The sequence below is a fragment of the Vibrio mexicanus genome (genome assembly GCF_001012815.1).
GTDB classification, from domain to species: Bacteria; Pseudomonadota; Gammaproteobacteria; order Enterobacterales; family Vibrionaceae; genus Vibrio; species Vibrio mexicanus.
The window spans coordinates 57,672-115,342 of sequence record NZ_JYJP01000001.1 but is presented as its reverse complement, the minus strand read 5'-3'; the positions used below and the strand labels follow the sequence as shown (position 1 = coordinate 115,342).

Genomic DNA, 57,671 nt, shown 5'->3' with positions numbered 1-57,671 from the left:
GCGCGCACTTGAAGCCCTAACGATGAACATCGATCCGAATAACAAATCTTACAATACGGATCCAAATACAGTTGTAGGTACTTACTTTGTAGAGTGGGGTATTTACGGCCGCGACTACACTGTGGACAACTTGCCAGCTGACAACCTTACGCACATCCTTTATGGCTTTATCCCAATTTGTGGCCCAAACGAATCGGTTAAGTCTGTAGGTGGTAACAGCTTTAATGCACTTCAAACTGCGTGTCAGGGTGTGAACGACTATGAAGTTGTTATCCACGACCCATGGGCTGCATTCCAGAAGAGCTTTAAGCAAGCTGGTCACGAATACAGCACGCCAATTAAGGGTAACTACGCAATGCTTATGGCACTTAAGCAGCGTAACCCAGATCTGAAAATCATCCCATCAATCGGTGGTTGGACACTCTCTGACCCATTCTTCGATTTCGTTGATAAAACAAACCGTGACACATTCGTTGCATCGGTTAAGAAGTTCCTGAAAACTTGGAAATTCTACGATGGTGTTGATATCGACTGGGAATTCCCAGGTGGTGACGGAGCTGCTGCTAACCTAGGTGACCCAGTAAACGATGGCCCAGCTTATATCGCGCTAATGGCTGAACTTCGTGCAATGCTTGACGATCTAGAGCTAGAAACTGGCCGTACTTACGAGCTAACGTCTGCAATCGGTGTTGGTTACGATAAAATTGAAGACGTGAACTATGCAGATGCGATTCAATACATGGATTACATCTTCGCAATGACGTACGACTTCTACGGTGGTTGGAACAATGTTGTTGGTCACCAAACAGCACTTTACTGTGGTTCATTCATGCGCCCTGGCCAATGTGATGGCACAGGTGTTGATGCAGAAGGCGTTCCTTACAAAGGCCCTGCTTACACGTCTGATAACGGTATCCAACTTCTACTTGCTCAAGGTGTTCCAGCGAACAAACTGGTTCTAGGTACGGCAATGTACGGTCGTGGCTGGGATGGTGTAATGCCAGCATCGTTGACTGATCCTTCAGATCCAATGACGGGTGTGGGTAACGGCAAGCTGACGGGTACTGAAGCGCAAGGTGTCTGGGAAGCTGGTGTTATTGACTATAAAGGTATTAAGACTTACATGCTAGGTCCAGATAATACTGGCGTTAATGGTTTCCAATACGGTTACGATGAGCAAGCTCAAGCGGCCTGGGTATGGAATCCTTCAAACGGTAAGCTAATTTCTTTTGATGATGACCGCTCTGTTAAAGCGAAAGGGGCATATGCGCGTAGCCTTGGTCTAGCGGGTCTATTCTCTTGGGAAATTGATGCAGATAACGGCGATATCCTAAATGCAATGCATGAGGGCCTAGCAGGTGGTACAACTGAACCTGTTAACCGTAAGCCGGTAGCAAATGCTGGTGCGGCACAAGTAGTAGAAGGCCCTGCAAGCGTATCGCTAGATGGTAGTGCATCTACCGACAGCGATGGCACAATTGTTAGCTACGCTTGGGCTCAAACTGCTGGTACTGCTGTGACGTTAGTGAATGCAAACGCAGCAGTGGCAACCTTTGATGTAGCAGAAGTGGCTCAAGCTGAAACGCTAACATTCGCTCTTACAGTAACAGACAACAACGGTGCGTCTTCAACTGCGAACGTTTCGGTTACGGTTAACCCTAAAGACACAGGTGGCCCAGTGAACACGGCTCCTGTAGCAGCAGTGTCTGCTCCAGCCACAGCGAACGCAGGTGATGTGATTGTGGTTGATGCGTCGGCTTCTTCTGACGCGGATAACGATACTCTGACTTACACTTGGGATGTTCCTGCTGGCCTAAATGCAACAGTATCGGGCAGCACGGTAAGTTTTGTGGCTGCTGAGTACACTGCAGATACTACTCTTGCGTTCACAGTAACGGTAAGTGATGGTCAAGCTCAGGCATCGGCGTCAACTTCTGTTGTAGTAGCGAAGCACACAACTGGCGGTGGTGACCTATGTACTAACCTTTGGGACGCGGGCGCTGTGTACAACGGTGGCGACCAAGTTTCTTGGGCTGGTAAAGTTTGGGAAGCGAAGTGGTGGACGACAAATGAAGACCCATCGCAAGCAGGCCAATGGGGCGTTTGGAAAGAAATCGGCCCAGCAAGCTGTGCAACTAACTAAGAGTTAGTCTACAAGTTGAGGCTTAATCTGAGCTTCAAATGAATGAAAAGCTCTACCTTTGGGTAGAGCTTTTTACTTGTTTTAAAAGGGAGTTAAGTGCTTAAATTGATGGTCATATTAATTTCTTAGAAATTTGATCTATGACACGTAATGCAGCGCATTCTTGGTCTTACTTTTGAGATTTTGTCCTAATCTTAAAAGGTTGTTGATACTGAGGTGTAGTGACATGAGTGAGCCGATAAAGCCAATTGAACTAGATGATGAATCTCATAATCCTGAGCAATCACAAGACGATGGTATTAAGAAAGAAGAACCTCAACCGCAAGTGAAAGGGTCGGTAAAATACGGTGAGGATGCATTTTCTCACGTAAAGCCACTCAGTATTGTGGCGTTTAATATCACGACGCCTACAGGAAAGGTTCTAAAATGCCGCTCTCAATATGTTGGACTGCACTCTAAACACCTTATCGTGCTTGAGACCCCCGACGTGACACCTCAAGAATATAATGTCTTTTTCCAACGAGGCTTTTCCATTAAAGCGTGCGCGATTAACTCTCAAGGGGAAGGTGCACGAATCTACTTCAAGAGTAAGATTGAGTATGTGGTTGAGACAGGTGATATCAGCCTTTGCGTGATTACTTTGCCAAGAGCGGTTCAGGTGATCCCAGGCATGCGTTCTGAAGCGCGATTGGAGCTGCAGTTAGACGGTATTCTTGAACCGGATACTAAAAAGTACCTGTGCGAAGTGCGTGATATTTCCAACAGTGGCTGTCAGATTGTGCTCGACAAAACCATCTCTGGGTTCAAAGTTGGTAATGTTATTTCGCTGCTGATACAGGACATGGAGAACAATGGTGAATCGACCACGGTTCATGGCGTGATTCGTAATACCAAAACGACGGCGAACTTTAGAAAGTTTGGTGTGCAGTTTGATACAGAATGCGTGGGCAAGATAGACGCCCTAGTCGAGCGCCTCTCTTATTGTCATTCAACACAACGATTCCTGTTGTGAGAGTTGAATTAAGCCGATTTAGCTATTAGGAAAAGGTATTCAAGATCACCTGATTTCGGCCAAAACTCTTCGCCTGACGCAGTGCTTTGTCTGCCCGTCCTATCGTGGCGTGTTGGGTTTCAATCACGTTGGTAATTCCGATACTGACGTGATACTGCGTTTGCTTTCCATCGAACTCTACCAAGCTTGTCTCTACCATGTGTCTTAGCATTTCACACATGTCGTAGGCATGATTTTCATCGTTGGCATTGAACAATATGCAGAACTCTTCTCCACCATAGCGAGCCAGGCTAATGGCTTTCGGTATGGGAAAGCTCTTCTTCATAAGTTTTGCGGTGTGCTTGATTACGGCATCGCCAAAATGATGCCCAAGTCTGTCATTGATACGCTTGAAGTGGTCAATATCCATTAAGGCAAAGAAGGTGTTTTGCTCACCAAGGCGAGAGTCTAGCTTGGCGCGAATGGTCAGTTTGTTATCGAGATTGGTCATCACATCTTTGTTCAACATGGTTTTGTTGAGCAATAGATTGGTGAGAGACAACTCCCCATAGTTTTGAATCATTTTGAGCACCATCTGACGAGTAGGAAGCTTTGCCTGCAGATAAATAATCGCAATGAGTCCAGAATCATTAAACAGTGGAATGGTGTAGTGGCGCCCGCTAATTTTTAACTTTCTTGCCAGTTCATCTGCATAGTATTTGCTGGTATAAATGAGTTCACCACGTTTGAACTGTTGCTGCAGTGTGCAACTGTTGTGAACTTTCTGCTGGTTCCCATGGTAATCAACCACGCTGAAATCCCCGCTTTGCTGATCATACAAACAGAATTGAACACCTTGATGAAAGCAAAAGCGATCGAACAACAGGCGCAGGTGGGACTTGTAGTCCGCTATATCTTGGATACCGTTGAGCTTTCCTAAATTTTGGTTAAGGTTATGCAGTAAGTAGTTAACGGCAATGGTGATTAGCACCAAAGAAGCTAGGATGACTCCTGTTAGTGAGAATTGGTGAGAGGTACTGAGTATGTCAGAGCGATCAGTACCCGATATGAATACCCAGTTAAAGGCACTATTGGTGCTGTATGAGGCAATCTTAAACTTATTTTGATAGTAATACTCATACGTGCCTCGGGTTTCACCAGCCTGAATCAAGCTCTTAATGCCTGCCGCATAACTGATGGATTCAGTACCAATTCTTTGAGAGTCTGGGTGGAAAACAAGCCGGCCAGTGGTTCGGTCGACCGCAAAAACGTAGCTTGGCTGAGTGTTCGCAAACCTTTAAGGTTCTGGGTCAGTCCAATAAGGTCAAACTCCATCCAGATATCGCGATTTGAGCCGGTGACATATTTAGCTGCAAACACCCATTGCCCAGCTGTCGTTGATATATAGAGGAGATCCAAATCATATCCGCGTATTGGTACAAAGGGCTCCAAGTCAGAGTATTTAATGGCGTAACTGGCGGAGGCAAGTTGCGAACCGACTCATAGCTTTGAGTTGAATAGTCGTAGATGATGATGTCTGCATAGGCAGGCATGTTATGCATGAAGCTTGTCGCGATGTCATTGAGTTTCTTATTGTCGCCTAACTCTTCCAATAGGTAGAGCTTACTCACTGCCGCTTCTACTTGAGAAGAGATTAATTGAGCCGCCATGTCGGTATTTTCGCGCGATTGGGTATACGCACGTTGTTCAGAAGCAACAAGCTTCTGATAAGCCAGGTAAGCCATCATCAAAGCCAGGACGATAATAATCGGCCTCAGCAGTCGGATGAGGAGTTTTGGGAGTGTCATTTTGTTGAGCCAACTTCTTTATTTGTTTTCTACGTGCTAGTCAATAAAGCCGCAGTTATTTTTTGCCTATAATAAAGTTTTTTGCGATCTATTCCAATGCATTAAGTTGCATCTAAAGAGAAATGTTGGCGCTATTTATGGATAAAGGCATGGGCATCATGCCTTTATCCATAATTTATAAAAGGTTATGAAGGCGAGTAATGGTAGATCGCCATAGAAAGTGGGGCTATCAAAACCTGATTCTTATTAATCGGCTGGTGAAGTTTGTGGTCGTCTGTATTACAGATCATTGTCCACGATTGATTATTTTCATAAGGCAGTGAGAATCGAGCAGGTGCGTTGGTCTGGTTGATGCAATAGACCATTTCGCTACCTTGTTTATCGATACCCAGATGCAGGGCGACTGAGCTTAGACGGTTCCAATCATCGTGTTCCATCATGGTTCCATCTACGCGACGCCAGAATATTCGGTTACTGTTGCGGTCTTCGCCACTGAAAGCTCGGATGAAGGGAACCATATACTCTTGGCGGGCTTTGACCATTTCAGCTAACCAGTTTTTAAAGGCACTGACTCGGCCATCTGATTCCCAATTTAGCCAACTGATCTCATTGTCCTGACAGTAGGCGTTGTTATTGCCACCTTGTGAGTGAGACAAAATATCGGCGGTTAAAATATGGGGAATACCAAAAGCGAACAGCAGGCTGGCCATGAAATTACGTTTTTGCTTTTCGCGAATTTCAATTACGCTGGCTTTGTCGGTTTCGCCTTCGACACCATAGTTATCAGAGCGGTTATCACCGTGGCCATCTCGATTCTTTTCACCATTTGCTTCATTGTGCTTATGTTTATAAGAAACAAGATCTTGCAGCGTAAAACCATCGTGATAAGTGATGTAGTTAACGGTGAGTTTATAGGGCCAATTGGCGGCACTGTAGAGATCACGCGATCCCATGATGCGAGTGGCAAACTCTTTTAAGTAACCCTGATCGCCCCGCCAGAAGCTACGGGTTATGTCGCGAAGCCTGTCGTTGCATTCGTTCCAACCAAATGGGAAGTTACCCACTTGATAGCCGTTAGGGCCGATATCCCAAGGTTCCGCAATGAGTTTAACGCCTTTGAGAACCGGATCTTGCGCGACCGCTTTGAAGAATGCGGCGTCTGGATTGAAGTTATCACCGTTGCGACCTAACGTCGCGGCGAGATCAAATCGGAAGCCATCAATGTGATACTCACTGACCCAGTGACGAAGGGTATCCATCACCAGATTCAGAGAGGGCTGATACGCGAGATCGACGGTATTACCGCAGCCAGTATAGTTGTCGAAATGCTCACCATGCTTGAGGTAATAAGACTCATCAAGCGCCTTTAAGTTGAAGACTGGACCATCTTGTCCGGCTTCGGCGGTGTGGTTATAGACCACATCTAAAATGACTTCGATGCCATGTCTATGCAGTTCTCGAACTACTGTTTTCAGTTCTGTTACCGCGTCTGCGCTTGCATAGCGAGGGTCTGGCGCCATGAAAACATAAGGGTTGTAACCCCAATAGTTCACTTTACCCATGTTCAACAAATGGGGTTCATGCATGCAAGCGGCGATCGGTAGAAGTTGTATCGTATTGATCTCTTGGCTTTTATAGAACTCAATCATGTTCTCATCAATCAGGCCAAGATAGGTTCCTCTCGTATTGTCGCTGACAACAGGTTGAGCTTAGATACGCCTTTTACGTGCGTTTCAAATAAGACGGTTTCTTCGCGTGGAATGTAAGGTCTTTCTACGCCTTGCCAATCGAACTGCCCATCAATCACTAAACATTTTGGGAGCTCAAAGCTTTTGTTTGCGTCAAACGGAGGGGTGTAAGTGAGCGGTTTTTCAATGGCTTGGGCATAAGGGTCAGAAATAAGCTGATTCTTTCCCTGTTTATCCTTAACGATATAGCCGTATTTTTGTCCCGCTTTAATGCCTTCAATGAATGTATGGCGAATACCAGCATACTCACCGTCTAGTGAGTAAGTTTGAAATAGGTCGTTGTCGTCAAATAGAGCGAGCTGGATTAACTTGGCATCCGGTGCGTAGATTGAAAAGTTACATCCTTGATTGCGTAACGTAGCGCCCAGCGGGTAAGGGCGTGAATACTGCTTTTTCATCTTCGTTTTTAGTTATCGTTTTCGTAAAGTCATAGTAAAGAACGTTGAGCTTCTTTGGTCAAGCGCCCTCTGTTCGATTTTTAAATGTAATTAAATTACATTTTAGACCATGAAAATGACAATTAAGTGAGAGGGTTAGCATTTTGTTCGACACTTTCTGATCTGCTCAGCTAGTTCTCCACCCAAAAAGTGTGATGTGCCCCGAATACTCCCTACTTTTCATTTTTTCTCCTCCTCAGTACTCCCCCTAATTTTCTTTTAGGGTGGAGGAAGTCACCCCCTAACTCATCTCGTATTCTGGCAACCGTTGAAACAAATTGCGGTGCATACCGCCTTACCTCTGCTTTTTCTCGAACTATTACTGCCTTTATAGCCCGAGCACAACAGAGATTAAGAATAAAGATAAAACACCCTAAATGGAGTTAATAATGAAAAAAGTAAGTGTTATTGCTGCAGCAGTGGCAGCGACATTAACAGCAGGTTCTGCGTTTGCTGCCGCAGTCGATTTCCACGGTTACGCTCGTGGTGGCGTTGGTCTAAGTGGCGAAGGTTCTCATGTAACTTATGAGAAGAATAAAGTAGGTCGTCTAGGTAACGAAGACGATCTATACGCAGAGCTAGGTCTTAACGCTGAGCTATACAACCAAAATGACGTAACATTCAAGCTAGAGTCTCTTGTTGCATACGGCCAAGCGGGTAACAATAATTGGGAAGGCAACGCAAACGCTTTACGTGTAATGAACGTTCAAGCGCAAGGCCTATTCAGTGATAAAGAAGCAGTACTTTGGGCCGGTCAACGTTACTACCAACGTAAAGACATCCACATTACTGACTTCTACTTCCTAGATACATCTGGTGGTGCTGGTGGTGGTATCGAAAACCTAACAGTTGGCGGCGGTAAGCTATCTCTAGCGCTTATGCATGATGATGGTTCTCAAGGCGATGAGACAGTATCAGGTTACACATTCGATGCACGCTACGCAGGTATCGACTTGTGGGAAAATGCTAACCTAGAACTTGCTCTAGCTTACGACTTCGCTTCTGAAGCAGAAGGTCAAACAGTTGCAGCTGACGACGGTGTGCTTCTAACAGCAGTTATTGGCCAAGGTCTAGATAACGGCTTCAACCAAACTGTTCTTCAGTACGGTACGGCATCTTACGGTAAGCAAATGGCTACGTATGGTGGCGGTGGTTGGTACGACCGTTCTGGTGATGGCAACAACGATGCAGACGGTTTCCGTATCATCAACTGGGGTGTAATTGGCGCTGGTGAAAACTGGGAAATTGGTCACACAGTGATGTACTCTCAAGCGTCCGATACAGATGTTGGTGACATCACAGCATACAACGCAGTTGTGCGTCCAATGTACAAGTGGGACGACAACATGAAGACTTATTTCGAAGCAGGTTACTTTGCGGATGAAACTAAGCAATCTGGCACTACAACAGATGCGTCAGGTTCTAAGCTAACAATCGCACAAGCTTGGTCTGCAGGTTCTGGTTTCTGGGCTCGCCCTGAAATCCGTGTGTACGGCTCGTACTTCATGGACCACGAAGCAGACAGCTTTGCTAATAACACAGACGATACTGAATTTAGTGTTGGTATCCAAATGGAAGCTTGGTGGTAAGCTTAAACCACAGTCCTAAATAGTCCATAATAAAGCCGACCTCGTTGTCGGCTTTCGTGGTTTGAAATGGTGATAGTATGAAGAAACAATGGATAATGGGTGTACTTGCGAGTGCATTGTTAATGGGCTGTACAACAACTGAAACAGTTGTGTTTGAAGCAGACAGTAATCAAACAGTCGTAGATAGCTTTGATCAACTAAACTGGCAAACGGTGGTTCCATCTAAGCAAGTTAACTTTGCGATTGATGAAACAAATCAGCGATATGTGCTCGATTCAGGTCAATCTGCTGTCGCCTCATTCGAGATTGATGTGAAAGGTAAAGAGCTAGAACTGGAAATCCTAAGCCATTTCACGCGCACTGTTTTCTATCCGAATGCAGTTCTTTTAAATAGCAGCAATCAACTTGTGAAAACATTTACGACCGAAGATTTTGAATACAAGCACGCTTATGGTTTCCTTGGTGATCGTCTTTCTGCGACCGCAAAGATCCAGCCAAGCGGGTTAGATCCAATTAAACTTGTCATTTACACCACGCCAGAATTGATCAAAGGGGAATCCGAGGTTTTACACCCAGTGAAGCTTGATGCGATTGCTCGAGGTAACTACCCACCAGATGTTCCAAACCCAGTCATTCCACATGCGCCATATGGTCAGCTGAGCATTATCGCAAAGGTGGATGAGGCTATTGTTGTAGAAGAGGCAATTGCAATCGATAGCAGTGATGCCGCGCACCAAAAATCTAAGCAAGATCAAGCTGAGTCGGTTGCTACTGCCGCAGCTGCGGTAAGTACACCAATGATTGTCATGGGTCAAGAAGCAGCCAAACCACAAAGTCAATTGACGGAATCTCAGCAGCAATACTACCGAGACAGCATTAAAGGCGCGGTTGAAGCAGGTTTGATTGATAAAGCCTTGTCGATGCTAGAAGAAGCAAAAGCATTGGGGTTGAAGGTGCGCAAGCTACGTTTGTTGAAGCAATTAAACAATAAGTCTAACTAGAGCGCTCCAAAACAGAAAATTGACGGCCAGCGAGATATATTCGCTGGCCGTGTTGTTTTTAGCTATTTATTGACATTTAACATAGTAATCGCTGTTCATTTCCTCAAATTAAGCTTTCCATTTAGATTTGCGAACCACTCCCCTTTATTGACAAATAAATCGTCCATTTGCACTTCTTTTTGCCCCCTGTTGATTTGTATCAATCTTGACCATTTACATCGATGTAACACTTTATGTAACAAATTGTTATGAGTTCACAGTCGCTCAAACGCTAGTTATATGAGATGTGAGCTTTTGCTTTTACATGATTGATTACACGGATTTTTTTAATGTTCAAGGAGGACAACTTATGAAAAACAGATGGCTGATCGCAGCCTCAGCAGTAGGGGTGCATGCATCGATAGGATCGGTGTACGCATTTAGTGTGTTTAAAAAACCATTGGGAGAGCTCATCACTTCCGCAAGTAACAATGAAATCGCCTGGACGTTCAGTTTTGCTATCTTTTTCCTAGGCCTTTCAGCTGCCATTATGGGGCACTTTGTGGAAAGTCGTGGTCCGCGCCGCGCAGGAACACTGGCTGCACTGTTTTTTGGTGGCGGGCTGCTTATTGCAGGCTTTGGAGCGTTAATTCAGAACTTATATGTGATCTGGCTTGGCTACGGTGTACTCGGTGGTATCGGCCTTGGTATTGGTTACATCACACCCGTCTCGACATTGGTGAAGTGGTTTCCCGATCGTCGCGGCCTTGCGACAGGCCTTGCTATTATGGGCTTTGGCTTTGGTGCATGATAGGTGGTCCTGTATTCAATTTCATCATTGAAACCTTTACGGTCGCCGGTAATGGGATTGCGTATACCTGGTTCATTATGGGGGTGATCTACCTTGTGATCATGCTTGCGTCGGCATCGTATTTGGAGCGCCCGCCAGAAGGTTGGATGCCTGAATCAATGAAGGCAGCCGTCGAGGCAGGTGAGAAAAAAGTGGTGGCGGATTTAACTCAGCAGACAGCAAACGAAGCGGTAAAAACAGCGCCGTTTTGGGGGTTGTGGGTAATGATGTTCATTAATATCTCATGTGGGATTGCCGTGATTTACTCAGCTTCTCCGCTGGCGCAAGAGAGCATTGGCCTTTCTGCCACCCAAGCTGCTGCGGTAGTGGGTTTGATGTCGCTATTTAATGGGCTTGGACGCATCGCCTGGGCTTCATTTTCTGATGTGATTGGTCGAGGCAGTACTTACATGGCGTTCTTCGTAATCCAGATTGTGGCTTTCTTTGTATTGCCAAATCTCACCAGCGTCATCATGTTCCAAGTGGTTTTGTATGTCATTTTGACGTGCTATGGCGGTGGTTTCGCAACATTGCCTGCCTTTATCGGCGATCTATTTGGCACTAAACAGTTGGGAGCGATTCACGGTTACGTGCTGACTGCGTGGGCGGCTGCTGGACTAGTCGGCCCTCAAATTGCCGCTTACGTTCACACAACGACAGGCAGTTATGAAATGACGCTCTACATCTTTGCCGGAGCATTCGTAGTGGCGTTGATTACTTCTATGCTGATGAAGTCGTACATTAGCCGAGCAAAGGCAGCCAATGAAGCTCGCTTAGAAACGGCCTAGTTTAATTTTACTCTCAAGCCAGCGAGCAACGTTTGCTGGCTTTTAATTTAAGTGCTGAATGTGAGTTAGGTCGAGTATTCAATGGTAATAAGTTTAATATCACTCATTGTTGAACGAACTTTGAGCAAAGCACTAATGCGGATGAAGTCGGTGAATTATACTCGTTAGAGAACGAAAGGAGGCGTTATGAAAGCCTTGAGTAAGAGGTCGAAAACAGGCTTTTTACCGATACCCAGTTACCATTCTCCATTAGATGTGCAGCAGTTTTTGGAGCGCGAGCTTTGTACCTTAGGTATGGAGCACGCAGTGGTCATGATCCTCGACCCTTGTCAGCAGCCACTGGTGAACTTTTCCATTGGATTTACAGCGCATCAACTAAGTGTATACGCACACAACCAACCTCATGATGTGTTCCTTAACCATTACCTTCAGAACCATATGATCGGACAATTTGTCTATATGCAAGATATGCTGCCGGTCAAACAAATTCGTGATGAGATCTTTTTAGATGTTTTGGTACCTACCATGCAACTTTATCATTCATACAGTGGCTTACATCCACTCTTGTCCCGTTACCACGTAATGCTTAGTACGCACAGTTACCGAAAGCTGTCGTCCAAACAACATGAGAAATTGGTTCAGCTTTGGTTGTTTCTTGTGAGCTGGGGGAATGCTTGGGTTTCTAATCGAGAAGTCGCTGAGCAATGGAAGAAGTTGTCATTAGAAGGATTGGCTTGGGAGCAATCATTGAATTTACTCACACCCTCAGAGTGTGCTGTACTGGATCTGCTCACCAGCGGCTTGGACGGTAGCCAAATTGCGTCCTCTCGGGGAGTGTCTAAAGAAACGGTGCGCAGTCAGGTTAAGCAAGTTTTGCACAAGACTGGCTGTAAGCATCAAAATGAACTTATAGCCCGCTATTATTCTCATCGCTTTCCTCTACCTGGTTAAATTGACTTACATCAATAGCGCGTCTGTTTACGTTTTTCTTTCCCCCATATGGGTGATGATGGGCTGCTGGTCTGTTCTTATTCTTCTGGTAATTAAAACCAATAAGGATAGGGGTAGAGCATGGATATTAATCGGATAACTCTTGCAATGGCGTTATGCGGTGTCATCGCATCAGCAGGATGTGGCAGTGATGATTCATCGTCAAGCGGCAGCGGATCTTCGAGTCCTGCGGCAACGCCAACGATTGAAACCTACGAAGTCAGAGCCATAGACGGCTATCTTCGCAACGCAAAAGTTTGGTTAGACATCAACGAGGATTGCTTACACGATGAGCAGCTAGAGCCGTTCGTGATGTCAGGCAAAGGCGGTATTGCCACTATCGATGTCACGGGTATTGTTGAGCCAGAGTCATACCCTATTGTCGTGGAAGCGATTGCGGGACAAACAGTGGATGAAGATTCACCACAGCAACCTATCAGTAAAAACTTGATGCTTACAGCACCTCCAGGTGAGAAAGCAATCACTCCGCTCAGCACTATGGTGCAACTCTACATCCAAGAAAATGCTCAAGGTGTCAGTGACCCAGACCAGCTTGTGCAAATCAAGTTAGAAGCGGTAACCCAGGCAGCAGGAATACTGGGCATAGAACCTGAGCAAGTGCTCGGTGATTTTGTTGCGACCAATCTGGTCGAAGTGGCTTTTATTGCTCGAAGCGTGGTGGAGTCTTCTGTGTTACCTGATTCGCCTGAATCTCTTCAACAGTCAATGCAGGCGGCACAAGAGGGCGAAAGTGACCTAGAGAAAAATCTTGCCGTCATATCAAATGTCATACGTGAAACGATTAAAAATACTCCTATAGATCAGTTGGCAACCACACCACCACCTGTTAGTGGTGAGCGCCCTACTCAAGATAGAGATCTCGATGGTGTGCCAGATGAATTGGATGTATTCCCCGATGATCCGAATGAGTTTATCAATACGGACGATGACAACCTTGGCAATAATGCCGATCTGGATGACGATAATGATGGCTACGCGGATGACAACGATACCTACCCAACGGATGCCAGTAGAGCAGGGGATCATGATCAAGATGGAATCGACTCAATCGATGATCCCTACCCTATGATCGTGATAACGACAGTTATCCCGATGATGTCGACGTTTTCGATGACGACCCAACGGAGTGGGAAGATACCGACGGTGATGGGATTGGCGATAACGGAGATAGCTATCCAAATGATTTTGACAATGACAGTTATCCTGACGACGACGATGCGTTTGTTACCGATCCAACAGAGTGGCTGGACACGGATTCTGATGGTATTGGTAACAATGCTGACTCTGATGACGACAATGACGGGTAGATGATCTGTTGGATAACGACAGTTTAGTTGCGCTTATTGTCCCCGTTAGCTACAACGCATGTTTGGCAAGTTTGCCTGATTGGCCAGATGGACAGGGCCTAATGCAGCGAACCGATGGCAAGATCTATCAGGTTTCAAAACTCAATGTAGGGCAGTCGCAACGACTAAACTATCGTCAGCATGAGCTGTTCGTTCGCGAACAATTAGGACTCCCATACGGTGTGATGCCTGATCAGATGTTTGAGGTGACTCAGGTTGTCACTGATACGGGAGGCAGTGCCGACGAGTGGAACCCGAACGTTGAATTTGCGTATGAACATTCGGCAACTGGTCAGTTTGTCGGTTTCAATGATCACCATTATCGTTATTGGGGATTTGATACAAGCTATCAAACTTGGAATGATCTCACCCTTAATACGCCGCTTAGCTTTGCAGTAAACCGTGTAAATCCATGGGCACCAACGATCGACGACCCAACGAACAATACCTTTGAAGTAACATACAAAGGAAAAAGCGTTGTCGACACTTTGTGGGGCAAACGTGAGGTATGCGTTACCCAATACACAGGCGAGTTCGCCTTTGAGAAAAAAGCTGCTGCCAGTCCAGATCTGGATGATGTTTACATTACTGAAGTCTTTACCGACTATGTAGATAGCAACAAGTTAGTCCATCGCTCCGAACGGCAATATCTCGAATACTCAAGCGCTCAAAAACAGACACCAACAGGAGGCTTCACCGATTATGTGAAGGTGCTGTCTGGCTTTGTTTCGGATAACACCCTTTATGGCTTGGATCCAATATACGGGCATGTCCCTGATGAACAACCAAATACGATGGAACAGTGTCTTGCTTCACTTAGTGACCAAACGCCAGCTGAAACGCTGACGTATGATATTACAAGGGTGAATGACAGTGATTTTATCACTGGGATTTATTATTGGGATCTGGAAATGAATACCGATGTCTCATGGCAAGATAAATCGTTACTTGTAGAAAGTGGCTTATTCGGTGAGCTGTATAGAAATGGTTCATCGATTGCTAAATTTTTAGAGCTGTATTACACCGATGATCAAGACATCTTCCAAGGCATGGAGGCGAGGGAAAGTGGCAGCAGTGAAGTTAAGTGGGGAAGTGTTCTTGAACGACGATTTATGGATACGCTTGAAGGTAGTTATCGCTTACCTGAGGTGGATACACGCTATACAAGAGCAGTGTCGCCCGATACTCAGTACGGAAGTTGGGATAATGCCGAATACATATCCAGTGAGGTTTATCTAGGCAAAGAAGTGCTTTCTCTACCCGTTAATGGCGCCACTGAGCAGATAGAAGTTTGCCACTCCTTTAGAAGTAGTCAAGGACAGCTTTTTGAAAATGTAAGCTGGCTTGAAACGGATCGCCAGCAGCAGTATGACTGGTTTGATGCCAAGGGATTGGTTCAACGAGAGGTGACCAAGAAGGATGGTACGTTTGAAAGTTGGCTGCGTAGTGGTGTCAATCAACCGATGCCCATCTATATGCTGTGTGAGTCTCAAAATAGTGGAGAAGTAGAATCCAGTGTTGTGACTTACGCTGATTTTGTTCGTGCCGCACGAAGTTGCAGTTATCAAGCCTTTTCGCTGGATATGTTGCAAAATCAAACTATCGTCAACTACGGCGCAGATGGCCTGTATCGTTACATCTTAAACAGTGACGGTAGTGGCCTTTATCAAGAAAGGGAAATAGAAGAACCTGATTTTGATGCCCCTATTCAATGGCAGTTAAATTACGATGGGGTACTGTCGATAGTCAATGGTGATGATACTGAGCATTTTGCTTTGGTGACCACACAGGGCGACCAAATCAGCTTACTTGCCTTTTATGAATGGACTGAGCGTCAGGGAGTCCCGGAGGAAGAGGTACGGTACACCGAGATGATTGGTCAAGAGTATTGGGTAGAATAACGTTTAAGCCAAAAGCCACGTACATACGTGGCTTTTGGGGCAATATTTAAGGAAGATTGGTGATAATTTCCCTAGGGGAGAACTCCTTTTCTAGAATCTCGTTTAGATAGGAACCAAGGCTTTCAACTTCGATCTTTATCTCATCAAGCCAGTAGATGTCGGCTAACAGGTGTATATCTGAAGCTAAACCGTAGCTTTCTCTCTTCGTCAGTTCGTGTAGAGGTTTTTGCCATGCTAACGAAGTATCTATAACGATCATCCTTTCGAGTTCCAAATAGCGGTTACTGTAAGTTTCGTATAAGGACTCAATTCCTTCTGCATTGGTTAACACCAACATACAGTCTCCCTCACCGATATCACAAATACGGTAGGGGCGATCATTTAAATAAACATCTTGATCCATTGTTTGTCTCTTAGTGAATGTTGTTGAGCCTATTATTTTTGTTATGAATAAAAATGACAGGAATTAGAGCAATTCATTTTTGAATCTTGTTTATTCGAAAGAAGCAGCAGATTTGAATTTCACAAAACCATCGTGTTGGGGTTTGTCGGTATTTAGAATATTGGCTTCACTGGTTGCAAGATCGGCAGCCATTTCTCAAGTACCAGACTCCCTCAGTTCAAAGGATGAAGTGAGCGATTGGAATCAAACCAAAGGGCTCAACATGTTAAAGCTCATGCGCCAGGAGTACACCCTACTCGTTGGCTTGATCGCGATTATTTTCTTTAAAACAACTGGCGATACCATGCTTTTAGGAGCGTTGTCCCCAGTTTCTTATATTGTTACCTCAGCAGTACTCTTCTATGTCGTTATGACTGCAATTTTTGCGGTGGTACGCCATTCTGATGCTTTAGCAATTAAGCTCGGAGACCCGTATGGGACGCTCATTTTGACGATCTCTGTTATCTCCTTGGAAGTCATTATGGTTTCTTCGGTGATGCTGACTGGAGACTCGAATCCGGTTCTGGCTAGAGACACAATGTTTGCGGTTGTGATGGCCGTTCTGAATGGGTTTGTTGGTATTACCTTGCTCATTGGTGGTATGAAATACCACACCCAAACCTATAACCTAGATGGCATTAAAGCGTACTTAGTAGCCATTATCCCTCTTGCATTGTTGTGCTTAGTGTTACCTAACTTTACTAGTATGAATGAGTTTGGTGGCATGTCGACAAGCCTGACTTGGACCTTAGTTCTTGCCTCAATCGCCCTTTATGCTGTCTTCCTGTTTATTCAAACAAGAAGTCATACACATTTCTTTATTGATGCAGACAACAAAGAAGAACACCATCACCATGGGCCGCTACAAAGTAATGTTTTCCACACCGTTATGCTAGTGGCTTACCTCGTTGTTGTCATTTTGCTTGCGAAAAGCTTAGCTATTCCGATTAATGATGGAATCACCGTCATGGGCGCTCCAGCTGCCTAGGTGGTTTGGTTGTCGCACTGATTATATTGGCTCCGGAAGCTGTTGGCGCGGTGAAAGCGGCGGTAACGAATCAGCTTCAACGTGCTATGAATCTGTTTTTCGGCTCCGTACTTGCAACAATTGCATTGACGGTTCCAGCCGTATTGTTGATTTCTGGTGTGATGGATGAGCCAATCCGTTTAGGTTTAGAGCCAGCAGAAATGATCTTATTGGCGGCAACGCTATTAATGACAAGTGTCAGCTTTAGTAGTGGTCGAACAAACTCCCTCAATGGTGCAACCCACCTAATCCTTTTCTTCGCTTACATCATTTTAATGTTTGATTAATCGAAATAATTTTAACCCGGCCTTGGCCGGGTTCAATAGTCTGAGGGTTGTTTATGCAAGATATTATTGCCGCAATTTGGGTGCAAGACTTTGATGCACTGTTGGAAATCAATTCATTTCACCTTCTGTTACTTCTACTTACGATAGTGTTGTGGTTTGAATCGAGCTTTGTTTTTCTCCCATTGCCAGGAGATGGGTTAGTTTTGTTTGTCGGTGGTTTAGTTGGGATAGGGGTCATACCTTTCTTTACTGCGTTGGTGGCTTTATCCATTGCAGCAAGTTTGGGTAGCCTAGTTGCCTACGTTCAAGGACGCTTATTGCAGGGGGCACGTTTTATGATAAAGGCGGAGCAGGCACTTCCCGATGGCGTACTCGATCGAGCGGGAAGTTTGTTGGCTCGATATGGTTTCTTATCACTGTTTGTTTCTCGCTTTATTCCGTTTGTTCGAGTGCTTACACCAATGCTGATGGGGCTATCCAAGCTAAGTGTCGTTCGTACCGTTGCTATCAGTTTCTCTAGCTCGTTGATTTGGGTAATCAGTCTGCTATTAGCGGGCAAATGGGTCATGAGGCATCCACTTTTGACCGATCATCAAGAGTTAATTGCAAAATGGTTCTTGATTGGAAGTTTGGGCCTAATGGTGTGCGCATTCATCACCCTTTTCTTACGATTGTGGAAAAAGAACCAGAGTCCAGCCAATCTGCCTTCAAAAAATAGTCCAGATGGAGAAGTGTCATGACAATGGTGTCGGCTATTTTACCGAGTGAAACAGCTCATCGTCTTCTTGAGAGTATTGAGTCTGCACTGAATGAGAAGAATACCTATGAACTAGTAACCATAATTGATTCTGCTACTCCTGTTGATTTGCGCACGATATTGCGAAGGTTTGAACAAGGTAAGCAAATTGCCTTGTGGTCGGCATTGATTAATCATTCTCCTATTCTTGCCGCTAATCTTTTAGATCACCTTTCTGATACAGACATGATTTCGTTAGTCAGTGCGCTATCGCAAGAGGATATTGTGCCTCTATTTGAGCGCTTGAGCTCGGCAGACCGCCGCCTACTTCTGGGGCAACTTCCTCATGACAAATCTATAGAGTTAAAACGATTGCTGCCCATCGCTTTTGAGACAGAAGAGCGAGCCGCATTGCAGTACCCTACATACTCAGCAGGGGGAATTAGCAAGAGCGAAGTGATTAAATTGCATAGCGATGCGGTGGTGGCGGATCTTGCGGAATTGCTGCGTAAAGAAGACAAGTATTTGGAGCGCTTAGAGTGGCGTTATGTGTATCTCGTTCGCGAGTCCGGTGAGTTTCTGGGTGCGTTAAAAATACGCGATGTCATGATGTTGCCATTTGGCGCAATGCTTCGATATCACATCGACGACTCGATTCCTATTTGTTCGCCTGAGTTGGGGCTTCAGGAGCTAAAGGCTATTTTAGATGCGACCCTACATTCAGTCGTGCCCGTTATTGATAGTGATGGGTTTCAAATTGGTGTTGTTGGTTTTAAACATCTCAATGAGGCGCTTTATCTGCAATCTGAACAACAGCGTTTGGAGCAGTCTGGTGTGTTTGGGGGCGATGAGTCTCGAACCATGCCTTGGGTGACGAGGAATCTTAGGCGGCTAGCATTTTTGTTGCCTTCGGTTGTACTTAGTTACGCAGCGGTTTCTATTATCGCAGCCTATGAACCACTCATCGAACAAATTGCCGTATTGGCGGCGCTATTGCCTTTGGTTGCAAACCTCTCGGGTGCGGCGGGGAATCAGGCTGTTGCAGTGTCGATTAGAGAGCTTTCGACAGGAGATATATCGTCAAAAGATCTGTTGTACGTGGCGCTTAAAGAAGTCCCTATTGGTGCTTTGAATGGCCTAGCGATTGGTACGGTTTTAGGAGGGCTTGCTTGGATTTTAGGGACAAGTGGGCACGTTGCATTGCCTATGCTGATCGGCTTAGCGTATGCCATTTCCTCGACAATGGCGGTGTTGATAGGAGGCACACTCCCTTTGCTACTCAAACATTGCGATTTAGATCCCGCCATGTTGTCGAGTCCACTTCTGACAACCCTGACCGATGCATTCGCCTTTTTTAGCGTGCTGTATTTGGCACAACTGATTTTGCTTTAACGACCAACGGTAATTGATCCATGAACTTAGAAACTGTTATCACTTATATGACATTGACCGTCATTGGCTTGCTCCCAATGATGAACCCACCAGCCGCAGCTACTGTACTGCTAGGGTTAAGTAAAGGGCGTGACAAAAGTTATATAGTCACACAAGCGAAAACCGTCGGTGTTTATCTATTTATTGCTCTGTGTGTGACCTTTTTTATTGGAGCTTCGGTACTAGAGCTGTTTAGTATTTCAATTCCTAGCCTACGTTTGGGTGGTGGTATCGTGATACTGGCAATTGGATTTAATATGCTCTTCCCAAAACCCGAGATTGCTGACGCTCGCCCAGGGCAAGATTCTATCGCACTTGTACCACTTACTATTCCTTCACTTTGTGGCCCCGGTACGATGGCTTTGATCATTAGTTTAGCGGCGGAAATTGCAACCTATGAAAACCATGAGAGCATGATTAGTGTCTATTCAGGAGTGATTATTGGTTTCTTATTGGTAGCACTGACGGCTGGATTCATTCTGAGTATGGCCTACCCGATTCTTAAGGCTTTGGGACAAAATGGCATTAACGCCTTTACCAGAATAATGGGCTTTCTACTCATTTGTATGGGCGTACAGTTCTTTACCGTCGGTATTGAAGAGATAGTGATTGATCTTAGCCTGTTGCTTGAGAGCTCTATTCACTGATAAAGAAAAGCCTGCATTTGCAGGCTTTTTTGTATTCATAGGCACAAAAGACATTAACTGATTGAATAATATTCTTTTTCAAATATGCTTGGTTAATAGCACTGAGCGAACAAAGTAAGGTTTATATGAAAGAACTTCGTGATTTAGATTTGAATCTTCTCAAATTGTTGCAGGCGGTGGTTGAAACACGCAATACCCATGCTGCAGCAGCGCAGTTGGGTGTTTCACAAACCAGTGTTAGTCGCGGTTTGGCCAAACTTAGAGAAACGTTTGGTGATCAGCTCTTTATACGTAAGGCCCATGGAGTAGAGCCTTCTGAATTGGCCGAAAAATTGGCGGAAGCATCCAGTGAAATGCTGCTGCCACTAGCAAAAGTTGTCGACTCCTATCGCAGCTTTGAACCGGAAAATTTTGAAGGTGAGATCACCATCGCAATGAACATTTTTTTCCTAGAGCTCAATGGTCCGGGCATATTTGACGCTTTGCGTGAGGCCTACCTAAAGCGAATTTAAAACTCGTTTATTGGCAGCAAGATACACTTCAAGAGATACTCAATGGTGAAGTGGATTATTTTATCCAGTTTGAGCATTTTCCAATGCCACAGGAAATCTATCAGCATCACTTACAAAATATTGAACTGTGTGTCGTTGCGAGAAAGGGGCATCCGGTACTCACCAAAACGAGCTTGCTCGAAGATATCCATCATTTACCGATAGCACGAGTTGTTATCGATGGGCTAAATAATAAGCGTGTTCCATTGGAAGAGTTTTATATATCTAAAGGGTACGAGGCGAACTTTACACTGCTGACCCACAGCATACGCGTTTTAGTCAGTAAACTGGAAAGTTCCGATGCAATTTTGTATGGTAGCAACTATATGAAATCCTTTGCACCCAATTTGGGTATGTACCCACTTCCCAAAATGCCAGAATACATGCGTTCAATTGGTTTTGTAGGGGGCTATCTACAAACGAAAAGAGGGTTTCCTCTTTATCAGCTTTTGCATCAAACCATGCAAACTTATTTTGATGAATTTGTTCAACCTGAGCAAATGTACGATATAGATTATTAGGCTCAGAGTTTTTGAGGTGTACGCCCTTTTTGTGAATATAGACTTTATGCGCCCATGAAAACATCATCTAGAATCAGCTTATTTAAGGGATGAAGTTGCGCCTGAAACATACAACGTATTGAATGATTTCAGGCGCGAGGGGGTTCTTTATAAAGTTCTATTTACACATAAAGCTCTCGGCGCTACGTTTGTCACCCTTACCGTCCCAATGTGCCACTTTTGGGTATGCACATATTTTACGATTCCCATCCAGATTGAATTGTTCATCAACCAGTGTGCGGTCATCTCTTTTGGTGCTTCTCCTGAATCGGCCCATTGATTTCCTTCACTCATCCAGTCAACCAACCAAGGTCCTACTCCACCACTGCAGTGATCCACACCCGGTAGCATAAATAGGGCGACATCCTTGGCGGCACTTGCGTCATGAGCAATAACATCTTGGTAATATTGAATGGTGCTGGCGGGTGTGATCGCCATGTCATGCATACCATTCCACAAAATAAGCTTGCCACCTTGCTCTCTGAACTCTGAAAGATCAGGGTTTGTGGCATTGAGTAATGTGGCGATCGCTTGGCTGTCTTCTGTTAGATTGTCGTAATTGTAGTTCGTGCCATCGAAACTGCCGTCAAATACGAAGTTCTTCATGATCCCATTGCCAAAGGCATAACCAAAGTTTGGTGTGTGAGGGGCAACCAAGTCTTCAGCGCCACGCAACCCAGCTTGAAAAGGCCCCATGTCGTTGACTTTCGTTCCCCCAGCCGCCCACTTGTGTATCATATCTAGCTGGCTCCGAGATAGTAACCCTCAGCAAGTTGATTTCCTTCGCTGTCGTATAGGCCTTGGTAGATCAGTTCAGAGACTTCCACTTGAGCGGCCGTTAAACAGTTTTCGTTGTTCTCGTCACTGCATTGAAGCGCTTTGAAATCAATCGAACAATTCCAAGGTTCATTTAAAGCGCGGTTGTCTGTGCCATCTTGGTTGCTGCATTGCGCAGTAGCCGTTTGGTTGATCAGCTCAATCTCTGCCGTTCCCAGTATCGCTTCATCAATGTTGTTTGGATCAGGGAACATCTTGTTTGCGATCGCTGAAAAGAGGCCACCTAAGCGGTGAGTCCAGTCGTAGGCTGGTGAACCAGCAATGATAACATCGTAGTCGCTAGGATAACGTTGAGCTGCAAAAAGACCCTGACCACCCCCTCTTGAGCAGCCATAGAATAGGTTTCTTTCGCTTTGCTGCTGATAGTAGGATTCGATGATTGCTTTTGATGTTTGGGTGGTTAAGTGTATGGCACGTCCGCCGAAGTTCTCGAGTCGAGTATCACGCTTGTCGGTGTTAGTTGCCCAATTAGATTCTAAAGGATGAGCCTGGTGTCCTGTGTCTGTCCCCGCGGTGGCATACCCTGGGCCTAGTGCGACAGCATCAATGTAGTCGACGATGACACCTGCAAAACCGCCTCCGCCACTTTGAGCAAACATCCCGTTCCAATCGTGTGGCAATCTGACTTGAAAGTTAATTTCTTCTTCAATAACACCGTGAACAATACAGTGTGTGTCGTCACGTTGCGCAGTCAGGTATTTAACGTCTTTTAATGGTGGCATAGATTCAATTTGGCATTCGCCAAAAGCACTGTTGATAGGATGTTCGAAATGACGTTTGTCAGTATGGATATCTTGATTCGCGATGGCGTTGAGTGAGAAAACGCTCAAAGCCGTTGCGGGAATAACAATCAAATTGTTGGACATAGAAGGTTACCTTTGGTTGGTAGTAATGTGTACAACCTACGTCCATGTAGTGTGTGCTTGAATGGGGCTAGTATTCACTAAATATCGTTATTATGGGATGAATTAGAGGAATTCATTTATGGTTGTAATGCTTTCCCATCTAGCCTTTGGGCCGATGTTTTCGCGGGATAAAGAATGGTATCTTTGATCTCATACTTATATTCAAAGCTAAAGTCGGGGAATGGGTAGTTGTTCGCTTCATGCCAAGCTTTTACCGTTTCTGCTGCGCGTGATTTTGTCTCCTCATCAATTGCTGCCAGTTTCCCAGCAAACTGATACTGGTTGGAAAAGGCGAATTGGGTTCCGACGGTATTGATCTGCTGCATTACAAGAAATAGAACATCTTCTTGAATAGACAAGAACTCTTCATTATCTCGACAGCGAATATAAACCATCATTCCGATATGAATAGCGTACTCCCCAACGCCAAGCAGACGAACCCTTACTGGATCTTCTTCTAGCTTTGGGTGTTGGAGCAATAGCCGGCGAATGTTAACTAGAAGCAGCCTGATTTGGTCTTGGGTGGCTTCAGGCCGAACTCGTAGGACATGCTCCATGCGGCGTTTATCACGTCGTTCTAGGTTATCGATTTCCATGTTGGCAAATTCTGAGTTTGGGATAGTGATGAGAGAACGCTCGAGTGTTCGGATTCGGGTTGAGCGTAAGCCAATACTTTCGATGGTGCCTAGTTTGTCGCCATATCGACACAGTTCGCCAATCTTAATACCACCATCAGCATAGAGTGTTAATCCATTGATAACGTGTTCAAGCACTGGGCGGATCGCAAGTGCAACCGCTAAACCACCCACACCAATACCAGCAAGAATAGGGGAGATGGAAAAGCCCATATACTCAACTACATAAATACCTAATATGGCAATGGTTAGGCCGCCGAATATTCGAGCCAAAACTGTAATTAAAGAGGAGTCGACGTGTTTTCCATTGTGCTTTTTATAAGCATAGATTTTCGCGAAGTAGTTGAAGGTTGCCATGATTAACCAGGACAAAAAGAAAAACTGGGCGATTAGGAAAGTCGTCGCTAATAGTTGATAAACCCCGCCTGTTATCCAAATACCATCATCGATGACCTTACGTGTTACCAGTAGAATGATCACAATACTGACTAAGGAGATAAGACGACCCGCATGCCAATTGATACTTCTTGATTCCCACTTTTGGTTCCATTTGTCTCCTAAAGAAAAACTTAGCCCGATCATGATCTTACATAGAATGAAAACAATGGCTAAGGCTCCCCATTGCCAAGCGGGAAGGGGCCGTAGAGATCCAGATAAGAGTCGGGCAGTGACAGTATAAAGGCTTTAGAAAACAGTGGCCCCGGACTGATTAGAAACTCATGGTGATAATTTGCCCTATTTTCTTCAACGTAAGGGAACACCGCCATGGTTTGATACCAGCGTGGGAGCTGCTGTATTGATGAGGCTGAAAATAAATACTGCCCCGATTTATCCCCTTCGAGCTGACGACTAATAACGATGTCGGTATGGGCAAATCGCCACTGTTCTAGATGGTCAATAGGACGCTCGTCAGATTCTAGAGTTAGTTCTAGTGAGGAAGGTTCGAGCCGGTCGAGTATTTCACGTAGTTGAATGACTCTCTCCATAACCACGACCGTACGGTTTCGGTTTGGAAGTAATGACAAATCCATGGTGCGTAATGTTTGTCTTAATGCGTGCTGAGCGTGTGGATCATCAAGTTGCTCATTTTGCCAGTATTTGATTACCAGCTCTGAAGAGTGCATAAAACTGCTTAGAGTGTGCTTTGGGCTTGAGGTATCCGCCAACTCATAAGAGGCCAGACTAGGTACATGGAAAAGAAGCAACAGCAGTGGGAAAAGGTACTTAAATACTTTCATTGAATAGTCTTTACCGAACAAGCTACGAACACAGCGTAGGCGCTGTTTATTATCATTCATTGTTTTGAGTAATGCCGGTGTTGCTTTTAACGGCACCTTCTTCCGTATGAGTATTGTTTGGTAAGTAGATGGGCTGAATCAGCATGTGATCGAACAGTGAGTCATGGTTAGAGTGGGGTTGGTTTGCGCGAACACCGCGATCGATTTAAACCAAGCAATCAGTTGTTTCATGGCAGGCCTCTATTGTTTGTTGTATACGGGGGCGCTCCATGCCAATCTCTTCAATTATCTACTACGTATAAGGGTGTAACGATGAATTTGAGAAATTCACTTTTGGCAAGTAGCCATATACAAAAGTGAATTTGTCTAATTCATAGTGCGGGTAGAAAAATAAAAGCAGAATTACTCCAACGAGACCAATAAGGGGTAAATGGCGGTGAAAAGATACCTTCCTGCGATGCTAATATTTAGTGGCTATTTAGTGTTCTTCTTTGCGTTAGTAATACGACTAGGTGTTTAAATGCCCCAACTGAATCAAGTTAGGGCATAGACGGGACTATTGTCGGTCTTGGTCGAAGTCACCGTGGAAGTGATCGTGGTCTGACACACTGTCGGCCGCTTTTATTGGCGTACCAATACGATGGGAGTGTTCATGACCATGGTCATGCGAATGATCCTCCGTCAATGTAGAAAGGCTTTGAGGCATTTGGTAGCTCAGGCTCTACAGGGAAGATAGGCGTACTAAATGCGTAGTACGTTGTCGCGTAGGCAAGCGCTTGTGTATTGATGTACAAAGCGGTGTAGCTGACGTTGTTTAGGTCGTCACAAGGTTTGTGATAACAAACGTCATACGCGACATCAATTTCGCCGCCATACTGCTCGACCTCTTGTGCTGATTTCGCTTTTTCGGCACCAGTAAATAAGCCGCCAAAGGCTACGCCCCAATCCGCAAAGCCAGCATAATCCGAACGTTTAGAGAGCGCTTGTGGAATGGTTGTGAACTGCCTGTCGTTGAAAAACTGAATAAAAGTAGACTCAATATCAGAAGTGCCAAATGGTGGTTCGAAAGTGCCCGTGTACGCGTTGTCCGGACTCTCTTTGGTGTCTGAGAGGTCGCCATCCATTACGCCAAATATGTAGTTTGGAGAACCAATCATGTCGAAGTTGAGATAGAGCTTAACTGGGTTTAATGCAGTGTAGCGCTCTTCGATTAGGTCATAATGCGCTTCTGTTAACTGATCTTCCGACCCAATTTCTAGCTCTGTCATAATCTCGGTTTTAGCGTTCTCATAGATAGGCGCAAATAGGTCGTTGGTGTAATAGTTCGACCCCACCAATCCCGCTTCTTCCACAGCCCACCAAGCGAAACGAATCTTGTTTTTTACTGGAGCTTTTAGTGTTGAAAGGGTTGTAGCGTACTCCAATAGCCCCGCAGTGCCTGAGCCATTGTCATTAATACCAGGACCCCCTGGGACTGAATCCAGGTGGGCACCGAGCATCACAATTTGTTTGTCATCGCCCCCTTTGGTTTCGGCGATGACATTTTGGGTAAGTACCATTTCGTCTTTTACCGTAATTGAAAGCGTTGACGATACAGGGCGATTTTGGCTGGCTTGATACCACTGTTTTCCTAGATCAAAAGTGGCACCAAATGCGGGTATGGTCGCGGAACTATCACTACCCAAGGTACCATTGACGACGTCCTTTCTCCCCTCTGCATTACCTTGGTTGAAAACAATGACAGCTAACGCCCCAGCCTGTTGGGCGTTGACAACTTTGGCACTAAATGTACATCCGCCACGTTGAATCACCGCTATTTTGTTCGTAACGTTAAGGTCGGTGAAATCGCTCGCCTCGCATCCGTCTGTGCTGTCATAATCGGGCGCATCAAAACGAAAATCGGGTGTGATGAACGCCAGTTCGCCTGCAATTGCGCCGTTAGAGTTGCCTGAATAAGACATGACGGCAAAATCTGCCTCAACACCTTGGTTCGCATCTTTGACGCTCGTTAACGTTTGATTGTCGACAGACAGCGTCGTGCCCGCTAACTCTTCCCATGCTCGGAAATCGAATTCTTGGGTAACCACGTCATAACCACTTTCTGTCATGACATCGATGATGTAATCCAGTGAAAGTTTATACCCTTGAGTGCCAGCAGCCCGAGTAATCGAGCTGCCATCCGAAGTTTTTGAGGAACGAGCCTCTAGATTAACAAGGTGTTCAACAACATCTTCTTGAACGATGTGGTTACTGACATATTTCGCGGCTTTTTCCGGATCATCCCAATAACACCCGCTGAGAAGAGTCGTACTGATGACCGTGGCGATCGCCGTTTTAGCAATTGGTGTGCTTACTTGCATATTTAACTCCTTGTATTGTGGTTTATACATGGTCGTTTATATGCATAGGCATTGAAATGTGGCAGCTCGATGGCAAGCGAGAAAGGGAAGGGAATTCAAAGCAAACCAGATTGTCTCTTTTGTAAATTACATTGGGGAGTCACAGGGGCTCGCATAATCATTACATTTAAATCATGTACACGGCTGAATCACAAAAAGAAAAAAGCCACGCATTGCGTGGCTTTTCATCTCATAACGGTTCGTGCTAGCGAAACGTTGAAACTTTAATACTTACTCAATAAAACTTAGAAGCCTTTGATGTTTTCTGCTTCTAGTTCAGAGAAGTATTTAACTGTTTTCACTTTAAGTTCTTGAGTAGAAGGCTCGTCACATACAATCACTGATTTAGGGTGAAGTTGTAGAGCAGAAACCGTCCATAGGTGGTTTACGCTACCTTCAACTGCTGCTTCTAGAGCAAGAGCTTTGTTGTGACCAGTTACAAGGATCATGATCTCTTCAGAATCAAGCAGAGTACCTACACCGATAGTCAATGCGTACTTAGGTACTTGACTGATGTCGCCGTCAAAGAAGCGAGAGTTCGCGATACGAGTATCTTCAGTTAGTGTCTTGATACGAGTACGTGAAGACAGAGAAGATGCAGGTTCGTTAAATGCGATGTGGCCGTCGTTACCTACGCCGCCCATGAATAGGTTGATTTTGCCGTAAGACTTAATTTTGTCTTCGTAGCGTTGGCATTCCGCTTCGTTATCTTCAGCGTTACCATCTAGAAGGTTGATGTTCTCTTCTTGGATATCGATGTGGTTGAAGAAGTTGTTGTACATGAAAGAGCGGTATGACTCAGGGTGATCCGCTGGGATGCCGATGTACTCATCCATGTTAAAAGTAACAACGTGCTTAAAGCTAACTTCGCCAGCTTTGTGCAATTCGATAAGTGCTTTGTAAGTAGCCAGTGGCGTGCCACCAGTTGGTAGACCAAGAACGAAAGGACGCTCTGCAGTTGGTTTGAAATCGTTGATGCGTTTAACGATATGTGCTGCTGCCCACTTACCTACTTGTGCTGCTTTGTTTAACGGGATAAGTCTCATTTTTTGCCCCTAAAAATTGGAATTATTCTGATGTGCTGAAACATTAATTCGCATTATAAAATAAGTTTTTTCGATCTGCCATTGTTTTAGGTCAATTTTTACGATTTTCTTTGTCAACGAATATGCCAGATCGCTCAAAACCCAATCAAAGCAATCGTTAAACTGCAGTCAGAAAACTGTTGGCAGTTGATGAAGGCTTGACCCATACTAGATTGAGAAAGCTTGCAGGGACGGTTAGATGAAAGTGAACTTAAAGCCGCAACAAATCACAGATGCTTATGACATGATAATGAGTAGAGGGACACCAAGCCCGCATGGCATGATGTATCAAAGTATCGAAGCGGTCAGAACGGATGCCTACGACAAGATATGCTTGTGTGCAGAGGGAGTAACACTGAAAGTCACCTCGCCAAAAAGTTATCACATTGATTTTGATTCTCAGATTCACCGAGACAGCTTTTTGTTAGCGCTAAAACATTTATCCAAGGTAAAAAGAGAAGAATGAAGCCTTGGGGGCAGGCTTCATTCTGTTTAATTAAGCGGTTTCTAGCTCAGGTTCAGAGTCAGACTCATACTCTTCGATTTCAAACACCGACGAACGTTTGCAACCGTTTAGTGTGTGGAAACGGCGGCGTCCGCGAGCCAATTGAGTGTATTTAAGCCATACTCGTTCTAGCTTGGTTTTCGCTTTATGAGGATGAGCTAAGACTTTCAAAAAGTGCTTTTCTTCCCCGTTTTCTGGAGAAATATCACCAGCTTCAAGAGCCAGCATTGTGTCACCATAAATCGTTAGGATTTCTTCTTCAGCAAGAGTAAAATCACCAGACTTAGCAAAGCCGCGTGGAAACTTAGTGTTGTCATAAAAACGTTTTTTTCCATGACGAAATTCAGTCTCAGACATATTAACCTCAAATCAATGACGCTATAGGTAGTGGGTTCATTTGTTAGCGAAGGTATTGCTAAACGACACAAATTGATAACGAATAATATTTGTCGTCAGGGCTAATTTTGCTTGTTTAGTTTTCAGTTTAATGACAGGACTAAGAAATGGATGTAAAAGTTTTTCGAACGTTTTTAGAAGTAGCGAAATCACGGCATTTTGGCCGCGCAGCTGAGAACCTTTATATTACTCAAGCAGCGGTCAGTGCGCGCATTAAACAGCTTGAAAGTTATTTTGATACTCAGCTGTTTATCCGCGATCGCAACAGTATAAAGCTGACTTCTTCTGGTGAACGTTTGATTAGCTATGCTGAGGTGATGGTTTCCACGTTGCAACAAGCGAAACTGGAGCTCTCTTTAGAAAGTGGTAAAGCCTTGCAGTTAACGATGGGTGGAACACCAAATATTTGGGACGCGTACCTGCAAAACTGTTTAAGTATCGTCACTGATGATTTTAGTGGCTACGGCTTTATGGCCGAAGTCATGGGCCGTGAACAGCTTAATCGCAACCTGCTAGAACGAACTCTTGATATGGCGTTCGCCTTTGATCAAATCAAAGCAGAAGAGCTGCATTGTAAAAAGGTGGCGGATCTAACGTTAGTTTTAGTGTCTACGGATGCCGATACCATCGATGAAGTATTCGAGCACAAATATGTTTATGTCGATTGGGGAACACGCTTCGCTTCGGAGCACTCGGAACGACATCCAAAGATCCCTGCGCCCTATTTACGTACTTCAACCGCCCGTATTGCTTTGGACTTTATCCTAGAGAAACGAGGCAGTGCGTATCTACCGAGCTCGTTGGTTGAACCGTTTATCAACACAGGGCAGTTGCAAAAAGTCGCTGGAAGTGAAGAGTGGCAAAGGCCTATCTATCTGAGTTACAGAAAGAACAGCTCGTCGATTGATGCGATCAGTCAGGTAGAAGAGTTAGTCAAACAGATTGACCCGTCTACGGCTTACTCGATTCAACAAGCCGGTGAAGCGGACGTTACAGAGTAACTGGCCGTACGAAATCCTTCCTAATAGAAGAGCCAGAAGTGTCATTGAGACTTCTGGCTCTTTGTTGTTTGTTATCAGCGCATTTTGTCGATATTGAGTAATTAGGCTTATTTATCCGCACTGGTAAGCAAATCGATCAGTTCACTTTCAGTTGATGGCATCTTAGCGAGTTCGACGTGGCTTGATGAGCCTCCACGCAACATATAAGCAGTCGTTGTACAGTGGTCATGGTGATACCATTTCCCGTTCACACAAACGTCTGTGTAGCATCTTGGGTCTTGTTTCAATTCCATCTGTCCTGCTCCTTTTTTATGATAATGTCTTGTTAACGTATCGTTTCTTTTTGGTTTCAAAAATGATCTAGATCAATCTATGGTGCACAATAACCGCTTTTATCTAAGGGTTAATAGGCTAAATGAGATCTGACTCAAATTATTATCAAACTTATCAAGAGTCGAGGTCGGTTTGGAGTAGTCGCCTTTGTGTCTGACTCTAGTTACGTTGCCGTTGGGTCAGGAAAGCTTTTATGTGTCTGCAATTAGAAGTTTGGTTCGCGCAGCTGTTCAGTGGTTATTTCGTTGTGTGTGTATTAACTAATTGAACCTATGAGCGAAAACTGTCGCCCTGATCGGCTTAGTTTTTTGATATCTCAATTAGTATAAGAAGTATACGCAACTCATCTAAGGGATAGGAACCACCATGTCAGCAAGAGAAAAAATCCACACCCAAGAGCTCTACATTTGCGATGATGCTCAGCTGGTTAAAGAGCAAGCTGAATGTATGGAAAGACTGTACGACTACAACCAAACACGTCCAAGTGAAGGTGCGAAACGCACAGAGCTGCTTTCGGAAATTTTTGCTGAAATGGGTAAAGATTGTTATATCGAACCGCCATTGCGTGCAAACTGGGGCCGACATACACACCTTGGCGATTGTGTGTATGCAAACTTCAACCTAACACTAGTCGATGACACCCATATTTACATCGGAAGCCATGTAATGATCGGGCCGAATGTCACGCTAGCGACGGCAGGGCATCCGGTTGATCCTGAGCAGCGTATCAAGGTGACTCAGTTCAATGCCCCAATTACTATCGGTGAGAACGTCTGGATTGGCGCAAATAGCGTGGTGGTGCCGGGAGTGACGATCGGTGCGAATACCGTTATCGGAGCGGGCAGTGTGGTGACTAAAGATATTCCGGAAAATGTAGTGGCAGTGGGGAATCCTTGCCGAGTTCTAAGAGAAGTCAGCGATCGTGATCGAGAGTACTACTACAAGCAGCATAAGTTTGAAGCGCCTTTTGTGTAGCTTTAAATAAGGAAAAGACTTACGTGGTTAAGCTATACGTCACCTGCGGGTTTATTGGGTCGGGAAAAACGACTTTTGCGAAAGAACTGGCAAAGCAGAAAAAGGCATTTCGCTTTTCGATGGATGAGTGGATGATCCCTTTGTATGGGGAGCATATGGAGCGAGACGTATTCGATGCGCGCTTAAACACGTTACAAGGCCTGTTCAAGCAGTCAGCGTTGCAATTGGCAGAGCTAGATGTTCCCGTCATCCTTGATTTTGGCTTGTGGAAGCAAGAGGATCGCATGGCTATAGCCCGTTGGGCGGAGCAAAATCAGCTCGAACTGTCGATTCTTTATTTGGACGTTGACTTCGAGGAGTGTAAGAAGCGTGCATTAGCGAGAAACGAGCAGACTAATGGGGATGCCTATCAAATGACACCTGAAATGCTTGAACTCTTTTGGTCTTGGTTTGAGCCGCCTAAACCCGATGAGCCTCACGTGACGTTTATCTCTGAACGTTAAACGCGCATAATCAAAACAAAGAGGATACGCCTTTATACAAGGTGTCCTCTTTTTCTATATTTGGTCTGGTAGATCAAAGCTGAATTTATAACCGTGCTTGGCGGCAAGCGACCGTTTACAAGTTCATTAAACTTTCGATGGACTCTTCGTAATCCATTAGAGTGTAGGTATGAATTCGATGGCCGTCAGTGGCATCAATCTCTATGTGAGAAATCGCCCCTTCTTTCATCTCTTCCATGAGTGTCAGTGACTGTTCGACTGTGCGACAGGTAAGGATTTGATCGTCGTTAAGACGAATCTTGCAAGCGTGTAGTTCCATTAGCCAACGTCCATTTTTTGTTAATAGGTTTAGTTATAGGTTTAATTTTGGGTGTAACTGTTTAGATATAAATGTAGTTAATAAAGTGTAGATTGTGCAAGCAATCAGCAGGGTCTTTACGACTAAAGAGTGAGTTAGAGTTTCTCGGTTTTTCCTCATTTGAAATTTTAGTAACGAATAACTCAAATATAACTGATTGACTTGGTGAATGTAACTCTTAGGATTCGGCGCTTACCCCGAGTTCTGCCCCTCATTGATAAGTAGTATGAAACTTTTATGTGACATGGATTTTTCAACTAGAATTAACAGTGAACGATTCAAATGGAGCTGAAGGGGAGTGAAGCAGTGTCATTGAATGTCAATGTGTTTTCATGACATGAAGGAGATGTAGTATGAGCGCAGTGTTTAGTTTTAAAGTAATGATCGGCGTGCTCGTGGTACTGCTAGTGAGTGGTTGTTTAGAAGAGGAAATAGATAAGTACGTAAATCGCGAGACCTACGCAATGATCGGAACTTATGACAACAACTACAATGATCAGATTTTGAGTTTTAAAAACGGTGTGATGACACACCAAATGAACAACGGAAATTTGGTTAGCCGTCCATTTCGTGTGGAAGGTAAATACCTTTACGTACAGTTTCGAAATAGTTCGAAGGAGAAGCGGGAAGACCTTGTCATGGTTATTCATGGGGAAGGGGAACTTCTAAGCTGCAATGCTTGTGCAAAACACCGTCTAGCAAGCATTTGGACACGCCAGCAATAGCTTGCTGGCGAATCAAAATTATACGTCGTATTTAAAACAAAGAATCATTAAGTAGCATGTGTGCCCAGATACTTGCGATATAGCCGAGCATAATTACCGGTGCCCATTTGAGGTGCCCAAAGAAGGTATACTTGCCGTGAGCTGCCCCCATAAGTGCAACACCTGAAGCTGAACCAATTGATAACAAGCTACCACCCACACCCGCCGTTAGCGTCACTAACAGCCAGTTACCCATCGACATCACCGGATCCATGGTCAGTACCGCGAACATCACAGGAATGTTATCGACAATCGCAGACAATATCCCGACCATAATGTTGGCCCAGACAGGATCCCATTGTGTGTACATCACGCCAGAAATAACGCTCAAATAGCCTAATAAGCTCAAGCCACCCACACACATTACTACCCCGTAGAAGAACAGTAAGGTGTCCCACTCTGCATGAGAGACTCGACGGAAAACATCAAACGGGACGACAGACCCGAGGCGTTTTAGCGCGTAGTCGTCTCGATTGGCAATCGCCACGGCGGCTTTTTTTGCCAACGAATGCTTCAGCGTGCGGCGTAGGAAGAAACCAAAGAACTGCAGATACGCAAGGCCCATCATCATGCCAATAACAGGCGGGAAATGCAGTACTGCATGGAAGGCTACGGCTGTGGCGATGGTTAAAATAAATAGCCCAACGATGCGTCGCGCCCCACGTTTTAGCTCAACGTGCTGGTGGATAACATCAGGCTTAGTTTTAGGAATGAAAAACGACATGATGACGGCAGGAATGACGTAATTCACCACGGAAGGAAGAAATAGCGGCATGAACTCCGAGAAAGACACGTGCCCAGCCTGCCAGACCATCAGCGTGGTGATATCACCAAAGGGGCTAAACGCGCCGCCCGCATTAGCTGCAATGACAATGTTGATACAGGCGAGGTTAATGAATCTAGGATTATCACCAGCCACTTTCATCACCACGGCGCACATCAGTAGGGCGGTGGTAAGGTTGTCGGCTATAGGGGAGATAAAAAATGCGAGAATACCGGTCAACCAAAAAAGCGATTTAAAATCGAAACCTTTACCCACCATCCAGGCTTGCAATGCATCGAACAGCTTACGCTCTTCCATTGCACTGATATAGGTCATCGCGACGAGCAAGAAGAGTAGCAGTTCGGCGTATTCGAGTAAGTTATGCTCAAGCGCTGCTTTCGCCAGTTCAATCTGCCCATGTTGTTGATACACATAACCAATCATGGCCCATATTAAGCCCGCTGCGAGCAATACGGGTTTGGACTTTCTCAGCTGCAAATATTCTTCAAGCATAACAATGACGTATGCGATGAAGAAGATAAACAAAGCGGCATAGCCAATGGTTGATTGGGTAAGGTTTAAGGTCTCTCCGACAGAGCTAGCGGCCAGAGCCAGAGTTGGCGTAAGACAAAATAAACACGCTAGCGCAAAGCACCATTTTTTCATTGATTCACTCCCTGAATTCAGTTGAGGCTCTATTCTATGGTGAACCAAACAGTTTCTCTGTGAGGGTGATTGTCTTTTACTCTTAAATATTTCAAATTGTTACCAAGGAGCGCCAAATTGGTGAACTTGGTTTCATCAACTGCGCTACCGAGTGTGATTTTGATCAAAATCATAGATCTGTTCTGTATTGGTGCAGCAAGTCTAAAGTCGGGATTTGCATTGATGCTGATCATCGTTATGGCACGTTCTTTTTCGTCACACTTACTCCTGTTCCGAAAAACAATATAAATAGGTAGCAATATGTCTAGTCCTTCTCAGACTGACCGCAAGGTGACGTTAGGTTCATACGTCGCTCTAGCCTTCGCGGTGGTGTTCTTTTCTGGTTTACTTCAATCAAACGAATGGTATGGCGTTTTCGACTTCACTACGCTTAATGGTGCTTTTGGTAGCGTTGCGGGCACAGTGACAGAAACGGCTGATGGTATTCAGGTCGCTTCCACCACGCTTCGTGGTCAAGGCGGTAGTGGTGCTCGTGATGGCTTTATCTTCGCGTTAACCCTAATCCCAACTGTGATGTTCGCGCTAGGTATGATTAACGTACTTGAGCACTACGGTGCACTTGATGCGGCTCGTCGTCTATTAACGCCACTTCTGCGTCCACTTATGGGTATTCCGGGTAACTCAGGTCTAGCGTTGATTGCTTCTCTGCAAAGTACCGATGCGGGTGCTGCGATGACTCGTCAACTGAAAGACGAAGGCCATCTTACTCAACGTGAAACAGACGTATTCACTATGTTCCAGTTCACAGCTGGTGCCGCTATCGTTAACTTCTTCTCATCAGGTGCAGTACTGTTCACCTTAACTATGATGGATGGCTCTTTGGCTGTGACTTCATCGATTGGTCTCGCGGTTGCTGTGATGTTCATCTTTAAGTTTGTTGGCGCAAACTTGTTCCGTATCTACCTAAACATTACGGAAGGCAAAGATAACGAAAAGCAAAACAACGTGAAGAAAGAAACAGCACAAGAGGCAGCATAATGAGTGAAGTAAAAGCAAAAAAACCTATGGTGACAGACATCTTCGTTGAAGGTGCAAAGAAAGGCTGGGTGATCGCTACAACATCAACTGTGCCAAACGTTCTTATGGCTTTTGTGATCATCAAAGCGCTGCAAATTACCGGAGCGCTTGATTTGATGGGCAGCGTTTTCTCTCCAGTGATGGCGGTTTTTGGTCTGCCGGGCGAAGCAGCAGCGGTACTGATTGGCGCTTGGATGTCAATGGGTGGTGCAGTTGGTGTGGTTATCACACTGTTCGACCAAGGCATTCTAAACGGTTCACATATCGCGATTCTTGCTCCGGCTATCTACCTAATGGGTTCTCAGGTTCAGTATATGGGTCGTATCCTTGGCCCTATCGGTACAGCGGGACGCCACATCCCAGTGATGATTGCTATTTCAATCATTAATGCCTTTGGTGCAATGCTGTTAATGAACATCTTGGTGTAGTGATTAAGCTAAACATCGATGCGGTCATTGATTGAGTGATCGATGACAATGATATTGTTGATAAAAAGCTCTCCAGCGATGGGGAGCTTTTTTTAACCCTATTTTCTATCGGTATTTGTCCCATTCGCACTTCGCTATACTCTGCGCAAAATCAAGATGAGAAGGCTAAGCACAGCATGACTGACTACGTAGTTTGCGCCCTGTATAAATTCGTAAGACTAGAAGACTATACAGAGCTTCGAGAACCACTGACCACATTAATGAACAAGCATGAGATTCGCGGTACGTTGCTACTCGCCAATGAAGGCATTAATGGTACGGTGGCATCGACAAGAGAAGGCATTGATGCGCTTCTTGCGTGGTTTAAGCAAGACTCTCGCTTGGCTGATATTGTTTACAAAGAGTCATTCGATAAGCAGCAGCCGTTTAATCGCACGAAAGTAAAGCTCAAGAAAGAGATTGTGACTCTCGGCGTAGAAGGGATCGACCCGCGTCATGTGGTGGGCACTTATGTGAAACCGAGCGATTGGAATGAATTGATCTCAGATCCTGAGGTGTTTGTTGTTGATACGCGTAATGACTACGAAATTGAGATCGGCACATTCAAAAATGCGGTGAACCCAGAAACGGAAACATTCCGTGATTTTCCTGAGTATGTAGCGCAAAACATGGATCCCAACAAGCATAAGAAAGTGGCTATGTTCTGTACCGGTGGCATCCGTTGTGAGAAATCGACAGCTTACATGAAAGAGCAGGGCTTTGAGGATGTGTATCATCTTGAAGGCGGAATTCTCAAATATCTCGAAGAAGTGCCGGAAGAAGAAAGTCTATGGGAAGGTGACTGCTACGTATTTGATAACCGAGTTGCAGTGAACCATCAGCTTGAGAAAAGTGGGTACGAGATGTGCCGTGCGTGCCGCTTGCCGATCACTCAAGACGATATCAATTCTGCCGACTATGAAGAGGGTGTGAGTTGCCCTAAGTGTGTTGGTCAACATACCGATGAGCAAAAAGCGCGTTTTCGTGAGCGTGAAAAGCAAGTGAAGTTGGCGCGTGAGCGCGGTGAAGTCCATGTTGGTGGCGATGCTCAACACACCATTGCAGAGCGTCGACAAGAAAAGCTAGCGCGCAAAGAGGCGCAGCGAAAAGGTGAGTAGTGAGTAGGTAAACACGCACGATAACTTGACGACTTGATGAAAAAGTGAGCCTCGGCTTCCTTTGTTGTTTCAACGGTTTGCAGGTTTAACGTCGTGCATGAAGTGAGGCCGTTTGAAATCTATTTCAGTGGATGTAAAAAGCCCCTAGATGACAAAGCATCTAGGGGCTTATTATTTGGAACGGTTTAATGTTTAGACTTGATTAAGCTTTCGCTAACTCTACCGTTTCTTCTTTCTCACCCGCTTGCGGGTTGTTGAAACACTCTTCGTCTAGCGCACCTTCAGATTTTGCAACGATAACCGATACCGCGCTGTCACCTGTGATGTTTACTGCAGTACGAATCATATCCAGTAGACGGTCAACACCCATGATAAGTGCAATACCTTCTAGCGGCAGGCCAACTTGGTTTAGAACCATGGCGAGCATGATAAGGCCAACACCTGGTACACCAGCGGTACCAATTGACGCTAGAGTCGCAGTTAGGATTACCGCTAGGTAGTCTGCCATGCTTAGGTCAATGTTGAACGCTTGAGCGATGAACGCTACCGCGACACCTTGCATGATAGCCGTACCGTCCATGTTCACTGTTGCGCCTAGAGGAACGGTGAACGAAGCGATCTTGTTGTCTACACCCATGCGGTACTTCGCCGTTTCCATAGTCACTGGAATGGTCGCGTTCGATGAAGCCGTTGAAAATGCGAACATAACCGCATCTTCCATTTTCTTAAGGAACATTTTCGGGCTTAGACCCGTGAAGGTTTTCAGCATTAGGCTGTAAGTCACCAGACCGTGCAGGATCAATGTACCCGCTAGAACCAAGAAGTATTCTGCAAGGTTCATGATAGCGCCCAAGCCCAGGCCAGTGAACAGCTTCGCCATTAGGAAGAACACACCGTATGGGGCAATGTTCATCAGTAGCGCAACTAACTTCATGATCACTTCGTTAAGGTCTTGGAAGATAGCCGCAATACGTTCGCCCGGTTTACCCGATGCACTGATCGCGATACCAAATAGAATCGCAAATACGATGATCTGTAGAGTTTTGCCTTCCGCCATCGCATTGATTGGGTTTTTAGGGAACATGTCGATGATGACTTGTCCTAAAGATGGCGCTTCTGCAGATTGGAAAGAGCTAGCAGCAGTAAGATCTGCGCCTGCACCTGGTTGGAATAGCGTGCCCATTGTAAGGGCAAGTGTAATCGCTACACACGTCGTAATAATGTAAAACGCAAGGGTTTTACCGCCCATACGACCTAAAGTTGATAGATCTTTAAGGGAGCTTGTACCGCAAACCAGCGACACAAATACCAGTGGCACAACAAGCATCTGCAAACTTGCTATGAAAATTTTTCCACCGACCTCAAATAGCCCGTTAACAACGTAGGTGTTAACAAAGCCTTCATCCCCAAATAGGATTCGAATGGCAAATCCTGTCAAGATGCCCGCAATCATACCGAAAATAATTCGGCCAGTTAGTGACATTGGTTTCTTGGTATTCATCATGAACACTCCTTTTATTATTCACTTCGACATCATTTCAAAGCGAGCAGGAGGTTAGCAGGCGAAAAGAAATTTAAGAAAGGAAAAAAGCGAATTGGAATTATAGATGTGACATGGATCACTGGATTTGACTGGAATTTAACTCTGGATTAACATTTATATATAGTTTTTATGACTACAATTATAACCATATAACAAATTAAATTTCAATTAGTTACACATGGACAAATCACCACCACATATGCAACAGAGGTGTTTAGAAAACGATCAGAAAAACAGGTGGTTATAGGAGAACTAATTATTCAATGAGTATGAATAGAGTTGCGTGCTACAAATGTTGTAGCACGCAGAAAAATGAGGGCTAAGCGTGAGCTTGAGGTTGGTAGCGGCCGGGTTTGTGGTTCATCGCTAGGATGAGGTTGGTTGCCACTGCGCCAAATACAGACAGAGCGATAATGTGAAGGTCGACAATGAATAGCGACATGATAACAATCGTGCAGTCCATGCCCATCTGCACCTTACCGGCACGAATCCCAAACTTGTCTTGTAGGTATAAAGCGAGAATGTTGAACCCGCCAAGGCTCATTTTATGGCGGAAAATGACCAACATACCAATACCGATCAATCCGCCACCAAAGATAGCTGCGTAAATGGCATCAATGTGAGTTAGTTGAATGACGTGGTGCAAATGGTCTACAGCAAAAGAGACGATAGCAACGGCAATGAATGTGTTGAGGGTAAAACGCCACCCCATTCGCGTAAACGAGAGGTAGTAGAAAGGCAGGTTCAATACAAAGAAGACTTGGCCAAAACTAAAGTCGGAGATCTTGGTAATGAAAATCGCAAGTCCTGCTGTACCACCGGTTAAAAGCCCAACTTGGTTAAAGAAGGTGACCCCAAGTGATACAAGTGCACTGCCTAAAATCAGTGCTAAGAGGTTTTCTCGAAGGCTATGGTCGTTATCCATCAATGATTCCTTTTCTAAACTGTCCTGTCCTTTGATCCAAAGGATTTATTCGGCGCTAAAGATGGCGTCAATTGAAGGCGATGTCGAGAATGTGGCACGGATTCAAAGTTTGTGGGGTGTTAATGAATGTTTACACTTTGGCCATTAAGCAGCACATCTACTAGCATTTCGTATTTCGTATTTCGTATTTAGCTAATGCCATACCAGCCACGATGGGTTGCTAAATCGTTGAGCTGGTCAATTTCTTTCTGAGTTTCACTTAATAGCCAATCAACGATTTCATCGAGCACGGCAGAGTGTGTTCGTTGATGGCAGTAATAGCGCCAAGCGCTGTTTTGAACATGAATGTGCTGCGGACATTGAAGGAACCCATTCTCTAGTTCGGGTAATACTAACAGTAAATCGGTCACCGTTGCGCCTTGGCCGGCCAAGCAAGCACTCAACGAGAGATCAAGAGAGTAGAACGTACTGCTTCGTGGAGAGGTTTTCTCGGTGATGGATTGAGCGTTGAGCCACAGATTCCAATCGTAATGATCTTGAGTGGCGTGTAGCTCGGCATCGTTAATATGGAGTCAACAGACACATCGCTAGCCAAGCTTTGGGCGCAAACGGGAGCCATGTATTCTTCACGCATGAAAAACATATCCGGCTGGTTTTCGTATCGGCGTTTCTGACGGGTTGTGAGTATGAGTAGGTCGTAATCATTACTTTCTAACTCTTCGTCCTCTATTAAAGAGGGAACCACCACAATTTCATGTTCTGGGTATCGCTCATACAATTGATGAATTTTCGGAATCAATGAGCGTGTGGAATAGCTCAGTGCCGCTTTAATGGTAATTCGCTTGTGTTCGGGCTGACGCCAGCGAGCGATTTCGGCTTCAAGCGTGCCATAGTTGGTTTTCAACACTTGATACAGGTTCTCACCATAGGGTGTTAACGTGATGGCTCGGTGGTGCCTTTCGATAAGTGGCACTGCCAACTCTTCTTCGAGCTGTTTAACTTGTCTGCTCACTGCACTTTGCGTCACGTTAAGCTCAAAAGCAGCATGAGTAAAACTCATTCTTCTTGCAACGGCTTCGAATGTCTTGAGGCTATTATGTGAGTGGGGGAGATTCTTGTAATGTTTCATTTTTTATTCGTATGAGTTTTATGAATGTAAGAGTGGCAGAAATGTTAATTGAACGCCAGTTTTAGAAAGAATAATCTTGCCGCCTGACTTATCTCTTTTGTTTTTACTTCTTCGTATATAGAAATGGGCGCATGACACTGACATGAAGAACATCCTCAAACTCGCACTTCCTCTCATCATTTCACAGCTGATCGCAATGGCATTGGTCTTAACCGATGTGTGGATGATGTCTCGCATTAGCGTAGAGGCGCTCGCCGCGGGTGGTTTAGGGGCGTCTGTGTACTTCTTTGCCTTCATTATTGGTAGCAGCACGGTGGGTTGTGTAGCGAACCTTATTGCTATTGCTTATGGCCAACGTGTGGCAAGGCGTCGATTCGGTAATCAGCAGATCCGCCTTGCTGTTAAAGGGGCGGTGTTATTGACGATCATCATGACTGTGGTTCTGATGTTAGCGATTTCCTATGCTCCGAATGTTCTGGAAATGGCCAAGCAGCCTGATGAAATCATTGCCTTGTCGATGCAATATGTTGGTGCGTTAAAATGGGCAATCTTCCCGTCTTTGGCGCTCTTGATTTTGCGCGGCTTAACCAGTGCACTCGGCAATGTTCGTTCTATCATGGTGATGTCAGTGATTACCGTTATCTTGAATGTGCCCATTAGTTATGTATTGGCTTTTAGCTTGGATATGAAGCTAGCGGGTCTTGGCTATGGTACGGCGATTGCGGCTTTGTTCGTCATGCTTGGCTACGGCCTTTGGGTATTTAGCCAAAGACAATACGTAGGCTTTGCCCCTTGGCATCGCGTGAATGAGTACTCGATTACTCTCATCAATCCGCTGTTGAAAATGGGCTTGCCTATCGCTGTGGCAGCCATGTTGGAGCACGGTTTGATTTACGGTGGTACGTTAATGGCGGGTACCATAAGTGTCGCCGCTTTGGCCTTGCATCAAATTCTCCTACAGTGCCTAAGCTTCACTTGGAACATCAACTTCGGTTTTTCACAGGCAGCAGCGATTTTGGTTGGCCGCGAATATGGCGCTGGCAATATGAAAGGTATAAAGCGTTTATCCGTACAGAGCTTCCAGTTAGTAACAGGCCTGAGCATTGTTTTGTCTGCGGTATTTATTGCATTCCCAGAAGTTATCGCGCAATTCTTCCAAATATCTGATGCGGCGATGGTTACTCTATTAGTATCGGTACTTTGGGTAGTGGCAATCAGCTTTATTGTCGATGCTTGGCAGTTGCTGGCTATTAACCTACTCCGTGGCATGAAGATTGTTATGTTCCCAACGGTGATTACCGCTATTGGTTATTGGCTGGTGGGCCTTCCTGCCGCTTGGCTACTAGCGGCCAATTATGGTCTAGGTGGTATTTGGGCGGGCATTGGTATAGGTCTTGGGGTGACGGGTATATTATTGCTGGCGCTGCTGCAACATCGTTTAAAGCCAGCTTCTATTGAACCAATGCCAGAACCCTCATTGGCTTAAGGCAACAAGCCTCATTGCAGGCGGACTAGTTCAAGTTCGTCTGCAATTCAATTCTATTGCGGCCGTTTCGTTTAGCTTGATAAAGCATTTTATCGGCTTGCGATACGGCTGTTAAAAAGTCTCCTTCTTGCCATAGAGCGACACCAATACTGACGGTGATCGCCTTATTCAGCCCTAGATCATCTGCGATGTACTTTTCACAGTGACTTCTTATTCGCTGAGCAATTGCGTAGGCTTGATCCAAGTCGGTACTTGGTAGTATCAATAGAAACTCTTCCCCTCCTACCCGACCAAAAATATCCTTACTGCGGCTTTCTTGAGTCACTAATTGACAGAACTCAATCAGGGCTTGATCGCCAATAGAATGGCCGAAGTGATCGTTAATAGACTTGAAGTGATCAATATCGATCATGCAAATGCTAGCTGGGTTGTGGGGAGTGACCGTCACCTCTTTAGTGGCCGCGTGAATGAGTGCGCGTCGGTTTAATACGCCTGTAAGTGAGTCGTGGTTGGCTAATGTGGTGAGTTCCTGCTCTTTTTGCGAAATGGTGTCAGCCATTTGATTGAAGGCATCAAATAGCTCGCCTATCTCATCCGTTCTGGCTGATAGCATGGACTTCTGACGTTGACCCAAGGCAATTTCTTTCACTCGCGACTTCAACTCATTGATTGGTGATGCAATGTAGCTTGTTAGATATAAGGTTAAGCCAATAAACAGCACCAATGCTGCAGAGACATAAAGGATAACTTCTTTAGCAATGTCGCTCCGTTTCTCATCTTGGGAGAAGGTCGGGATGAATATAATTAGGCTGACACCTTTTTGATTATCAGTAGTCAGGTGTTCAAGGTCTCTCACCGTCAGTACCCGATTGAGTGTGCCCGTGATGGGATGATTGACCAGCAGACCGCCTAGCTCGCTGCGTTGAGTGGGTTCATCGGTTTCATTCAGGCCATATTTTCTTAGTGTTTTCTCCTCCAAGTAGGTGATGGGAGACATCACTCGCAGCGTCTTTCTATTGACTAGGGCAATGTCTACCGCGTCTATCTGGCCTTGGGCAAAGCTGGATCGAATGGTAAAGATCTGATCTTCAAGCAACGTTCTGTCTAACACTGCGGTGAAATAGCCTTGAAGCTCGCCTTTGCAATTCATCATAGGGCGCGAAAAGTAGTACGTCGCGGTATCAAAAATCAGCCCCAGTTGCTCAACTTGAGCGGCGGGCGCTAGGGTGATAACTGCTTGAGGCAGCTTCTTGTATTTGCGAATTTGCGCCAGCTCGAGGCTGAGTTGCCTTGCTTCGAATGAGTTTTCTTCTCCACGGGATTTGAGTATATGTAAACGTCGGCTTAACTCTTCCGCTTTAACAAAATACTTCGGGCTGTTTTGCTCCCAGAGCCGATGGGAGTAGCTGAGTAGTGCGAGGCCTTCACGAGATAAAATAGGTGTGCCGGAGAGCTTCTTACGCAGTACGTATCGATTGCTCTTATTCGAAGAGAGTGCGGAGTTAATTACGCGGCCATCAATATCTGTGGTGAGATACATTGAAAACCCTGAGCGTAGGCTGACGGATTGACTGAGCTGAAGATCAAGTTTTTCTGGTGAAATGGCGCAGTTGGCAGCAGTAAGGCTAATCGAATCGAATTCCGTGAATCGTTGCTCAATGTAGTGGCGCATCTCTTGCGCCCCTTGAGTAGCGGCCAACTGGGCGGACTGACTGTAGTGATCACTAAGTAAGGTGCTTTTGGCATTATAAAAAGCCACACCTAAAGCAATGATGGATATGGCAAGCGGTAGCAGAATGATGAAGGCACGAATTCCTATCTTATTCATTCGTCACCCATCGCTGGTCATCGGGCTCAATGATGCCAAAGCTGTGCACTACTTTCAGTGCGTCTCCTTGAAACTGACCGAGATGCATGGGTAATGCAACGTGATGATCAGCTCTTAGAGTGATCATAGACTTACCTTGGTATAGGGTCAGGTTTTCAAGGTTGTTCATGATCGATTGTTTGTCGTTGCTCTCACTCGCTTCAATGGCCTGTTTGAGCAGATAAATCAGGTCGTAATGGGACTTGGTGGAGTAGGTGACAATACTGTCATTTCCATGCATTTGTCTAAACTGAGTGGCGAAGTCTCGTTCAACTTGGGTTTCTAAATCGCTGAAGAAGTTAAGTGCAGTGTAGATGCCGTCTAACGCTTCGTGCTGAACATTAGCAAGATAAGTTTCGTCAGCGGCGAAGGCGATCACTTCAATCGGTCTAGAAAATTGATATTGATGTATTTGATGTAGGAATCGAAATCCATCGCGACCTGGAAGGATCAGCATGAGAACATTGGCCTGAGACTGTTCGATCCTATCTAATACTTGGGTGTAATCTAATACCCCAAATGGCGCAAACTCGACCCCAGAAATTGTCGCATCATTCTCCTCAACCTGTTCAATAATGCGCTTTGACATGCGGTGTGGCCAAATGTAGTCGTAGCCGAAAATGTAAAACTGGTCGCCAAGGTTATCAACCGCATAGGGGATCAGCGGGTTAATGTACTGCTCAGGAATGGTGCTGTAACAAATTAGATACTCGTTGAAGTGGCGACCTTCGTAGTCGATGCCATACAACATGGGTGTTTTGTGCATTTCTGCTACTTCGCTCATTGCGTAGCGCGACGAGCTGCTAACAGGGCCAAGAAGCGCCAATACATTATCAATTTGAATCAGTTCACGGCTGTACTTGACGGTTTTTCCCGGTGTCGTTTCGTTATCGCGAACAATGAGTTCAAATTTGCGGCCCTTTACCCCCCAGATTGGTTGATTTGTTCCACCGCTAATTGCGCGCCTTTGAGGGCTTTCTGACCATAATTGCTAAACGCGCCAGACAGTGGCAGCACGACACCAATTTTTATTGGTGGTTGTTCTTGGCTGCAACTGAGCAAAACAGGGGCAATAACAAAGAGAGCCAACAGGCTCTTAAGCACATTCATGGAACCACTTTACTGATAGTTTTATCTATTAAGCGTATACGAAAATGCTCAGTTTGAAGGAAATATGTGGTGTTTAAGAGCGTTTTTTTTAGGTTTACTTATTCATATGCCTCAAATCTCATTATTGATTCAGTCTGAAAATTCTCATTCAAATGTCGTTATGCTTCAAAATGGAGAAAGAACTGAGGAAAAATCATCGATTTACGCTAATACTTAGTGGGTCAGAGGTTCTGAACGAGGTTTAGCCTTGAAGAAATGGATTTTATGGCTGGTGGTCGCTATCCCTGTCTTGGTTTGGGGAGGGCTCAGTCTCTACCCTAATATATGGTGGGTGGAAAACATCATTGCGTTTCCCGCACTGTTTTTAGCCTACTACGTGCTCGCGTCTTGCCTACTTCTGTTTCTTAAAAGTTGGGCACACCTCGTTGTCAGTGTGATTGCGATGTCGGTCTATTACATGCTGACTTTGCCTTCGACAACGCTTCATCGCCACCAATGCGATCGCCCAGTGTCTATCGTCCAGTTTAATCTGTATTACGAGAACCAAGATCCCAACGCCTTTATTAATTATTTAATGGCGCATCCTAGCGATCTAGTGGTTATGCAAGAGGTAGCGCCAGAGATCGGTGAGAAGCTTAAACTGCTCGGCGATCTATACCCCTACCAATATGGCGGTCAGGAAGGAGTAGGGTATCCGTCTAGCCAAATGATTCTTAGTCGCCATCCGCTTGAAGAGATGTCGGTGTATACCACTCCAGATAGGCAGCATGTGATCTCAGGATCTTGGAAGTTAAGTCCCGGCAGGCAGGTACACCTTTTAACCGCACATCCGCCTTCGCCAAGAAGTCTAGAACTTTGGCATCGACGGAATGCTCTTATCAGCACGGTAGAACGGATGGTTGAGAGTTATTCAAGTGATGAGATGTTAATCGTTGGCGATTTTAATTTATCGGCAACAAGTATTCGGTATGCGAAATTATTCCCCGGTTTTGATTCGGCTGCCGTAGCGAGTTGGCCGAATTGGAATCACATGTTTACTACGCCGGCGTTTACTATGATCGGTATCGACCATCTATGGATAAAGTCACAAAAAACGGGTTGGCGAATCTGTTCTCGCTCAACCCGTGAAAGTGTTTCGGGCTCCGACCATAAAGCGGTCAAAACCATTATTGGTTACTAGCATTGGATACTAGCAAATAAAGTAATCAGTGAGCGTAGTTACTGATTCTGTTTTAGCTCGCTCAATACATCCAAAAGTGAACGTCGAATAATTGGTTTAAGCGCTTTCACCTCTGCACAGGGTTCGACCAAGTCTGGGATCTGGTAGGTCTGCATACTCGCCGCAATAGCGGAGCGAACCCCATTGTTTGAGTCTTCAAATGCAAGGCACAGTTTTGGGTCGACACCTAACCGAGAAGCAGCCAGTAGGTAAATTTCTGGGTGAGGCTTACCATGGCTCACTTCACAGCCAGTGGTGATATGATCGAAGTACTGGTCAAGGCCTGCCAAACGCAGTTTTATTTCCGCTACGTCTTTGTTGGTCGAGGTGGCAACGGCGGCTGGTATGCTTGATCCTTCAGCCATTGCAATAGCTCTACAACGCCAGTTTTAACAGGAATCGCGTGATGCTTCACCACAGCGTTATAGCGGACACGCCATTCGTTATGCAGGGCAGGGTAGTCTAAACTCGGCCCATAACCCTCGCGAAGAGTTTGTTCTATTCCCGCCGAGTTTCGGCCAATAATTGAAAGGTAAACATCTTCCAGAAAAGGCACATTCTGCGCCTCGCAGGCTTGTTTAAAGATCGACATGCAAACGCGTTCCGTGTCGAGTAACAGTCCATCCATGTCAAAAATAGCAGCGTGAAAATTCATTTGAGTTTCTTATACAGCGAGGTTTAATGAAAAGTCTCTGCAGCCTTCGTTTCAAAGATGCTATAGCGACCAAAGAGTGCAGTATTGTGGCATAAGTGAATAGTAATGGATAACTTAATGTTTCTTCAATTGCCCATCTGCGGTAGTTTGTCACATAGAATTAAATGCCAGTAGGCACTGGACAAAGCAAAGGTTGGTTAAGGAGTCATAATGAAGAAGATCGCTTTCATAACAGGTGCAACGTCAGGGTTTGGGCGTGCAGCAGCAAAACGTTTTGCTCAAGACGGTTGGGCTTTGGTTCTATCAGGCCGACGCGAAGAGCGTTTAGCCGCTCTGAAAAGTGAATTGGATGTGCCTGTGCATACGATCAAATTGGATGTTCGAGATTCGGATGCGGTTGCGCAAGCAGTGTCGTCTTTACCGGCAGAGTTTGCTGAGGTGTCATTACTCGTCAACAATGCAGGTCTAGCACTTGCACCTCAAGGTGCCCCTGATGTGGATCTTAAAGACTGGCACACGATGATTGATACTAATGTAACTGGCTTGGTCAATGTGACTCATGCAATGTTACCCACTTTGATTCGCTCGGGCCGAGGTAGTTCAATCATCAATGTTGGCTCAATTGCGGGTTCATGGCCATACCCGGGAAGCCATGTTTATGGCGCGACCAAAGCATTTGTCGAGCAGTTTAGTTACAACTTGCGCTGTGATTTACAAGGTACGGGCGTTCGCGTGACAGACATCGCTCCTGGCTTAGCAGAAACGGAATTTACTTTAGTTCGTACAAAAGGTAATCAAGACGCTTCAGATAACTTATATTCAGGTACCGAACCACTCAGTGCCGAAGATATTGCCGAGCAGATGTTTTACGTCGCTACACTTCCTGAGCACATCAATATCAATCGACTCGAAGTGATGCCAACGCGCCAAGCATGGTCACCGTTTGCGATTGATAGAGATTAATCAGAGTATTCTGCGGTTATGCGAGTAGGCACTTCAATGTGATTTGGAGTGAGTAGAATGAGAAAAGCCTCGTCAATTGACGAGGCTTTTTGCTTGCGGGTTACGAATAACCGAGACTAGTGTTCAAGGGAAACTAGTGATCAAGGTAGAGGTAGTTCTGCCAACTCTTCATTCGGATCAGTACCTTACGCATCACAGAAACATGAGTGAACTTATCGGAATAAACCGCAACCTCTACAGCGGTACCCATTGGCAGGTTGTACTCGGTCATATCATCGGTTATCTCTAGGTTAACGAACACGCGGCCATCGGTACGCAGTGCATTGGTGCCTAGAAGCGAACCACGGGCTTGGAATTGGCTTTCACCAACTGCGGGAATCACTTCAATAACGCGTCCTGTGAAGACTCTGCCTGGAATCGCGCGGAACTTGAATTCAGCCTCAAAACCCGGCTGTAGGCGCTGAAGTGAGTTCTGTCTGAATGCTGCCGTATACAAACGCTTCTCAGTGTGCACAAAGGTCATCACCGGCGCTAATGGCAGAGGTACGGCCATAACACCCGGGCGCAGTGCTAATTGAGTGACGTAGCCTTCAGTCGGGGCACGTACAACCGTTTGGTCTAAATCGAACTCAGCTTTACGCAATTCTGCCAGCAAGCGAGCCACTGTTGTATTCTCACCACCGATTTCAGAATCCAAAGAGATCTGCGCTTGATTTACGTTTGCCTCGGCTACGCTAAGTTGTGCTTCTGCAGCTTTGTAGGCTTGACGGCGAGTATCCAGTTGTTGCTCAGTAAACGCGCCTTTGTCGAAACCACGTTGATAACGGTCAAATTCGCGTTTGGCTTTATCACGTTCGGCTGCGGCTTTTTCTCTGGCGGCTATCGTTTCTTGGAAGTTAGATTCGAGACCTAAAGCCCCTTGGCTTGCTTCCTTAATTTGCGCTTTAATCTTGGCCACTTCCGCTTCAAACGGAATAGGGTCAATCTTAAATAGCACATCACCCTGTTGAAGCGGGGTGTTTGGTTCAACAGGAACTTCAATCACACGGCCACGAACGCCAGAAACGATAGGTGTCGTTGAATAAACTTGGTTACCAATTGCTGTAAACGGGTGGTTATAGTTCATCAGTAAGATCAAGGTACCGACGAGTACGATGCCACCAAGTACGGCTGTCGGAACTGTCCATTTGTTTAATGGAATCTTAAAGACTTTGAAGATCGTGATACAGATCGCGGCGTAAGTAAGAACTAAAAGTAAGTCCATTATTGTTCCTCCTCATTACTTCCTTGGCGGGGAGTGACAGTAGTCGACTCTTGCGATTGTGTTTTAAGTGCAGCAACTTCCTTTTCAAGCTGTGCTACTTGATCAATCAGCGCTTCAACACGATGGTGTGTATCCATTTGTTCGGCTTCAAGCTTCTGGAAGCCCCAGCCTCTTTCTTTACGCCACAATGTTGCCCATATCCATAGGAAGGGCCAAATTGCATGCAGTGTAAATAGGCTGACCCAGCCAGCATAGTGAATAGCGTCTTGATGTGGGTGTTCACGCTCTTTGGCAATTTCATAAGGAATATCGTGGATAACGATGATACCGTAGAAGATGACGAGCGCGACAAAGATCAATATACCTAGAGCGAAATAATCGAGAAACATACAAACGTCCTTGTCTATGATGGTTTGATTTTCATGTGCATCATGTAAAAGATAAGTAATTCACCATTAAAAGTATATATAAAAAACAACATATTATAACTTGGCGCATGCTAGCTGATGGCTAAATATACAGAAGGGAGTACGGATGGAATTTGGTGGCGAAATTGCAGCGCTAGGCGCGGCCTGTGTTTGGGCGTTTGCAACTTGGATTTACGGGCAATTTAGTCATCAATTTAGCGCACTTCAGCTTAATATTGTTAAAGGGGTCATTGCCTCTTTGATGATGTTGATATTGCTTCCGTTTACATCTACTGATACTTCAACAATTGAGATCAACCACTGGCTCATTTTGGGGCTGTCCGGAGTGATTGGTATTGCGATTGGTGACTCTGCGTACTTTGCTTCACTAAAGCGTATTGGTGCCAACAAAACCTTGCTTCTTGAATCTCTCGCACCTCCGCTTTCAGGCGTTTTAGCGCTGGCATTACTTGGCTCGGTGCTCGGTATTCAGGCTTGGCTAGGCGTGATAGTGACGACTGTTGCGGTTACCTTTGTGATATTTCAGCCATCGAAAGTTGGTGAGCAGCAGAGTTGGTCTGGTATTGGTTTCGGGCTTTTAGCCAGCGTTTGCCAAGCCTCAGGCGTTGTGATTTCTCACTATGCTCTGGTTGCTGCCGATATGTCGCCATTACTTGGGGCTTTAGTGCGGTTAAGCGTCGGGGTTGTCGCCGTAGTTGGTGTGGTTTTAATCTTAGAAAAGTCGCCAATACAAAACATGATGTCGAACCTAAAAAGCCTCAGCCAGCGAGCATTTCTGTGGCTGTTGTGTGCCATCTTTGTCGGTACCTTTTTGGCGTTGTGGTTACAGCAAATTGCTCTGAAATACGCGAACCCTGCAGTCGCTCAAACACTGATTGCAACCAGTCCATTGTTCATTCTGATTATCTCTTTGGTGAAAGGGGAGTCGATATCCAAGCGCACTATTTTTGGTACGGTCTGCGCTGTTGGGGGAATATCGCTGTTCTTTCTTTGATTAGGAGTGGCTCTAGAACATTGGTGAGGACAAAAAAAGTAGCGCACTGCGCTACTCTGTACAAACTTGATTTCGGCCGTTGGCTTTCGCTCTGTAGAGGGCTTTATCGGCTCGATAGAAAGTGCGCTGGGTATTCTCCCCTTCTCTGTGGAGCGTAATACCAATACTCACGGTTAAGCCACGTTCGCCCAGGATATCATTCCACTTGAACTGGAATATGCGCTCTCGATAGTTTTCAGCATGCATTTCCGCTTGTTCAAGTGTCGACTTTTCCAAGATAACCAAGAACTCTTCCCCGCCGAAACGCACGCAAGATGCACCTCTGAACTTAAAGTACGCAGAAAGCTCATGTGACACGTTCACAATGGCCTTATCGCCAACCAAGTGACTGAGTTCGTCGTTGATCGATTTGAAGTGGTCGATGTCGATCACCATCAAAGCAAACGGTGTGTCATGGAGCAAGAGATCTTTGAGTTTCACATCTAGCCAACGGCGGTTGTGTAGATTAGTCAGAGGATCGGTAAATACGTCTTGCTGCAACTGAGCCACGGTGTTTTTCTGTGTCTCAGTGGTTTCTTTAAGTTCTTTGTTCTCAAGCTCAGAGAGGATAAGTTTCAACTGCAGTTCGAAGCGCGAAAGTCGTCGAAGCTGGCTCGCCCCCAACTCTGTAATTGGAATGTTCTTCATTAAATCCGATTCAATTCGATATCCAGTCTTCTGATAGCTGAGCGCTTTTTTAAAGTTGCCTTGAGCTTGATAGATATCGCTGAGGGAGTCACTTAGCCTTTTCGCAAGAATAGGTGAAGAATGACCTTTGATGCGCTTGTCCGCGGAATGCAACACGAGCTGTGCGATATGGGATCGCCCTGTCTCGCTCAGGCAGTGGGCCAGCTCCAATCGAACCATATTCGACAACCAATCAGAATGAATATTACCTGCGCTGTACTGCACATTACCTATGGTTTGAAGCGCTTCTTCAGGCTTCTTCTGCATGCGATAGAGCTTTGATTGATACAGGAGGATTTGACCGGTTAGGATCTTATCGCTCACTAGGATGCTCAGCTCTTCACATTCGCGAATCAGATCATTTGCTGCTGCAGCACGATTGAGTTCGATGTAGCAAGATAGCATGTAGAGTTTGTAGCGTAGACGCAATGAACGACTTGAAATTGCATGGTCTATGCTATCGATTTTTTGGTAGTAACGAAGCGCGCGGTTGTGATCGCCATACGCATCGCACAAATTACCCATGCCTAACACAGCCATCGCGTAAGCTCGATGTAACCATGTTCGACTGCGATAGTGGAAGCTGTAATGTATTCGTTTAGGGCGCCGTGGTAATCACCGGAATCGACTAAACGTTCACTTAAGCTCGCTTTGACTTCAAGCATGACTTCTGCATCTTGCGGTAAAGAGAGAAGATTCAATGCGGCTTTCAATTCATCAATACTTGCTTGGGCTTGTTTAAGTTCGCTTCGATACTCCGAGCTGATAATCAAGCATTGAGCCTGTTCAATCGCTGTTGTTGCGACATGTTGCCTGATGTGGTTCCAGAATATAATGGCCTCTTCGCCTGTGACAGCTGAGGCATCTAAGCCAGAGTCACTGATTTTATTTAGCAGAGTGTCCATTCAACGCATCCTGTGTCTTGCTGTCTTCAAGTTGTTGTAAGGTAAATGGGAAGGTCAAAATGTCTTGGTATTCCACAATGGGTAGAGTGCTTTTGAGTCCTTTGCGATGCCAAGGATAAATCTCGATCATTTTCGCTAAGACTTGGAATACGTTATGCGCTTCTTCACCTTTATCCGCTAATAGTAGGCCTATGCGGTCGCTGCTTAAGCGGGAAAGCAGGTCTCGTTTGTTACACAGTGAATGGGCAATTTCGGCGCAAACTTCTAGGTAGTTAGTATCATCATGCTGAATGATGATGACTGCATGGTTAGAGCGTTTAAGTTCCGTCTTAAATAGGACGAGTTGCTCCCACCAATAGGTTTCCGACACCATTTGCGTGAGCAATTTTTCAGAATCAAAATCGTGTTGTCCACGAATTCGATTAATCAGTTTCCGAGCGCGCTGTTCAAGTTGCCGCTTTGAAGCTCGTGCCTTGTCTAACCCAACGCGAGCAGTTTGCTCACGAAGCATGTTGATTGAGTGGGTGCGATACTTTTTGAACGCAGTTAGCGCGTTTTCATAGTCTCCGCTCTCTTCGGCAACTCGGGACTGTTGAAAACAAATTTGAGAAAGCAGCTCCCCATTGTCGAAGGAGTTAGCGGAGGTTTCCGCCTGTTCTAACAGAGCTTTTGCCTTATCTGGATGGTTTCGAAGCAGCTCTAGCCTTGCACGGCTGATGTAAGAGTGCGCTTTCATCCAGACGAGTTCGTGTTTGATCGCTAGGTCATGAGCTTTTTTGGTGGCAATTTCGGCTTCTTCCAATCGCTCTAAACCGAGTAGAGCTAGGCCGCGAAAATCCCATACCTCTGCGTGCCAAGTACTGTTATTGACACCTTCCAAAATTTCTTCAGCGCCGTCGAGCACGCTTAGCATCTCGACGTAGTTGTTGAGTAAATACAGATCCCATGCCAGTAAGATGCGAGCTTTACCTTCCAACCAACCTATGCGCATGTTATTAGCGACAGTGACTGCTAACTCGTGTGTGCTTTTTGCTAGGTTATGTTCGCTGGTGATTCGCCAAACATTGCCCAATCCAATGAGACATTCGATTTGAATTTCGACTTCATCGACCAGAGCTGATTGTTCTAAGGCTTTGATCCAGTATTGCTGGGCGGAGTAGTACTTGGCTTGGCCCCAGTAGTGTAGGGCATAGATGTGGAGAATTTCGGGTAAGAAGTTGTCGGTGTCGAGTGTAGAAAGGCGCCCATGGGCTTCTTTAATGACCTTTAACCCTCTGCGGTAGTCCATCAGACACCAGTAACATCGTGACATGATGACTTGGCTGGCGATAGCGCCTTCTGGATAGAGAATCTGGGCTGCTCGCGCTGCGCACTGTTCAGCAATGGCCAACACCTTTTCGGGTTCAGCTTCAATCCTGGGTTTGAGCTGCTCAATCTCTATTTCCAGAAGATGTTGGTTTTTATCCAATGAGTTAATCCTTCAACAACACAAAAACTTCAATGATATCAATAACAGTATAAGAGGCCGCTTATATGCATTCTAGATAAAGTACCAAAACTTAAACTATTTGCAGGGGGACTTCACACTATCGTTAATTATGAAAGCAGTTCTCGTAGTGTCAAAGGTTTCTGCGTTAAGCCTAAGTTTTGCGCCGCTGTTTTACCGTCTTTATCTTGGTAGCACAGATTGTGCCATGCCCGAAAAATATCGAGCATTGGAAGCAACCCACCCGGTCGAAGCTTGCGTCTCGGTTCATTGATGAACTCGGAAAACAGCAGTTGAAACCTATCTTGATAAAACTGAGTTTTGTCGATGCTTGCCTTCATTAACCATTGATTTGGCTTAGGATTATCTCCTGCTAGGTAACAAATCCCTTTCGAGCTCTTGCCCTGCTTCGCGATGGCCCAACGGTCGCGCCACCAACCCATATGTACGATGTCGATTTTTTCAAAACTACGGAAACTGTCCCATTGTGGATCTTTTTCCACGTACATGAGGTCAATTTTTTGTCGCTGAATACGCGATAAGCAGACACTTAATGCCGCAGATCGCAAAAGCGGATCTTGAGGGAGATATAATGCGACTCTATTTTCATCGTTGAGCATGCTCATAATGTGCAAAAAGTGCGCATAGGAAGTGTACGGTGGACGAACCAGAGCCCCTTTTGAGGGGTAATGGAAAGTGCTCAAGTTACCCATTGGGTCTTCCACGTTACCTCGTGCCAAAATCGCTTGGTATTTTTGGTCAATGCGCTCTTTCAAGTCCTCAGAAGGAGAAGACGGAACGGTATTGGTTTCGGACGAGTACTCTCTGGAAACAAAACGAGCTGGAGATTGGTATGGGTCGTGATCGAGCTCGCTAATAGGCTCTTCATCAGCAGAATAATTCACGTGCTGGCAGAGCACATAACCTGTTTCCGCTTCTGTGGTCGCAATCCAAATAACGCCATTTCCGCTGTGTTTCTGCAGCTTGGCAAAGTTAGAGGCAAGTTGGTACTCACTAGCGTGATTTACCCAACGAGCGTCAATCATCGCTAAGTTACGACGGCAACGGCTCGCGATATGATCCAAGTGGTCATAGAAGGTTTTTGGATTGATAGAAAGCTTGCGACAGATTTCTCGCACCGAATAGCTCATAAACAGCAATCCGAGTAAGCTCTCTTGAAAATCGAGTTTGTGGTTTATGCCTGACCATTTATCAACAAAAGTGGATTCACATTTTTTGCAGCGGTAGCGTTGTCTGTCGCCACTGTAGCCGAATGCGTGATAAAGATGTTTGTGAGTATGGACAGAAAGACCAGCGTTTTCGCAGTCTTGATTTTTACAGGCAGGCAGCCCTTCGCAATGTTGCTGGCGTAAACGGCTCAGCTCATCGAGGACGTCTTGGTTGTTAAGTAAGGGGGGAAAGCACCACATTCACGGCAAACCATCGCTGGTCGTTTAGGGTTCGCGCGTTGCAAGACATAATGTTTTGCATCACTCAATCCAAAGTTGTCACACGCCAATGTTTTACAAAAGTTGAGTTGTAACCCGTCTGCTTCCTTGGGCAGTTCTCCGTTAGACACAATCGCCCCTCGGGAATTTAAGTCGCTGCCTGCGCAAACAAGCAGCGTTTCGATATTACTTTTCAATGATATTTATTATTGAAGGAGATTAGATGTTGATTGCTGTCTCTAGAGCAACGCGCATCATGTCGTTGAACGACTTCTGACGCTCTTCTGAGCTCAGCTTCTCGCCACGGATGATGTGGTCTGAAACAGTTAGGATAGTTAGAGCTTTCGCGCCCAGATCGGCAGCTACGCCGTAAATGCCAGCCGCTTCCATATCGACACCTAGGATGCCGAGTTTTTCCATCTTCTCGAAGATGTCTGCTTCTGGTGTGTAGAAAAGGTCTGCAGAGAATACGTTACCCACTTTCACTGGTACTTCCTGAGAGCGAGCTTGGTTCACGGCTTCTTCTAGAAGACCGAAGTCAGCGATTGCTGCGAAGTCGTGGTTGTTGAAACGAATACGGTTCACTTTAGAATCCGTAGATGCACCCATACCGATAACAACGTCCATTAGGTTAACGTCGTCACGTACTGCGCCACAGCTACCTACGCGGATTACGTTTTTAACGCCGTACTCAGCAATTAGCTCGTGAACATAGATACAACATGAAGGAATACCCATGCCGTGGCCCATTACCGATACTTTTTTTGCCTTTATAAGTACCTGTAAAACCAAACATATTGCGAACGTCACAAACTTGCTTTACATCGTCTAGGAATGTTTCAGCAATGTACTTAGCGCGTAGCGGGTCGCCTGGCATAAGAACCGTTTCTGCGAAATCACCTGGTTGTGCATTAATATGAGGGGTTGCCATCGTTGTTACTCCAAATGTTGTTTATGCATCTGTGCATATAACGAATTCTGTTTAAATTCGTAAGACTATTTGCAGCAATACTAGCGTTATAAAATAGGGTTTCTTGAGATGTCGGTCACAAACTATGGCCATTTAGTCAGAATAATTGCCCTTGATAACTAAATATGTTGAAAGCGCTAAGGCAATCGATTTGTTAGCGCAACTTGCTGTCTATTAGAGTGTGAATAGTCGGTCATATCTTTGATGAGATGTTGATTCAAGCACTTAAACAAGGCTAACCTTAACAGTGAATAATAAAGGGAAGGGTAAGCGTTGATGTTTACAAAGAAGTGGGGACGAGCGGCTGCAGTGTTAATCGCTTGTTTATCGAGTACTGCATGGGCCGCAGCCTACCATTTGCCTATTGAAGGAAGCCGTATTGTTGGCCGCACTCAGTATCATGTGGTGGAACATGGGGAAACGTTGGCAAATATAGCCAAGCAATACGATGTGGGCTTTCTATCATTGATGGCCGCCAACAAAGGTGTCGACCCGTTTTTGCCCGAGGAAGGATTCGTACTCACTATTCCGACTAAGTTTATTTTGCCCGACTCACCATATGAAGCATTGTGATTAACTTAGCCGAGCTACGTCTTTACTACTTCGAACCAAACACAGAGCTGGTGCATATTTTCCCAGTAGGAATTGGTCGAATTGGTCGTGACACACCAGAGATGTCGACTAAGATCAGCCAAAAGCGCCCGCAGCCAACGTGGACGCCTCCTCAATCGATTAGAAAAGAGTACCTAGCCAAAGGCATAGAGTTACCGCCTGTGGTTCCTGCTGGCCCTGATAATCCTCTTGGTGAGTATGCGCTTCGATTAGCGTACGGTTCGGGTGAATATTTGATCCACGGAACCAATAAGGACTTCGGAATAGGGCTACGCGTAAGTGCTGGTTGCATCCGTATGGAGCCAAAAGATATTGAGTGGTTATTTGCTCAAGTGGAGCGAGGCACGCCCGTTACCATAGTCGATGAGCCGATCAAAGTGAGTTTGGAGCCAGATAGAAGTGTTTTCCTAGAAGCTCATGAACCACTAACCAGAAGCGACGGCACTAAGAAGGATTTGGAAGTGCCACTAGAACTTAGCTGGTGGCTTGAAGCGTCGAACTTTTCTGATGTGAAAGCAAGAGCCGCAATATTGGCTCAAAACGGAGTGCCTGTAGAAGTAGTTGCACCACGCAAGGCAGAAAGGCTGTAGGAAACAGCAATAAATAGGATTCCCAGAAACTCAAAGGGCCTGCATATGCAGGC

At 45.4% G+C, this 57,671-nt stretch carries 43 protein-coding genes and 11 pseudogenes (1 of these 54 only partly in view); 28 read left to right on the top strand and 26 right to left on the bottom strand.

Features of this window, described 5'->3' with window-relative positions:
• Both UA76_RS00535 and UA76_RS00530 read left to right on the top strand, forming a co-directional pair.
• Positions 1 to 2,143, top strand: a pseudogene (locus UA76_RS00535) (glycosyl hydrolase family 18 protein) (it extends 406 nt beyond the left edge of the window).
• Positions 2,144 to 2,369: 226 nt separating this feature from the next.
• Positions 2,370 to 3,155 carry a PilZ domain-containing protein gene (locus tag UA76_RS00530; protein ID WP_052771887.1) on the top strand — a complete coding sequence of 262 codons (786 nt, stop codon included), beginning with the start codon at positions 2,370 to 2,372 and terminating at the stop codon, positions 3,153 to 3,155.
• 25 nt (positions 3,156 to 3,180) lie between these two features.
• Here the strand turns inward: UA76_RS00530 and UA76_RS00525 are convergent, their stop codons facing one another.
• The 3 genes and pseudogenes from UA76_RS00525 to glgX form a co-directional block, all read right to left on the bottom strand.
• On the bottom strand, positions 3,181 to 4,305 hold the full coding sequence (locus UA76_RS00525) for a GGDEF domain-containing protein (protein ID WP_238322112.1): 1,125 nt from the start codon (positions 4,303 to 4,305) through the stop codon (positions 3,181 to 3,183).
• Between the two features lie 139 nt (positions 4,306 to 4,444).
• Positions 4,445 to 4,942, bottom strand: a complete 498-nt coding sequence (locus UA76_RS24195; protein ID WP_238322110.1) for a hypothetical protein — start codon at positions 4,940 to 4,942, stop codon at positions 4,445 to 4,447.
• A 185-nt stretch (positions 4,943 to 5,127) separates the two neighbouring features.
• Positions 5,128 to 7,088: pseudogene (gene glgX, locus UA76_RS00520) on the bottom strand (glycogen debranching protein GlgX).
• A 428-nt stretch (positions 7,089 to 7,516) separates the two neighbouring features.
• On the opposite strand from glgX, the gene lamB reads away from it, so the two are divergent.
• The 7 genes from lamB to UA76_RS00490 all read left to right on the top strand — a co-directional run bounded on the left by lamB (position 7,517) and on the right by UA76_RS00490 (position 15,592).
• Positions 7,517 to 8,716 (top strand): maltoporin LamB, encoded by a 1,200-nt coding sequence (gene lamB / locus UA76_RS00515; RefSeq protein WP_047042092.1) that lies wholly within the window; start codon positions 7,517 to 7,519, stop codon positions 8,714 to 8,716.
• A gap of 77 nt (positions 8,717 to 8,793) precedes the next feature.
• Entirely contained in the window at positions 8,794 to 9,717 is a 924-nt protein-coding gene (locus UA76_RS00510; RefSeq protein ID WP_047042090.1) for a MalM family protein, read from the top strand.
• Positions 9,718 to 10,066: 349 nt separating this feature from the next.
• Positions 10,067 to 10,507: an MFS transporter gene (locus tag UA76_RS24190; RefSeq protein WP_238322109.1), complete on the top strand. Its 441-nt coding sequence runs from the start codon at positions 10,067 to 10,069 to the stop codon at positions 10,505 to 10,507.
• Complete coding sequence (locus UA76_RS00505) at positions 10,504 to 11,334, top strand: MFS transporter (RefSeq protein WP_238322108.1); 831 nt, start codon at positions 10,504 to 10,506, stop codon at positions 11,332 to 11,334. Before UA76_RS24190 ends, UA76_RS00505 begins: the two co-directional genes overlap by 4 nt.
• Before the next feature lie 186 nt (positions 11,335 to 11,520).
• Complete coding sequence (locus UA76_RS00500) at positions 11,521 to 12,285, top strand: helix-turn-helix transcriptional regulator (protein ID WP_047042088.1); 765 nt, start codon at positions 11,521 to 11,523, stop codon at positions 12,283 to 12,285.
• A 120-nt stretch (positions 12,286 to 12,405) separates the two neighbouring features.
• Positions 12,406 to 13,656 carry a hypothetical protein gene (locus UA76_RS00495; RefSeq protein WP_052771886.1) on the top strand — a complete coding sequence of 417 codons (1,251 nt, stop codon included), beginning with the start codon at positions 12,406 to 12,408 and terminating at the stop codon, positions 13,654 to 13,656.
• 4 nt (positions 13,657 to 13,660) lie between these two features.
• Positions 13,661 to 15,592 carry a hypothetical protein gene (locus tag UA76_RS00490; protein ID WP_157617526.1) on the top strand — a complete coding sequence of 644 codons (1,932 nt, stop codon included), beginning with the start codon at positions 13,661 to 13,663 and terminating at the stop codon, positions 15,590 to 15,592.
• A gap of 46 nt (positions 15,593 to 15,638) precedes the next feature.
• On the opposite strand, the gene UA76_RS00485 is transcribed toward UA76_RS00490, so the two are convergent.
• The gene (locus tag UA76_RS00485) at positions 15,639 to 15,995 is read right to left on the bottom strand and encodes a hypothetical protein (protein WP_075202509.1); all 357 of its coding nucleotides are present in this window, start codon (positions 15,993 to 15,995) and stop codon (positions 15,639 to 15,641) included.
• A 262-nt stretch (positions 15,996 to 16,257) separates the two neighbouring features.
• Here UA76_RS00485 and UA76_RS00480 point away from each other — a divergent pair.
• From UA76_RS00480 to UA76_RS24180, 6 genes and pseudogenes are all read left to right on the top strand, one after another.
• Positions 16,258 to 17,348, top strand: a pseudogene (locus UA76_RS00480) (calcium:cation antiporter).
• Between the two features lie 53 nt (positions 17,349 to 17,401).
• Entirely contained in the window at positions 17,402 to 18,088 is a 687-nt protein-coding gene (locus UA76_RS00475; protein ID WP_047042083.1) for a DedA family protein, read from the top strand.
• Positions 18,085 to 19,476 carry a magnesium transporter gene (locus UA76_RS00470; RefSeq protein WP_047042081.1) on the top strand — a complete coding sequence of 464 codons (1,392 nt, stop codon included), beginning with the start codon at positions 18,085 to 18,087 and terminating at the stop codon, positions 19,474 to 19,476. Before UA76_RS00475 ends, UA76_RS00470 begins: the two co-directional genes overlap by 4 nt.
• A gap of 20 nt (positions 19,477 to 19,496) precedes the next feature.
• A complete protein-coding gene (locus UA76_RS00465; RefSeq protein ID WP_047042080.1) occupies positions 19,497 to 20,162 on the top strand; it encodes a MarC family NAAT transporter in 666 nt (221 codons plus the stop codon).
• Between the two features lie 125 nt (positions 20,163 to 20,287).
• The gene (locus tag UA76_RS24185) at positions 20,288 to 20,674 is read left to right on the top strand and encodes a LysR family transcriptional regulator (protein WP_238322107.1); all 387 of its coding nucleotides are present in this window, start codon (positions 20,288 to 20,290) and stop codon (positions 20,672 to 20,674) included.
• A gap of 50 nt (positions 20,675 to 20,724) precedes the next feature.
• Positions 20,725 to 21,234 carry a type 2 periplasmic-binding domain-containing protein gene (locus tag UA76_RS24180; protein WP_238322106.1) on the top strand — a complete coding sequence of 170 codons (510 nt, stop codon included), beginning with the start codon at positions 20,725 to 20,727 and terminating at the stop codon, positions 21,232 to 21,234.
• Between the two features lie 147 nt (positions 21,235 to 21,381).
• Here UA76_RS24180 and UA76_RS25070 read toward each other — a convergent pair whose 3' ends face one another.
• From UA76_RS25070 to nagB, 6 genes and pseudogenes are all read right to left on the bottom strand, one after another.
• Positions 21,382 to 22,011, bottom strand: a complete 630-nt coding sequence (locus tag UA76_RS25070) for a tannase/feruloyl esterase family alpha/beta hydrolase (RefSeq protein ID WP_047042078.1) — start codon at positions 22,009 to 22,011, stop codon at positions 21,382 to 21,384.
• Between the two features lie 2 nt (positions 22,012 to 22,013).
• The gene (locus UA76_RS25065) at positions 22,014 to 22,976 is read right to left on the bottom strand and encodes a tannase/feruloyl esterase family alpha/beta hydrolase (RefSeq protein ID WP_047042077.1); all 963 of its coding nucleotides are present in this window, start codon (positions 22,974 to 22,976) and stop codon (positions 22,014 to 22,016) included.
• 116 nt (positions 22,977 to 23,092) lie between these two features.
• Positions 23,093 to 24,232, bottom strand: coding sequence for a mechanosensitive ion channel family protein (locus UA76_RS24170; RefSeq protein WP_238322105.1), 1,140 nt, complete (start codon positions 24,230 to 24,232; stop codon positions 23,093 to 23,095).
• Positions 24,233 to 24,258: 26 nt separating this feature from the next.
• On the bottom strand, positions 24,259 to 24,984 hold the full coding sequence (locus tag UA76_RS24165) for a hypothetical protein (protein WP_238322104.1): 726 nt from the start codon (positions 24,982 to 24,984) through the stop codon (positions 24,259 to 24,261).
• 460 nt (positions 24,985 to 25,444) lie between these two features.
• Positions 25,445 to 27,248, bottom strand: a pseudogene (locus tag UA76_RS00440) (M28 family metallopeptidase).
• Between the two features lie 284 nt (positions 27,249 to 27,532).
• On the bottom strand, positions 27,533 to 28,333 hold the full coding sequence (gene nagB, locus UA76_RS00435) for a glucosamine-6-phosphate deaminase (RefSeq protein WP_047042075.1): 801 nt from the start codon (positions 28,331 to 28,333) through the stop codon (positions 27,533 to 27,535).
• A 238-nt stretch (positions 28,334 to 28,571) separates the two neighbouring features.
• Between nagB and UA76_RS00430 the strand changes: the two genes are divergently transcribed.
• Positions 28,572 to 28,838 carry a DUF3081 family protein gene (locus tag UA76_RS00430; RefSeq protein WP_047042073.1) on the top strand — a complete coding sequence of 89 codons (267 nt, stop codon included), beginning with the start codon at positions 28,572 to 28,574 and terminating at the stop codon, positions 28,836 to 28,838.
• Between the two features lie 30 nt (positions 28,839 to 28,868).
• Here the strand turns inward: UA76_RS00430 and UA76_RS00425 are convergent, their stop codons facing one another.
• Positions 28,869 to 29,234: a MaoP family protein gene (locus UA76_RS00425; protein WP_047042071.1), complete on the bottom strand. Its 366-nt coding sequence runs from the start codon at positions 29,232 to 29,234 to the stop codon at positions 28,869 to 28,871.
• 146 nt (positions 29,235 to 29,380) lie between these two features.
• Between UA76_RS00425 and UA76_RS00420 the strand changes: the two genes are divergently transcribed.
• Positions 29,381 to 30,274: a LysR family transcriptional regulator gene (locus tag UA76_RS00420; RefSeq protein ID WP_047042069.1), complete on the top strand. Its 894-nt coding sequence runs from the start codon at positions 29,381 to 29,383 to the stop codon at positions 30,272 to 30,274.
• 107 nt (positions 30,275 to 30,381) lie between these two features.
• On the opposite strand, the gene UA76_RS00415 is transcribed toward UA76_RS00420, so the two are convergent.
• Positions 30,382 to 30,567 (bottom strand): hypothetical protein, encoded by a 186-nt coding sequence (locus UA76_RS00415; RefSeq protein WP_047042068.1) that lies wholly within the window; start codon positions 30,565 to 30,567, stop codon positions 30,382 to 30,384.
• A 406-nt stretch (positions 30,568 to 30,973) separates the two neighbouring features.
• Here UA76_RS00415 and UA76_RS00410 point away from each other — a divergent pair, with 406 nt between their 5' ends.
• Positions 30,974 to 31,582 (top strand): sugar O-acetyltransferase, encoded by a 609-nt coding sequence (locus UA76_RS00410; RefSeq protein ID WP_047042066.1) that lies wholly within the window; start codon positions 30,974 to 30,976, stop codon positions 31,580 to 31,582.
• A 23-nt stretch (positions 31,583 to 31,605) separates the two neighbouring features.
• Positions 31,606 to 32,085, top strand: a complete 480-nt coding sequence (locus UA76_RS00405) for a P-loop nucleotide/nucleoside kinase family protein (RefSeq protein ID WP_047042064.1) — start codon at positions 31,606 to 31,608, stop codon at positions 32,083 to 32,085.
• A 115-nt stretch (positions 32,086 to 32,200) separates the two neighbouring features.
• Here the strand turns inward: UA76_RS00405 and UA76_RS00400 are convergent, their stop codons facing one another.
• Complete coding sequence (locus UA76_RS00400; protein WP_047042062.1) at positions 32,201 to 32,404, bottom strand: hypothetical protein; 204 nt, start codon at positions 32,402 to 32,404, stop codon at positions 32,201 to 32,203.
• Positions 32,405 to 32,796: 392 nt separating this feature from the next.
• On the opposite strand from UA76_RS00400, the gene UA76_RS00395 reads away from it, so the two are divergent.
• On the top strand, positions 32,797 to 33,168 hold the full coding sequence (locus UA76_RS00395) for a hypothetical protein (protein WP_047042060.1): 372 nt from the start codon (positions 32,797 to 32,799) through the stop codon (positions 33,166 to 33,168).
• Positions 33,169 to 33,199: 31 nt separating this feature from the next.
• On the opposite strand, the gene nhaD is transcribed toward UA76_RS00395, so the two are convergent.
• On the bottom strand, positions 33,200 to 34,636 hold the full coding sequence (gene nhaD, locus UA76_RS00390; protein WP_047042059.1) for a sodium:proton antiporter NhaD: 1,437 nt from the start codon (positions 34,634 to 34,636) through the stop codon (positions 33,200 to 33,202).
• Positions 34,637 to 34,936: 300 nt separating this feature from the next.
• Between nhaD and UA76_RS00380 the strand changes: the two genes are divergently transcribed.
• The 3 genes from UA76_RS00380 (at position 34,937) to trhO (ending at position 37,298) form a co-directional block, all read left to right on the top strand.
• Positions 34,937 to 35,674 (top strand): nucleoside recognition domain-containing protein, encoded by a 738-nt coding sequence (locus UA76_RS00380; protein WP_047042055.1) that lies wholly within the window; start codon positions 34,937 to 34,939, stop codon positions 35,672 to 35,674.
• A complete protein-coding gene (locus UA76_RS00375) occupies positions 35,674 to 36,141 on the top strand; it encodes a YjiG family protein (protein WP_047042054.1) in 468 nt (155 codons plus the stop codon). The genes UA76_RS00380 and UA76_RS00375 overlap by 1 nt, the downstream gene beginning before the upstream one ends.
• 176 nt (positions 36,142 to 36,317) lie before the next feature.
• Positions 36,318 to 37,298: an oxygen-dependent tRNA uridine(34) hydroxylase TrhO gene (trhO, locus tag UA76_RS00370; RefSeq protein ID WP_047042164.1), complete on the top strand. Its 981-nt coding sequence runs from the start codon at positions 36,318 to 36,320 to the stop codon at positions 37,296 to 37,298.
• A 202-nt stretch (positions 37,299 to 37,500) separates the two neighbouring features.
• Here the strand turns inward: trhO and UA76_RS00365 are convergent, their stop codons facing one another.
• The 3 genes and pseudogenes from UA76_RS00365 to UA76_RS00355 all read right to left on the bottom strand — a co-directional run bounded on the left by UA76_RS00365 (position 37,501) and on the right by UA76_RS00355 (position 40,895).
• Complete coding sequence (locus UA76_RS00365) at positions 37,501 to 38,799, bottom strand: dicarboxylate/amino acid:cation symporter (RefSeq protein WP_047042162.1); 1,299 nt, start codon at positions 38,797 to 38,799, stop codon at positions 37,501 to 37,503.
• Between the two features lie 361 nt (positions 38,800 to 39,160).
• Positions 39,161 to 39,766, bottom strand: a complete 606-nt coding sequence (locus UA76_RS00360) for a YitT family protein (protein ID WP_047042052.1) — start codon at positions 39,764 to 39,766, stop codon at positions 39,161 to 39,163.
• Positions 39,767 to 39,954: 188 nt separating this feature from the next.
• A pseudogene (locus UA76_RS00355) lies at positions 39,955 to 40,895 on the bottom strand (LysR family transcriptional regulator).
• Between the two features lie 142 nt (positions 40,896 to 41,037).
• On the opposite strand from UA76_RS00355, the gene UA76_RS00350 reads away from it, so the two are divergent.
• Positions 41,038 to 42,381: an MATE family efflux transporter gene (locus UA76_RS00350; protein WP_047042050.1), complete on the top strand. Its 1,344-nt coding sequence runs from the start codon at positions 41,038 to 41,040 to the stop codon at positions 42,379 to 42,381.
• A gap of 25 nt (positions 42,382 to 42,406) precedes the next feature.
• Here the strand turns inward: UA76_RS00350 and UA76_RS00345 are convergent, their stop codons facing one another.
• Entirely contained in the window at positions 42,407 to 44,209 is a 1,803-nt protein-coding gene (locus UA76_RS00345) for a sensor domain-containing diguanylate cyclase (RefSeq protein ID WP_047042048.1), read from the bottom strand.
• A pseudogene (locus UA76_RS00340) lies at positions 44,202 to 45,358 on the bottom strand (substrate-binding protein). Before UA76_RS00340 ends, UA76_RS00345 begins: the two are co-directional and overlap by 8 nt.
• A gap of 247 nt (positions 45,359 to 45,605) precedes the next feature.
• Here UA76_RS00340 and UA76_RS00335 point away from each other — a divergent pair.
• On the top strand, positions 45,606 to 46,538 hold the full coding sequence (locus tag UA76_RS00335; protein WP_047042046.1) for an endonuclease/exonuclease/phosphatase family protein: 933 nt from the start codon (positions 45,606 to 45,608) through the stop codon (positions 46,536 to 46,538).
• A gap of 38 nt (positions 46,539 to 46,576) precedes the next feature.
• Here the strand turns inward: UA76_RS00335 and UA76_RS00330 are convergent.
• Positions 46,577 to 47,232, bottom strand: a pseudogene (locus UA76_RS00330) (HAD family hydrolase).
• 210 nt (positions 47,233 to 47,442) lie between these two features.
• On the opposite strand from UA76_RS00330, the gene UA76_RS00325 reads away from it, so the two are divergent.
• Positions 47,443 to 48,195: an SDR family NAD(P)-dependent oxidoreductase gene (locus UA76_RS00325; protein WP_047042045.1), complete on the top strand. Its 753-nt coding sequence runs from the start codon at positions 47,443 to 47,445 to the stop codon at positions 48,193 to 48,195.
• Between the two features lie 133 nt (positions 48,196 to 48,328).
• Here the strand turns inward: UA76_RS00325 and UA76_RS00320 are convergent, their stop codons facing one another.
• Complete coding sequence (locus tag UA76_RS00320; RefSeq protein WP_047042044.1) at positions 48,329 to 49,459, bottom strand: HlyD family secretion protein; 1,131 nt, start codon at positions 49,457 to 49,459, stop codon at positions 48,329 to 48,331.
• Positions 49,459 to 49,848: a DUF3302 domain-containing protein gene (locus tag UA76_RS00315; protein ID WP_047042042.1), complete on the bottom strand. Its 390-nt coding sequence runs from the start codon at positions 49,846 to 49,848 to the stop codon at positions 49,459 to 49,461. The genes UA76_RS00320 and UA76_RS00315 overlap by 1 nt, the downstream gene beginning before the upstream one ends.
• A gap of 145 nt (positions 49,849 to 49,993) precedes the next feature.
• Between UA76_RS00315 and UA76_RS00310 the strand changes: the two genes are divergently transcribed.
• On the top strand, positions 49,994 to 50,881 hold the full coding sequence (locus UA76_RS00310) for a DMT family transporter (protein WP_047042041.1): 888 nt from the start codon (positions 49,994 to 49,996) through the stop codon (positions 50,879 to 50,881).
• 51 nt (positions 50,882 to 50,932) lie between these two features.
• Here UA76_RS00310 and UA76_RS00305 read toward each other — a convergent pair.
• The 4 genes and pseudogenes from UA76_RS00305 to deoD form a co-directional block, all read right to left on the bottom strand.
• Positions 50,933 to 52,512: pseudogene (locus UA76_RS00305) on the bottom strand (diguanylate cyclase domain-containing protein).
• The gene (locus tag UA76_RS00300) at positions 52,493 to 53,980 is read right to left on the bottom strand and encodes a tetratricopeptide repeat protein (RefSeq protein WP_047042039.1); all 1,488 of its coding nucleotides are present in this window, start codon (positions 53,978 to 53,980) and stop codon (positions 52,493 to 52,495) included. Before UA76_RS00300 ends, UA76_RS00305 begins: the two are co-directional and overlap by 20 nt.
• Before the next feature lie 128 nt (positions 53,981 to 54,108).
• A pseudogene (locus tag UA76_RS00295) lies at positions 54,109 to 55,577 on the bottom strand (transposase).
• Positions 55,578 to 55,665: 88 nt separating this feature from the next.
• Positions 55,666 to 56,377, bottom strand: a pseudogene (gene deoD, locus UA76_RS00290) (purine-nucleoside phosphorylase).
• Positions 56,378 to 56,692: 315 nt separating this feature from the next.
• Between deoD and UA76_RS00285 the strand changes: the two are divergent.
• Positions 56,693 to 57,618: pseudogene (locus UA76_RS00285) on the top strand (L,D-transpeptidase family protein).
• Positions 57,619 to 57,671 lie beyond the last annotated feature (53 nt).

Bases quoted from the DNA above. Each gene is read 5' to 3' on its own strand.
- UA76_RS00530 (WP_052771887.1), top strand. From the start codon at position 2,370: ATGAGTGAGCCGATAAAGCCAATTGAACTAGATGATGAATCTCATAAT.
- UA76_RS24195 (WP_238322110.1), bottom strand. From the start codon at position 4,942: ATGACACTCCCAAAACTCCTCATCCGACTGCTGAGGCCGATTATTATC.
- lamB (WP_047042092.1), top strand. From the start codon at position 7,517: ATGAAAAAAGTAAGTGTTATTGCTGCAGCAGTGGCAGCGACATTAACA.
- UA76_RS00510 (WP_047042090.1), top strand. From the start codon at position 8,794: ATGAAGAAACAATGGATAATGGGTGTACTTGCGAGTGCATTGTTAATG.
- UA76_RS24190 (WP_238322109.1), top strand. From the start codon at position 10,067: ATGAAAAACAGATGGCTGATCGCAGCCTCAGCAGTAGGGGTGCATGCA.
- UA76_RS00505 (WP_238322108.1), top strand. From the start codon at position 10,504: ATGATAGGTGGTCCTGTATTCAATTTCATCATTGAAACCTTTACGGTC.
- UA76_RS00500 (WP_047042088.1), top strand. From the start codon at position 11,521: ATGAAAGCCTTGAGTAAGAGGTCGAAAACAGGCTTTTTACCGATACCC.
- UA76_RS00495 (WP_052771886.1), top strand. From the start codon at position 12,406: ATGGATATTAATCGGATAACTCTTGCAATGGCGTTATGCGGTGTCATC.
- UA76_RS00485 (WP_075202509.1), bottom strand. From the start codon at position 15,995: ATGGATCAAGATGTTTATTTAAATGATCGCCCCTACCGTATTTGTGAT.
- UA76_RS00475 (WP_047042083.1), top strand. From the start codon at position 17,402: ATGCAAGATATTATTGCCGCAATTTGGGTGCAAGACTTTGATGCACTG.
- UA76_RS00470 (WP_047042081.1), top strand. From the start codon at position 18,085: ATGACAATGGTGTCGGCTATTTTACCGAGTGAAACAGCTCATCGTCTT.
- UA76_RS00465 (WP_047042080.1), top strand. From the start codon at position 19,497: ATGAACTTAGAAACTGTTATCACTTATATGACATTGACCGTCATTGGC.
- UA76_RS24185 (WP_238322107.1), top strand. From the start codon at position 20,288: ATGAAAGAACTTCGTGATTTAGATTTGAATCTTCTCAAATTGTTGCAG.
- UA76_RS25070 (WP_047042078.1), bottom strand. From the start codon at position 22,011: ATGATACACAAGTGGGCGGCTGGGGGAACGAAAGTCAACGACATGGGG.
- UA76_RS25065 (WP_047042077.1), bottom strand. From the start codon at position 22,976: ATGTCCAACAATTTGATTGTTATTCCCGCAACGGCTTTGAGCGTTTTC.
- UA76_RS24170 (WP_238322105.1), bottom strand. From the start codon at position 24,232: ATGATCGGGCTAAGTTTTTCTTTAGGAGACAAATGGAACCAAAAGTGG.
- nagB (WP_047042075.1), bottom strand. From the start codon at position 28,333: ATGAGACTTATCCCGTTAAACAAAGCAGCACAAGTAGGTAAGTGGGCA.
- UA76_RS00430 (WP_047042073.1), top strand. From the start codon at position 28,572: ATGAAAGTGAACTTAAAGCCGCAACAAATCACAGATGCTTATGACATG.
- UA76_RS00425 (WP_047042071.1), bottom strand. From the start codon at position 29,234: ATGTCTGAGACTGAATTTCGTCATGGAAAAAAACGTTTTTATGACAAC.
- UA76_RS00420 (WP_047042069.1), top strand. From the start codon at position 29,381: ATGGATGTAAAAGTTTTTCGAACGTTTTTAGAAGTAGCGAAATCACGG.
- UA76_RS00415 (WP_047042068.1), bottom strand. From the start codon at position 30,567: ATGGAATTGAAACAAGACCCAAGATGCTACACAGACGTTTGTGTGAAC.
- UA76_RS00410 (WP_047042066.1), top strand. From the start codon at position 30,974: ATGTCAGCAAGAGAAAAAATCCACACCCAAGAGCTCTACATTTGCGAT.
- UA76_RS00400 (WP_047042062.1), bottom strand. From the start codon at position 32,404: ATGGAACTACACGCTTGCAAGATTCGTCTTAACGACGATCAAATCCTT.
- UA76_RS00395 (WP_047042060.1), top strand. From the start codon at position 32,797: ATGAGCGCAGTGTTTAGTTTTAAAGTAATGATCGGCGTGCTCGTGGTA.
- nhaD (WP_047042059.1), bottom strand. From the start codon at position 34,636: ATGAAAAAATGGTGCTTTGCGCTAGCGTGTTTATTTTGTCTTACGCCA.
- UA76_RS00380 (WP_047042055.1), top strand. From the start codon at position 34,937: ATGTCTAGTCCTTCTCAGACTGACCGCAAGGTGACGTTAGGTTCATAC.
- UA76_RS00375 (WP_047042054.1), top strand. From the start codon at position 35,674: ATGAGTGAAGTAAAAGCAAAAAAACCTATGGTGACAGACATCTTCGTT.
- trhO (WP_047042164.1), top strand. From the start codon at position 36,318: ATGACTGACTACGTAGTTTGCGCCCTGTATAAATTCGTAAGACTAGAA.
- UA76_RS00365 (WP_047042162.1), bottom strand. From the start codon at position 38,799: ATGAATACCAAGAAACCAATGTCACTAACTGGCCGAATTATTTTCGGT.
- UA76_RS00360 (WP_047042052.1), bottom strand. From the start codon at position 39,766: ATGGATAACGACCATAGCCTTCGAGAAAACCTCTTAGCACTGATTTTA.
- UA76_RS00350 (WP_047042050.1), top strand. From the start codon at position 41,038: ATGAAGAACATCCTCAAACTCGCACTTCCTCTCATCATTTCACAGCTG.
- UA76_RS00345 (WP_047042048.1), bottom strand. From the start codon at position 44,209: ATGAATAAGATAGGAATTCGTGCCTTCATCATTCTGCTACCGCTTGCC.
- UA76_RS00325 (WP_047042045.1), top strand. From the start codon at position 47,443: ATGAAGAAGATCGCTTTCATAACAGGTGCAACGTCAGGGTTTGGGCGT.
- UA76_RS00320 (WP_047042044.1), bottom strand. From the start codon at position 49,459: ATGGACTTACTTTTAGTTCTTACTTACGCCGCGATCTGTATCACGATC.
- UA76_RS00315 (WP_047042042.1), bottom strand. From the start codon at position 49,848: ATGTTTCTCGATTATTTCGCTCTAGGTATATTGATCTTTGTCGCGCTC.
- UA76_RS00310 (WP_047042041.1), top strand. From the start codon at position 49,994: ATGGAATTTGGTGGCGAAATTGCAGCGCTAGGCGCGGCCTGTGTTTGG.